This window comes from Arthrobacter sp. P1_D4 (assembly GCF_056406115.1).
This window is the reverse complement of record NZ_JBFUAU010000014.1, coordinates 55619-112985: the sequence shown is the minus strand read 5'-3', so window position 1 is coordinate 112985 and position 57367 is coordinate 55619. Positions and strand designations below refer to the sequence as shown.

At 63.6% G+C, this 57367-nt stretch carries 51 protein-coding genes and 2 pseudogenes (2 of these 53 cut by a window edge); 31 read left to right on the top strand and 22 right to left on the bottom strand.

Going from position 1 to position 57367, the window contains the following annotated elements:
• Together AC1D0A_RS15135 and galU are read left to right on the top strand one after the other, a co-directional pair.
• Positions 1 to 73 carry the 3' end of an enoyl-CoA hydratase/isomerase family protein gene (locus AC1D0A_RS15135; protein ID WP_476946168.1) on the top strand. Its footprint begins 710 nt before the window's first position, so only the last 73 of its 783 coding nucleotides appear in the window; the start codon falls outside the window, past its left edge; its stop codon occupies positions 71 to 73.
• 54 nt (positions 74 to 127) lie between these two features.
• The gene (gene galU, locus AC1D0A_RS15130) at positions 128 to 1018 is read left to right on the top strand and encodes a UTP--glucose-1-phosphate uridylyltransferase GalU (protein WP_476946167.1); all 891 of its coding nucleotides are present in this window, start codon (positions 128 to 130) and stop codon (positions 1016 to 1018) included.
• Positions 1019 to 1026: 8 nt separating this feature from the next.
• Here galU and AC1D0A_RS15125 read toward each other — a convergent pair whose 3' ends face one another.
• The 7 genes from AC1D0A_RS15125 to gmd all read right to left on the bottom strand — a co-directional run bounded on the left by AC1D0A_RS15125 (position 1027) and on the right by gmd (position 9188).
• On the bottom strand, positions 1027 to 1407 hold the full coding sequence (locus tag AC1D0A_RS15125) for a VanZ family protein (RefSeq protein ID WP_476946166.1): 381 nt from the start codon (positions 1405 to 1407) through the stop codon (positions 1027 to 1029).
• Positions 1408 to 1666: 259 nt separating this feature from the next.
• Positions 1667 to 2269, bottom strand: coding sequence for an LPXTG cell wall anchor domain-containing protein (locus AC1D0A_RS15120; RefSeq protein ID WP_476946165.1), 603 nt, complete (start codon positions 2267 to 2269; stop codon positions 1667 to 1669).
• Between the two features lie 167 nt (positions 2270 to 2436).
• Entirely contained in the window at positions 2437 to 4332 is a 1896-nt protein-coding gene (locus AC1D0A_RS15115; RefSeq protein WP_476946164.1) for a DUF4012 domain-containing protein, read from the bottom strand.
• Between the two features lie 3 nt (positions 4333 to 4335).
• Positions 4336 to 5649, bottom strand: a complete 1314-nt coding sequence (locus AC1D0A_RS15110) for a UDP-glucose dehydrogenase family protein (RefSeq protein ID WP_476946163.1) — start codon at positions 5647 to 5649, stop codon at positions 4336 to 4338.
• 40 nt (positions 5650 to 5689) lie between these two features.
• On the bottom strand, positions 5690 to 7078 hold the full coding sequence (locus tag AC1D0A_RS15105; RefSeq protein WP_476946162.1) for a sugar transferase: 1389 nt from the start codon (positions 7076 to 7078) through the stop codon (positions 5690 to 5692).
• A 107-nt stretch (positions 7079 to 7185) separates the two neighbouring features.
• A complete protein-coding gene (locus AC1D0A_RS15100; protein WP_476946161.1) occupies positions 7186 to 8160 on the bottom strand; it encodes a GDP-L-fucose synthase family protein in 975 nt (324 codons plus the stop codon).
• Complete coding sequence (gmd, locus tag AC1D0A_RS15095) at positions 8160 to 9188, bottom strand: GDP-mannose 4,6-dehydratase (protein ID WP_476946160.1); 1029 nt, start codon at positions 9186 to 9188, stop codon at positions 8160 to 8162. Before gmd ends, AC1D0A_RS15100 begins: the two co-directional genes overlap by 1 nt.
• A gap of 797 nt (positions 9189 to 9985) precedes the next feature.
• Here gmd and AC1D0A_RS15090 point away from each other — a divergent pair.
• The 4 genes from AC1D0A_RS15090 to AC1D0A_RS15075 are packed head-to-tail and all read left to right on the top strand — an operon-like array spanning position 9986 to position 14067.
• A complete protein-coding gene (locus tag AC1D0A_RS15090) occupies positions 9986 to 10798 on the top strand; it encodes a glycosyltransferase family 2 protein (RefSeq protein WP_476946159.1) in 813 nt (270 codons plus the stop codon).
• On the top strand, positions 10791 to 12245 hold the full coding sequence (locus AC1D0A_RS15085) for an MATE family efflux transporter (RefSeq protein ID WP_476946158.1): 1455 nt from the start codon (positions 10791 to 10793) through the stop codon (positions 12243 to 12245). Before AC1D0A_RS15090 ends, AC1D0A_RS15085 begins: the two co-directional genes overlap by 8 nt.
• A complete protein-coding gene (locus tag AC1D0A_RS15080; RefSeq protein WP_476946157.1) occupies positions 12242 to 13066 on the top strand; it encodes an alpha-1,2-fucosyltransferase in 825 nt (274 codons plus the stop codon). The genes AC1D0A_RS15085 and AC1D0A_RS15080 overlap by 4 nt, the downstream gene beginning before the upstream one ends.
• On the top strand, positions 13051 to 14067 hold the full coding sequence (locus AC1D0A_RS15075) for a glycosyltransferase family 2 protein (protein ID WP_476946156.1): 1017 nt from the start codon (positions 13051 to 13053) through the stop codon (positions 14065 to 14067). The genes AC1D0A_RS15080 and AC1D0A_RS15075 overlap by 16 nt, the downstream gene beginning before the upstream one ends.
• Before the next feature lie 126 nt (positions 14068 to 14193).
• On the opposite strand, the gene AC1D0A_RS15070 is transcribed toward AC1D0A_RS15075, so the two are convergent.
• Positions 14194 to 14403 carry a hypothetical protein gene (locus AC1D0A_RS15070; RefSeq protein WP_476946155.1) on the bottom strand — a complete coding sequence of 70 codons (210 nt, stop codon included), beginning with the start codon at positions 14401 to 14403 and terminating at the stop codon, positions 14194 to 14196.
• Between the two features lie 192 nt (positions 14404 to 14595).
• Between AC1D0A_RS15070 and AC1D0A_RS15065 the strand changes: the two genes are divergently transcribed.
• Positions 14596 to 15084 carry a hypothetical protein gene (locus tag AC1D0A_RS15065; RefSeq protein WP_476946154.1) on the top strand — a complete coding sequence of 163 codons (489 nt, stop codon included), beginning with the start codon at positions 14596 to 14598 and terminating at the stop codon, positions 15082 to 15084.
• Positions 15085 to 15816: 732 nt separating this feature from the next.
• Here the strand turns inward: AC1D0A_RS15065 and AC1D0A_RS15060 are convergent.
• The 5 genes from AC1D0A_RS15060 to AC1D0A_RS15040 form a co-directional block, all read right to left on the bottom strand.
• The gene (locus AC1D0A_RS15060; protein ID WP_476946153.1) at positions 15817 to 16947 is read right to left on the bottom strand and encodes a glycosyltransferase family 4 protein; all 1131 of its coding nucleotides are present in this window, start codon (positions 16945 to 16947) and stop codon (positions 15817 to 15819) included.
• Positions 16947 to 17495, bottom strand: a complete 549-nt coding sequence (locus AC1D0A_RS15055) for an acyltransferase (RefSeq protein WP_476946152.1) — start codon at positions 17493 to 17495, stop codon at positions 16947 to 16949. Before AC1D0A_RS15055 ends, AC1D0A_RS15060 begins: the two co-directional genes overlap by 1 nt.
• Positions 17492 to 18286, bottom strand: a complete 795-nt coding sequence (locus AC1D0A_RS15050; protein ID WP_476946151.1) for a WecB/TagA/CpsF family glycosyltransferase — start codon at positions 18284 to 18286, stop codon at positions 17492 to 17494. The genes AC1D0A_RS15055 and AC1D0A_RS15050 overlap by 4 nt, the downstream gene beginning before the upstream one ends.
• A gap of 110 nt (positions 18287 to 18396) precedes the next feature.
• Complete coding sequence (locus AC1D0A_RS15045; protein ID WP_476946181.1) at positions 18397 to 19845, bottom strand: tyrosine-protein kinase domain-containing protein; 1449 nt, start codon at positions 19843 to 19845, stop codon at positions 18397 to 18399.
• 875 nt (positions 19846 to 20720) lie between these two features.
• Positions 20721 to 21185: an Lrp/AsnC family transcriptional regulator gene (locus AC1D0A_RS15040; RefSeq protein WP_476946150.1), complete on the bottom strand. Its 465-nt coding sequence runs from the start codon at positions 21183 to 21185 to the stop codon at positions 20721 to 20723.
• Positions 21186 to 21344: 159 nt separating this feature from the next.
• Between AC1D0A_RS15040 and pdhA the strand changes: the two genes are divergently transcribed.
• The 7 genes and pseudogenes from pdhA to AC1D0A_RS15005 all read left to right on the top strand — a co-directional run.
• A complete protein-coding gene (gene pdhA / locus AC1D0A_RS15035; protein WP_476946149.1) occupies positions 21345 to 22592 on the top strand; it encodes a pyruvate dehydrogenase (acetyl-transferring) E1 component subunit alpha in 1248 nt (415 codons plus the stop codon).
• Positions 22589 to 23701: an alpha-ketoacid dehydrogenase subunit beta gene (locus tag AC1D0A_RS15030; RefSeq protein ID WP_476946148.1), complete on the top strand. Its 1113-nt coding sequence runs from the start codon at positions 22589 to 22591 to the stop codon at positions 23699 to 23701. The genes pdhA and AC1D0A_RS15030 overlap by 4 nt, the downstream gene beginning before the upstream one ends.
• 2 nt (positions 23702 to 23703) lie before the next feature.
• Positions 23704 to 25260, top strand: coding sequence for a dihydrolipoamide acetyltransferase family protein (locus tag AC1D0A_RS15025; protein WP_476946147.1), 1557 nt, complete (start codon positions 23704 to 23706; stop codon positions 25258 to 25260).
• 421 nt (positions 25261 to 25681) lie between these two features.
• A complete protein-coding gene (locus AC1D0A_RS15020) occupies positions 25682 to 26305 on the top strand; it encodes an SGNH/GDSL hydrolase family protein (RefSeq protein WP_476946146.1) in 624 nt (207 codons plus the stop codon).
• A 491-nt stretch (positions 26306 to 26796) separates the two neighbouring features.
• Entirely contained in the window at positions 26797 to 28152 is a 1356-nt protein-coding gene (locus AC1D0A_RS15015) for an O-antigen ligase family protein (protein ID WP_476946145.1), read from the top strand.
• 509 nt (positions 28153 to 28661) lie between these two features.
• On the top strand, positions 28662 to 28850 hold the full coding sequence (locus AC1D0A_RS15010; protein WP_476946144.1) for an acyltransferase: 189 nt from the start codon (positions 28662 to 28664) through the stop codon (positions 28848 to 28850).
• 142 nt (positions 28851 to 28992) lie between these two features.
• A pseudogene (locus AC1D0A_RS15005) lies at positions 28993 to 29136 on the top strand (2-oxo acid dehydrogenase subunit E2); the annotation flags it as partial.
• Between the two features lie 49 nt (positions 29137 to 29185).
• On the opposite strand, the gene AC1D0A_RS15000 reads toward AC1D0A_RS15005, so the two are convergent.
• The gene (locus AC1D0A_RS15000) at positions 29186 to 29812 is read right to left on the bottom strand and encodes a TMEM175 family protein (RefSeq protein ID WP_476946143.1); all 627 of its coding nucleotides are present in this window, start codon (positions 29810 to 29812) and stop codon (positions 29186 to 29188) included.
• 234 nt (positions 29813 to 30046) lie between these two features.
• On the opposite strand from AC1D0A_RS15000, the gene AC1D0A_RS14995 reads away from it, so the two are divergent.
• From AC1D0A_RS14995 to AC1D0A_RS14985, 3 genes are all read left to right on the top strand, one after another.
• Positions 30047 to 30862 (top strand): MBL fold metallo-hydrolase, encoded by an 816-nt coding sequence (locus tag AC1D0A_RS14995; RefSeq protein WP_476946142.1) that lies wholly within the window; start codon positions 30047 to 30049, stop codon positions 30860 to 30862.
• 305 nt (positions 30863 to 31167) lie between these two features.
• Complete coding sequence (locus AC1D0A_RS14990) at positions 31168 to 31290, top strand: hypothetical protein (RefSeq protein ID WP_476946141.1); 123 nt, start codon at positions 31168 to 31170, stop codon at positions 31288 to 31290.
• A 130-nt stretch (positions 31291 to 31420) separates the two neighbouring features.
• A complete protein-coding gene (locus tag AC1D0A_RS14985) occupies positions 31421 to 32698 on the top strand; it encodes a MinD/ParA family ATP-binding protein (protein ID WP_476946140.1) in 1278 nt (425 codons plus the stop codon).
• A gap of 10 nt (positions 32699 to 32708) precedes the next feature.
• On the opposite strand, the gene AC1D0A_RS14980 is transcribed toward AC1D0A_RS14985, so the two are convergent.
• Together AC1D0A_RS14980 and AC1D0A_RS14975 are read right to left on the bottom strand one after the other, a co-directional pair.
• Entirely contained in the window at positions 32709 to 33605 is an 897-nt protein-coding gene (locus AC1D0A_RS14980; RefSeq protein ID WP_476946139.1) for a nucleotidyltransferase family protein, read from the bottom strand.
• Positions 33605 to 33904, bottom strand: coding sequence for a PqqD family protein (locus AC1D0A_RS14975; protein ID WP_476946138.1), 300 nt, complete (start codon positions 33902 to 33904; stop codon positions 33605 to 33607). Before AC1D0A_RS14975 ends, AC1D0A_RS14980 begins: the two co-directional genes overlap by 1 nt.
• A 116-nt stretch (positions 33905 to 34020) precedes the next feature.
• Here AC1D0A_RS14975 and AC1D0A_RS14970 point away from each other — a divergent pair, with 116 nt between their 5' ends.
• The 3 genes and pseudogenes from AC1D0A_RS14970 to AC1D0A_RS14960 all read left to right on the top strand — a co-directional run bounded on the left by AC1D0A_RS14970 (position 34021) and on the right by AC1D0A_RS14960 (position 37137).
• Positions 34021 to 34755, top strand: coding sequence for a GAF and ANTAR domain-containing protein (locus AC1D0A_RS14970; protein WP_476946137.1), 735 nt, complete (start codon positions 34021 to 34023; stop codon positions 34753 to 34755).
• Between the two features lie 3 nt (positions 34756 to 34758).
• Positions 34759 to 34863, top strand: a pseudogene (locus tag AC1D0A_RS14965) (2-oxo acid dehydrogenase subunit E2); the annotation flags it as partial.
• 1059 nt (positions 34864 to 35922) lie between these two features.
• Positions 35923 to 37137 (top strand): MFS transporter, encoded by a 1215-nt coding sequence (locus tag AC1D0A_RS14960; protein ID WP_476946136.1) that lies wholly within the window; start codon positions 35923 to 35925, stop codon positions 37135 to 37137.
• Here AC1D0A_RS14960 and AC1D0A_RS14955 read toward each other — a convergent pair.
• Complete coding sequence (locus AC1D0A_RS14955; protein ID WP_476946135.1) at positions 37131 to 38156, bottom strand: phosphatase PAP2 family protein; 1026 nt, start codon at positions 38154 to 38156, stop codon at positions 37131 to 37133. The genes AC1D0A_RS14960 and AC1D0A_RS14955 overlap by 7 nt on opposite strands.
• A gap of 325 nt (positions 38157 to 38481) precedes the next feature.
• Here AC1D0A_RS14955 and AC1D0A_RS14950 point away from each other — a divergent pair, with 325 nt between their 5' ends.
• The 7 genes from AC1D0A_RS14950 (at position 38482) to menD (ending at position 47743) form a co-directional block, all read left to right on the top strand.
• A complete protein-coding gene (locus tag AC1D0A_RS14950) occupies positions 38482 to 39036 on the top strand; it encodes a DUF6993 domain-containing protein (RefSeq protein ID WP_476946134.1) in 555 nt (184 codons plus the stop codon).
• A 14-nt stretch (positions 39037 to 39050) separates the two neighbouring features.
• The gene (locus AC1D0A_RS14945; protein ID WP_230012227.1) at positions 39051 to 39845 is read left to right on the top strand and encodes a class E sortase; all 795 of its coding nucleotides are present in this window, start codon (positions 39051 to 39053) and stop codon (positions 39843 to 39845) included.
• Between the two features lie 298 nt (positions 39846 to 40143).
• A complete protein-coding gene (locus tag AC1D0A_RS14940) occupies positions 40144 to 41079 on the top strand; it encodes an o-succinylbenzoate synthase (RefSeq protein WP_476946180.1) in 936 nt (311 codons plus the stop codon).
• 79 nt (positions 41080 to 41158) lie between these two features.
• Positions 41159 to 41686: a MarR family winged helix-turn-helix transcriptional regulator gene (locus tag AC1D0A_RS14935; protein WP_230010526.1), complete on the top strand. Its 528-nt coding sequence runs from the start codon at positions 41159 to 41161 to the stop codon at positions 41684 to 41686.
• Positions 41687 to 41830: 144 nt separating this feature from the next.
• Positions 41831 to 43927: a PhoX family protein gene (locus AC1D0A_RS14930; protein ID WP_476946133.1), complete on the top strand. Its 2097-nt coding sequence runs from the start codon at positions 41831 to 41833 to the stop codon at positions 43925 to 43927.
• Between the two features lie 250 nt (positions 43928 to 44177).
• On the top strand, positions 44178 to 46013 hold the full coding sequence (argS, locus tag AC1D0A_RS14925) for an arginine--tRNA ligase (protein ID WP_476946132.1): 1836 nt from the start codon (positions 44178 to 44180) through the stop codon (positions 46011 to 46013).
• Positions 46010 to 47743: a 2-succinyl-5-enolpyruvyl-6-hydroxy-3-cyclohexene-1-carboxylic-acid synthase gene (gene menD, locus AC1D0A_RS14920; RefSeq protein ID WP_476946131.1), complete on the top strand. Its 1734-nt coding sequence runs from the start codon at positions 46010 to 46012 to the stop codon at positions 47741 to 47743. The genes argS and menD overlap by 4 nt, the downstream gene beginning before the upstream one ends.
• A gap of 82 nt (positions 47744 to 47825) precedes the next feature.
• On the opposite strand, the gene AC1D0A_RS14915 is transcribed toward menD, so the two are convergent.
• The 4 genes from AC1D0A_RS14915 to AC1D0A_RS14900 all read right to left on the bottom strand — a co-directional run bounded on the left by AC1D0A_RS14915 (position 47826) and on the right by AC1D0A_RS14900 (position 52177).
• Positions 47826 to 48602, bottom strand: a complete 777-nt coding sequence (locus tag AC1D0A_RS14915; RefSeq protein WP_028276658.1) for an amino acid ABC transporter ATP-binding protein — start codon at positions 48600 to 48602, stop codon at positions 47826 to 47828.
• Entirely contained in the window at positions 48599 to 49570 is a 972-nt protein-coding gene (locus AC1D0A_RS14910) for an amino acid ABC transporter permease (protein ID WP_243181961.1), read from the bottom strand. The genes AC1D0A_RS14915 and AC1D0A_RS14910 overlap by 4 nt, the downstream gene beginning before the upstream one ends.
• A 35-nt stretch (positions 49571 to 49605) precedes the next feature.
• Positions 49606 to 50559, bottom strand: a complete 954-nt coding sequence (locus AC1D0A_RS14905; protein ID WP_476946130.1) for an ABC transporter substrate-binding protein — start codon at positions 50557 to 50559, stop codon at positions 49606 to 49608.
• Positions 50560 to 50800: 241 nt separating this feature from the next.
• Positions 50801 to 52177 (bottom strand): isochorismate synthase, encoded by a 1377-nt coding sequence (locus AC1D0A_RS14900; protein WP_476946129.1) that lies wholly within the window; start codon positions 52175 to 52177, stop codon positions 50801 to 50803.
• Between the two features lie 153 nt (positions 52178 to 52330).
• Between AC1D0A_RS14900 and AC1D0A_RS14895 the strand changes: the two genes are divergently transcribed.
• From AC1D0A_RS14895 to AC1D0A_RS14880, 4 genes are all read left to right on the top strand, one after another.
• Complete coding sequence (locus tag AC1D0A_RS14895; RefSeq protein WP_084476083.1) at positions 52331 to 53122, top strand: demethylmenaquinone methyltransferase; 792 nt, start codon at positions 52331 to 52333, stop codon at positions 53120 to 53122.
• 12 nt (positions 53123 to 53134) lie between these two features.
• On the top strand, positions 53135 to 54529 hold the full coding sequence (locus AC1D0A_RS14890) for a geranylgeranyl reductase family protein (protein WP_476946128.1): 1395 nt from the start codon (positions 53135 to 53137) through the stop codon (positions 54527 to 54529).
• Between the two features lie 9 nt (positions 54530 to 54538).
• Positions 54539 to 55639, top strand: a complete 1101-nt coding sequence (locus tag AC1D0A_RS14885) for a polyprenyl synthetase family protein (protein WP_028276664.1) — start codon at positions 54539 to 54541, stop codon at positions 55637 to 55639.
• Positions 55640 to 56172: 533 nt separating this feature from the next.
• Positions 56173 to 57009, top strand: a complete 837-nt coding sequence (locus AC1D0A_RS14880) for a DUF559 domain-containing protein (protein ID WP_476946127.1) — start codon at positions 56173 to 56175, stop codon at positions 57007 to 57009.
• 130 nt (positions 57010 to 57139) lie between these two features.
• On the opposite strand, the gene AC1D0A_RS14875 is transcribed toward AC1D0A_RS14880, so the two are convergent.
• Positions 57140 to 57367 carry the 3' portion of a hypothetical protein gene (locus AC1D0A_RS14875; protein WP_243181967.1) on the bottom strand. The gene runs 201 nt beyond the window's last position, so the window shows 228 of its 429 coding nt (coding positions 202-429); its start codon lies beyond the right edge, outside the window; the stop codon is at positions 57140 to 57142.

The window sequence follows — 57367 nt, the reverse complement described above, 5'->3', positions numbered from 1 at the left end:
CAAGAGCGAGGACTACGCCGAGGGTTTCCGGGCCTTCCAGGAGAAGCGCAGCCCGGTTTTCAAGGGTCTTTAGGCTCTCTTGCGGGCCCGACTACCACTTTGCTCCTTTGATTTGTAAGGTGCAGCTATGACTTTGGGGAAATCAATCAGAAAAGCCGTCATTCCAGCCGCCGGATTGGGCACGCGCTTCCTGCCTGCCACCAAGGCAATGCCAAAGGAGATGCTGCCGGTGGTAGACCAGCCGGCCATCCAGTATGTGGTGGAGGAGGCCGTCAGGGCGGGACTGACCGACCTGCTGATGATCACCGGCCGCCAGAAGCGGGCGCTGGAGGACCACTTTGACCGCGCCCCGGTCCTGGAACGGACCCTGGAGCTGAAGGGCGATCTGGACCGCTTGGAGGCGATCCAGCACGCCTCCAACCTGGGTCCCCTGCACTACGTCCGCCAGGGCGACCCGAAGGGCTTGGGCCACGCTGTCCTGTGTGCCCGCCAGCACGTGGGAGACGAGCCGTTTGCCGTACTGCTGGGCGATGACCTGATCGACGAGCGCGACGAACTGCTCAGCACCATGATCGACGTCCAGGCCAGGACCGGCGGCTCGGTGATCGCCCTGATCGAAGTGGATCCGTCCCAGATCAGCGCCTATGGCTGCGCGGACATCTCCGCCGTCGAAGGCGAGGACTACGTCCGGGTGAACCGCCTCGTGGAAAAGCCTGCCGTGGAAGACGCTCCGTCCAACCTGGCCGTGATCGGGCGGTACGTGCTCCATCCGGAGGTCTTCGATGTCCTGGAGGAAACGGAACCTGGACGTGGCGGGGAGATCCAGCTGACGGATGCCCTCCAGACCCTGGCCGTGTCCGACTGCGAGGGCGGCGGCGTTTACGGTGTGGTCTTCAAGGGCCGCCGGTACGATACCGGGGACAAGCTCAGCTACCTGAAGGCGGTTATTTCCATCGCCTCAGAGCGTGTTGAATTCGGTGAAGAGCTGAAGACCTGGTTGAAGGAATTTGTAAACTAGGCAGCAAGCTAAACGCGAGACTCTGCCGGGCCCGGCGCTGAGAGGCGCTGGGCCTGTTGGTCCTTTAAGGCTTTGAGCGCGGCAGCTGCCATCAAGGTGCCTGCCGCGCAGCCTCCAGTGTTGGTAATAATATCCAGCGGGCTCGCGAAGCGGCTGCTGAGGAATAATAACTGACCGAGTTCCATGCACGCGGAGGCCAGCAGTCCCAGGGCCGCGTTCTGCCACCATTTCCGGCCGGGAAAGGCCAAGGTGGCAGCGATTCCCACCGGAATAAAAAGCGCCACGTTGGCGGTGGCCTCCACGAACGCGTAATTAAACCAGCCGGGAAAGCCAAGCGCATGGAGCAAAAATAGAAAGGCGGCAAGTTCGCCTTGGACGGGCCGGTCCACGGGCCTGGGCCAAAAGCCGATAATCGCCAGCAGGATAAATGCACCGCCGAGGACCCCTTGCCAGAGCCGGGGCCGTCCCAGCGCCCTCACAGTGGCCCTAGGAGGTCTTCAGGACGGCCACCGCCGCCATTCCCAAGGCGGCGGTGGCCAGGAGCGCCAAGAGGATGTAAGGGAGCGCCCGCCTGGTGGGCAACGGTATGGGGGTTCATCGGKATMCCGATGAACCCCACCACCATCTTTGGTGCGTGTGGGTTGGAACCTAGACTGCGACGTCGGCCTTGGCGCGGCGGCGAACCACCACAACGGAGGTCACGCCGGCTGCCAGGGCACCTGCGCCCACCAGGGACCAGATCATGAGGTTGGAATCAGCGCCGGTGTTGGCCAGCCCGCTGGTCGATGTGGAGGTCGTGGTGGTCGTGGAGGCCGGCGCCACTGCGGCGCCTTCCACCGTGATGCTCGAAGTAGCGGTGACGCCAGACTCCACACCAGTCGCGGTGATGGTGTAAACGCCCGGCTCGCTGATGCTGAGCGGGAGGGCAAAGGAGCCATTGCCATCGGCCTTAGCGGAGAACTGCTGCGGTGCCAGCGGCAGCGTGATCTTGCCGGTAACGCTCATGCCGCGGCCGTTGACGCTGGCGCCCGTCGATGCAGGCTTGGTCCCGGGCGTGACCTTGATGATGAGGCCTTCGCCGGCCTTAAAGCCCTTGCCGCGGAAGACGAAGTCAGCGCCCGGGCCAACAACGCCGTCAGAAACGGCGGCGTTTGCGGGCGGTGCCGGGTAGTGGTCCGCTGCTACTGCCGGAAATGCGCCGATGAGGGCGACGGAGCCCGCGAGTGTGATTGTTGCAAGAGTTTTTTTCATGTGTCCCCCTGAGACCGTAAATTCGTGTGTCGCGCGATTGTGGAGACTTCCGGCCCCCGAGCAGCCGCGGATTGAAATCTCATTTGATAAGCCCATGCAGACGATAGCACCTAAAACGCGTGTGACCAAAGTGAATCAAGTCGCTTTACATATCGTTAACTTGGCGTTTACTTGGGCGCCCCGCAGGCGGAATTCTCGGTGGCCAGAATGACGTCCTTGACAGGCTGAACGCTGGGCGTGACAACCACGGTCGGTTCCGCATGCTGAACGATCTTGCCAAAGGTCAGTTCTACAGTGCTGCTCTGGCCTGGCGCCAGGGCAACGGTGACGGTTCCCACGGGTCTATCGGCGTGACGGTGGGCGGCGAAGTCGGTCTTGGTGCCGTCCACGGTGGCTGTTTCCACGTTGGCTTGGACCGGACCGTAGGCAATCACGTTGGTCTGGACTGTACCGGCCGGCACGCCAAAGACACCTCCGGCGGTGACGTAGGCAGGCAGCGACGTCGCAGCGTCTGCGGGGGCCGTGTTGGTGCTGGTGATGCGGACCTTGACCTGCCCGTAGTCGTCACGGGTGCACTCCTTCACGAGTTGAACTGTCCTCTTGACGTAGTAGTCCATTTTGGCGCCCGTGCCGTCATTGAAGTAGACGCCGAACTGCGCGGCGGCGACGCTCTTGCCGAAGATTGATCCGCTGAGCGGATAGTTCGTGATGATGGCCTGTTCCGCAGCCGCGCCGGACCAGACAAGGACCCGGCTCTCCGCCGCTCCGCGGGTGATGCCTCTGATCAGGCCTTTGGCTTCGCCCTTGCCGCTGGACAGTGCTCCGAAGATTTCTTTGGCAACGCCTGCAAAGTAGGCGTCCTGAACTCTTGGCGACGCAATTTTGGCATAGACATCGGACAGCAGGGTTGGGACCACGTTCTTTCCGTTCAGGTCCGTAGGCAATTTGTCCTTCGCGAGCGCCAACAGCTCCGGGTTGGAGATCTTGACCGGCCCGGTCGCGTCGAGGATATAGCCCAGCGCTACGGGGTCCAGGGAGAGGACGCCATCCACGTGCTGCCCGGTCTTCCTTTCCCACATGGCCTGCGCTGACGCTGCGGCGGTGGGAAAGTCGGGGGTCAGGTTGACGTCTTGCATGTACTTGCCGATTCGTCCTGAATATATCTGCTGCTGCTCCTCGTCCACGGGCAACACAGGAGACATGATTCCAACATCTCCAGCGCTGCTTTGTGCACCCAGTGTCAGCTTGCCGTTGTCCAGCGTCAGAATTGCTAGCGCCCCGGGAATGCCGCCCGATGCTCGAGCCTCGGAGTTGTTCTGGATCATGAGCAAGTAGTTCCGCCTCCCATCAGCCCCCAACATTCCCGGGGCGATTTGGGCCGCATCCGCGGATGCATCCAGGGCGCCGGTCACTGTTTGAAGTTGCTCCCGGGCCCGCACCAAGGGTTCAGCAACCTGGGGCCACAGATTGCTGGCGTCGATTCCGTCCAGCCGTTCGGCCGAGGCCCGCACAGCGTGTGCAGCGGACGAAACGCTAGGGGAGGCCGCTCGCAGGGGTTCCAGGTTCGTTCCCGCCGAGCTGGGCAGCAGGCTGTCCCAGTCGAGGGAATCGAAGACCTTCACTAGAGGGGTAACCCCCAAAGCGGCAACGTCCTCAGCTGATCGAGCTACTTCTGCGACGGCACTGAAATTTGCACCGATCCAAGGAATCGACCCTGCGATGGTCCACAGCGGATCTTCCGCAGCATCGCGGGCGGCGGTGGCGTGGGACCGGAGGGTATCCGAAGTTTCTTGGACCTCCTGTGGCCTGCCTCCAGCGATATCGTCTTTAAGGACGGTGATGAGCTGGGCGGATGCCTCAAGTTCATCCTTGATGATGGTGGCCCGTGTGCCAAGCCATGCCGCTGCTGCTACTGCGAGGACCGCAGTGAAGGCCAGCCACGCCGATGCGACTACATATAGACGTCGGCGGCGATCACCGTTGCGTTCGGATGTCGACGTATTGCGTCTAAGCCTTCCCGTATTGCCGTTATCTGCGTCGGAAACTCCGCGAATGTCAGTCATCGTCTACGGGCGCCCCAGCCCGCGGTAGTTCCATCCGGCTGCACGCCATTTGGCGGCATCCAAGACATTGCGACCGTCCAGGATGCGGGGCGAGCCAACCGCCGATGCGAGCTCATAGGGGTCCAGGTCACGGTATTGCTGCCATTCCGTGAGCAGCAGCAAGGCATCGGCCCGCTGGACAGCCTTCTCGGTATCCGCTTCGTATTGCAGTTCTGGGAACCTGCCGGCAGCGTTGGCTAGAGCCTTCGGATCCGTTACCGTCACCACTGCGCCCTGGAGCTGAAGTTGGGCGGCAATACTTAGAGCCGGGGAGTCCCGGACGTCGTCGCTCTCAGGTTTGAATGCGGCACCGAGGACTGTGATCCGCTTGCCAAGCAACATCCCGCCGCAGAGTTCTCGGGTGAGCTCCACTACCCGAGTCCGGCGGCGCATGTTGATCGCATCCACCTCGCGCAAAAAAGTCAATGCCTGGTCTGCGCCCAGTTCCCCGGCGCGGGCCATGAACGCCCGGATGTCTTTCGGGAGGCATCCCCCGCCAAACCCGATTCCGGCATTGAGAAACTTCCGGCCGATTCTGTCGTCGAGGCCGATTGCATCGGCCAACTGGGTCACGTCGGCCCCGGCCGATTCACAGACCTCCGCCATGGCGTTGATGAAGGAAATTTTGGTCGCGAGAAAAGAATTGGCCGCTGCTTTGACTAGTTCCGCTGTTGCCAGGTCTGCCACCAATCGAGGAGTGCCTGCATTCAGAGGAACGGAGTAGATCTCGTCCAATATTGCGACGGCGGGATGATCCTCGGAGCCGCCCTCGACACCGTATACGAAGCGGTCCGGTTGGAGGGTGTCTGAGACGGCGTGCCCCTCGCGCAGGAACTCGGGATTCCACATCAGCTGCGCGGTCGGCTGGACCTTTCGGACCATTTCTGCCAGTCGAGCGGCGGTGCCCACGGGCACTGTGGATTTCCCAACGACGATGGTTCCGGCTTGGATGTGGGGGAGCAGCGCAACGGTTGCGGCGTCAACGTAACGCATATCGGCGCCATTCTCACCCTTCTTCTGTGGTGTTCCCACGCAGATGAAGTGGACGTCGCTTTCGGCTGCGGCGGTAATGTCCGTTGTGAACGTGAGTCTTCCGATCGACTGCACCTCACTAAGGAGTTCGTCCAGCCCGGGCTCGTAGAAGGGCGCCTGCGCAGAGGCAAGGGCAGCGATCTTGTGTTCATCTACGTCGATGCCGACAACGTTGTGCCCTAGCTTAGCCATACAGGCTGCATGCACGGCACCAAGGTATCCACAGCCGATTACCGATATTTGCATTGTTTGTTCCTTGACTATGAAGGGCGTTTGTCAGCAGTTGTTAGTAAGCACCTGAGCCACGAAAGACGGCGCGAAAGGTCTTCAGCAAGATTATGAGATCCCCAGCCAGCGACCAGTTTTCCACGTAGTACAAGTCAAGCCGGACTGAGTCCTGCCAGGATAGATTCGAGCGCCCACTGACCTGCCAAAGCCCGGTGAGGCCAGGCTTAACCAGGAGCCGGCGACGAACATCCTGCTCATACGCGGCAACTTCGGAAGGCAGCGGGGGGCGCGGGCCAACCAGGCTCATGGAACCCGTGAAAATATTGAACAGCTGGGGCAACTCATCCAAGCTGAATTTCCGGATGAATTTTCCAACGCGTGTGACCCGTGGATCGTTCTTCATCTTGAAGAGAATCCCGTTTCCGTCACTCTGGTGCGCCAGCTCCGTCAGCCGCTGTTCTGCATCAACAACCATCGAGCGGAATTTCAACATTTCAAAATGCTCGCCTTCCATCCCGACTCGCTCTTGTTTGAAAAGGGCAGGACCTGCGCTCTCCAGCTTTACGAGTATTGCCACACCTGCCATGACGGGTGAGGAGATGATGATCAGAAGGGTAGACACGAGGACGTCAAACAGCCGCTTCGCAACGCCCTGACCACCATCCAGAGTAGGTGTCGTCACATGGATCAGCGGTAGTCCAGCAACCTGTTGAGTGTGAATCCGTGGGCCCGCGATGTCTGTTAACGCTGGGGCCATGATCAATCCGATATTTCGGGACGCAAGCTCCCAGCCAAGATGTCGCAGCGTTTGAGGATGAAGTTGAACTCCGGCGGACACCGCGACCGCGTCGGCGCCGCAGGCATCAATTGCCTCGATAATCGAACGCGCGTCAGGTTTGTATCCCAGGACTGGCAACCCAGACTCCTGTTCGATGCCGGGTTCCGCGTGGGTTCCCGGTGTGTAAGCCGCTACGGGCAGGTAGCCGGCATGCCTTGCACGTTCCAGCGAAGCCGCTAGATGCGCGACAGCACTGGGACCACCCAGGATGAGCAATCGCGACATGCTGTGGCCACGCTGCCGGTTGATATTGAGGTGTTGTCTAATAAGCCAGCGGCCAAGGAGTAGCCCAACGAGGCCTACCGGAAGTGCGACTCCGACGTATCCTCGCGCGGTGTCAATGCGGAGCACGTAGGAGACGATGGCAATAAGTCCGAATAGCCATAGTGAGGCGGCTGCGACTCTCTTGTACTCGTCGGGCCCCGCGCCGAGTACTCGCGTCTGCCGGCTATTCCAGGCCCCAAGCATCATCCACCAAACGATGGCCAAGGCTACCGAGAGCCAGGCATAAGCGAATTCCTGGCCAGCTACTACGAAATCCGGATCAATACCGAAACGGATGATGAAGGCACCTACCACGGCCCAAACCACCACGAAGGCATCAATCACTCCCAACAGACGGGACGATCGTGAACGCCAGTCACTGCCCGCAGGCATCAGTAATCCCCCAATTTAGAACTCGATTGCCGCGGTTCGACGGCGACGGACGCTTCCGGCTATCGCCGAATGGATGCGAGGTTTTGTCGATACCAGTCGACCGTTGAGCGAATGCCTTGTTCGAGTGCGATCGATGCTGACCAGCCGGCCTCCGTCAGCTTGGAGACGTCGAGGAGCTTGCGCGGAGTTCCATCGGGTTTGGAGGTGTCCCAATGCATGCCGCCCTGGTAGCCGACCGCTTCGGCCACGAGTGATGCCAGTTCCCTAATGGTGACGTCAGATCCTGTCCCGACGTTGACCTGTGAGGGGCCGTCATAGTTCTCCATCAGGTGTAGGCAGGCCGCGGCCATGTCATCCACGTGTAGGAATTCGCGCCGCGGCGATCCGGTTCCCCAGTTGCTGACAACCTCCGCTCCCGTTCTCGCCGCTTCGTCGTAGCGGCGGATAAGGGCAGGAAGGACATGCGAACCTTCCGGGGAAAAGTTGTCCCCAGGCCCGTAGAGATTCGTAGGCATTGCCGAGATCCACGGCAGCCCATGCTGACGGCGGACGGCCTGGACCTGCATGATTCCGGCGATCTTGGCAATGGCATAAGCGTCGTTCGTCGGTTCCAGGTGTCCAGTCAGGAGGGCGTCTTCCCGAATGGGCTGTTCCGCGAATTTGGGGTAGATGCATGAGGATCCTAGGAACAGGAGGCGTTCAACCCCGTATTCCACCGCAGCGTCGAGAACATTCACCTGAATGCGGAGGTTCTCGCTGAGAAAGTCCACCGGGTACGTGTTGTTGGCTAAAATGCCTCCAACCTTGGCTGCCGCGAGGACAACGTGTCGAGGCTTAGTCTCTGCAAAGAACTGGAATACTGCGTCCCGGTCCTTCAAATCGAGTTCCGTCGACGTGCGTCCTGCGAGATTGGTGAAGCCCTCGGCTTCAAGCTTGCGCCAGATCGCTGAACCAACAAGTCCACGATGTCCGGCCACATAGAAAGTTGACGCCCGGTCCAGTTGGCCCGGGACGAAATTGAACTCCGTGGTCATCAGTTCTTCCAACTGTCGAGCTCAACGGTGTCGATCCAGTGATTCCCTGCGTGCTTCAGCGCTTCGATGTCGGCATCGACCATGATGCGCGCCAACTCCGGGGTGTGAACCGAAGCCTTCCAGCCAAGTTTCTCCTGAGCCTTAGAGGCGTCTCCCACCAAGGCATCAACTTCAGTTGGGCGCAGGTAACGCTCATCAAAGCGCACATGGTTCTCCCAGTTGAGACCGGCATGCTCGAAGGAGATCTGGAGAAAGTCACGAACGGTGTAATTGCCGCCGGTGGCCAGGACAAAATCGTCGGGCTCATCAGCCTGCAGCATGCGCCACATGCCTTCGACATACTCGGCGGCATACCCCCAGTCGCGCACGGCGTCCAGGTTTCCCATGTAGAGCAGATCTTGTTTTCCGGCCTTGATGGCGGCAACCGCACGGGTGATTTTTCGGGTAACGAACGTCTCGCCGCGCCGGGGTGATTCGTGGTTGAAGAGGATCCCGTTTACTGCATACATTCCGTACGCTTCTCGGTAGTTCTTGGTGATCCAGTAGCTGTACACCTTCGCAGCGCCGTAGGGAGACCTCGGGTAGAAGGGAGTGTCCTCATTCTGCGGGGGCGGCGTGGCCCCGAACATCTCGGAGGAAGACGCCTGGTAGAACTTAGTCTCAATTCCGGACATTCGAACCGCCTCGAGGAGACGGATAGTGCCTACACCAGTGGTGTCGGCAGTGTGCTCTGGCTCGTCGAATGAGACTCGGACGTGCGACTGGGCCGCCAAGTTGTAAACCTCGTCCGGTTTGATATCCGCCAGCAGAGTCACGAGGCGCGCACCGTCACTAAGGTCGCCGTAGTGAAGAAATAGCTTGGCTTTAGGGTCGTGCGGGTCGACGTAGAGATGGTCAACCCTGGCTGTATTGAACGTCGACGCCCGCCGGATCAGACCGTGAACCTCGTATCCTTTCGAGAGCAGAAGCTCGGCAAGGTAGGAGCCGTCTTGTCCCGTGATCCCAGTAATAAGTGCGCGCTTGGTCAAAGAGGGCCCCCAAATATTTGCAGTAGATGAACGTCGCGGCGTGCGGGCCGCAGAGCTGACGACAGGTTCGTCATGCCCTGCGCCGCGAGTTCATTATAGGGGGAGGATCACGACTCTACTGAAAGCTCCAGGCCACGCGTGTTCATCTGTGACAGGCACTACGATCTGCCGCCATTGCGCTCGAGGCGACTCTGTGGCCTTCGCGTCCCGTGCTTGCTCTCGTGTCATAATTCGAGGGGGGCGACCCTGCGTACATGGGGCACTCGAGCTATCGAGGCTGAGCGTCAGGGAGGGTCAGGTCACGGCTCATCAGCTGAAAACGACTTGGGCCAAATAGACAACGCCATGATTAGCGGCGGCCACAGTCGTATGTCACTGATCTAGATATTTGAGGAACTCATAGGGAGGGGCAACGCAACTCGCGTCAAACTGAGGTGAACCGGATATGGATCAGCTTTGGTTTTGCTCGATTCCTGCCTCGTGACGGACGGACGAGCCGTCAGTGCCTCATCTTTACATAATCAAAATCCTGCAGACAGCGGCCGACCTTGGCTAGTGGGCGTGTCGCCCTGGCTTTGCACATTATAATGTTAGTTCGTTTAGTTCGGAAATGGGCTAGTTCGTATTGGGGGTTCGCTAGCAATGAGTTCGATCGGAATGTTTTCTTCTGAAAATCTCTTTCTATTTGCCACTGTTGTTTTCTTTTTTCAAATCATTTTCAATAAATTCGACCTCCAGTTGATATTCAAAGGAGTACTAATTTCGAGTCGAGTCCTAGGTCGTCAGGAGCAAGGACGATGAGCATGCCTTCGGTTACATTCTTGATGGCGGCTAGAAATGCAGAACGAACGATTAGGTCAGCGATCGATTCTGCGGTCCATCAAGATTATGACGGAGAAGTTCGCGTAATTGTAGTGGATGATGCCTCCACTGATGGGACGCTGAGCCAGATTCCATCACGGGACGGTGTGGAAGTCATCCAGAACGTTCGACGTCTGGGGCGCTCTGGATCTAGAAACAAGGGACTTGGTGCGATCACCACAGACTTTGTCGCAATTCATGATGCTGATGACATATCTCTCCCGAACAGGCTTGATTCGACTGTGCCGTTGGCACTCGACGCAAGAACCGTTGTCGGATCTCAACTAATTTGGCAAGACCCGCGAACGGGAATTTATGGAGGGCCACAGTGGCCCTCAACATTTGACGATACTGAGTTCGCGCTTAGGAATTTTCGCACGCCTATTGCGCATCCATCTATGGTGATTCCTGTAAAGCTTCTCCGTGGAGTCGGAGGCTATGATGAATCGTTTCCTGTCGCCGAGGACCTTGACCTGATGATTCGGCTTCACAGGAAATATCCCGAGATTCGTTTCGTGAATTCTGCGGATCAAACAGTTGTGTATATGCGCACACGTTTAGATTCGCTCTCATATAGTCTTCAGTCCAGTTATTGGCGCAGTAAGGTCGAAGCAATACACATTGGTCGGCGATCGCCCCGGGCCTCTTGGTTGCTTGATGCGTCCGAGCGTTATGTCCGGCAAAGGGTGCGTTGCGTCCGTGGCAGCGCTTTCGATATTCTTCGGGGCTTGGCCAAGCACGATGCTTGACACCAAGATTTTGCCGTCCAGCGCGCGAAATGTGCTGAGTTCTTCGGTTTTGCTGACAATTGCTTCCATAGGCTTCATGGTGCCAGGGTTAGTGCGAACAAAGATGGCTGGTTTGACGATGGGGGAACAGGGCATCGCTTTGTTTGGCCAGTTATCGCAGATGCAGACGCTGCTCATCACCCTTGGCGGGGCGGGATTGGCGACAGCCACTCGAGTATTATTAGTGCGCAATGACTTGTCCGCCAAGGAGCGAGATGCAGCCCAGAGCTGGCTACTCTGGGTTCCCGCCGCGGTGTCGCTGCTGATCATCATAGCGATCGCGTCCTTTAGCGGTTCGATTTCCCAAGCGGTCCTCGGTCGCGATTCGTTCGCCGCCGAAATCATCCTTGCTGCGGCGGGAATACCCCTGGCCGTAATGGGCCAGATCGTTTTGGCAACCGCGCAGGCTCGGAGAGAGTCCTTCCGGTTAGTGATTGCAGCAGTCGCTGCCGCTTGTGTGGGCGGGGGCGTTGTCGCCGCCCTTATGTCCGCTGGTGATGCCCGGGTAGCCGCCTCAAGTCTGCTCATCGGGCCGGCTGTTCAGCTAATTCTCCTAGTAGGCATCTGCCGAACGGCCAGACGGGGATTCATTTCGAAGCCAAAGTTGGACAAGCAGCGCCGGCGGGAGGTCGCAATGCTAGCGTGGGCAAGCCTTATTCTGGGCGGGTTTGCTGCGGCCTCCGAACTCGCCTCCCGATCAAGTGTTGTTCACTTCCGAGGCCTGACTGAGTTGGCGGCATACCAACCTGTTGCCTTGCTTGTGACCACGTCAATGAGTCTCATCCTGGGTGCCGTTGCCACTTCGTCACTCACGGAGTTGGCTGGTACTACTGACCGAGCGCTTCTTGGCAAGCGGATCGGAGAGATTGCTGTGAAGATCATCCCTTTCCTTGGTCTCGTCATTTCTCTTGTTGTCGCATTGTCGCCCCTAGCGGTGTCACTGCTATATGTGCCTAGCCTCGTAGGACCTTCTGCCCCGCTGATTGTTCTAGCGTTTGCCGGCGAGCCGCTTCGCGCCTTGGCCTGGATAGCAGGTTCATGCCTCTTACCCCTTGGGCAAAGAAAGAGTTGGCTGGCGGTTGGCTTACTCACGGTCGGTGTGCAAGCCTCCGTTTCGCTCTCCCTGGCTTCCAGCTGGGGCGCTTATGCACTGGTTGCTAGCCTGACGGCCGCCAGCATTGTCACCGCTGCAGCGACACTTCTTGTTCTGCGGGCTGGAAGCATCAGGCTTTCGATGCAGGCGATCATCACGTCCCTCGGCGTTTCCATCGTCGTGGCCGGACTACCACTTTTGAGCCATTTCGTCATCTTCAGCGTGGTCCCCGGGGCCGCTGTTGCGATGGTATTCGTCGGACTATACATTTTTATTTCCAAAAGATTTCAAAAGACAGTGGAGGGATTGAATTGAACCTGCTGCCCCGTCCTGTAAGCATCGTTGCCTTGCGCGGAGGTTTCGGCAACCAACTATTTGCCTGGGCCTACGGACAGGGGCTAAGGAGTCATGGTCACAGCGTTATCTACGACCCGGGAAACCGGCTTGGACGAGGTTTTGCACTACGTGATCTAATCCCACGTCGGCAATTATTACCCCTCCCTGCCTTGTTCTGGCGGCAAATTGTAAAACTGGTTCCCAGCGGGCCTCGTTTTTTCAGAGCGATGTTACTTCTGGAAGATCAAAGAGAGCCCTCAGTAGCGCCCATCGCGGCCTCAGCGGGGTTTAGATTTCACTGGGGATATTGGCAATCGTCCGATTATTTTCAGACTGTAAGGGAAGAAGTATTCGATTCACTCGTTCACTGGTTGAATGTCGACGTAAGGGAGAATTTATCGGAGTGTGCCATTCATGTGCGAAGGGGCGACTATGTTTCCGATATTGGTGCCGCCTCCGTAATGGGAACTCTTCCGTTGAACTACTATTGTCGGGCCATTAAGCGCATGAAGTCCGTAGGTTATTCAAAATTTGTTGTCTACTCCGATGACAGGGACTGGGTGAAGGAGAACCTTCTGCCAATGGACTCCTCGATAGAAATCGCTGAAACGGATGCAGCAGAAGACTTCGCTCAAATGGCAAGGTCGGGGGCGCTTATTACGGCTAATAGCTCGTTTAGTTGGTGGGCGGCTTTTCTCGTTTCGAGCCTCGGCGGCGAGGTAATCGCACCACGGGAGTGGTTCGCTGATTCAACTATGGACTCGACTAGACTCATCCCTGACACGTGGATTTCGCTTTGAGTCAAAGAGAAAAAAGTGGCAATGTTAGATTGCGGCAACGCCAACGTGCGGTCATTGTTATATGTACTTACAAACGAATCAAACTTCTATCATCTCTGATTGAGATGATCGCCACCCAGATCGCGCAACTTCCCTCTGAATATGTTGTCAGAATTGCTGTCATCGACAATGACCCGGAAGGATCAGCAGTAGAGCACCTCACGGCGTTGAAGTCTCGCCTTCACGCAAGTGGCACAGTCCTTGACGTTCACCACGAACCAAATCGCGGGGTAGGGCATGCACGAAACCGTGCATTTTCAGTGGTGACGGACGATGAATGGCTCATCTTCTTCGATGACGATCAGATCCCCGCCCCAGCCTGGTTGCGGTCGCTCTTGGACGCGTCGGGCAGTTACACAGGCGACATATATGTCGGGCCGGTGCGACCCACGCTACCCCCGAGCTATCCCAAATGGGCAGAAGGTGCGTGGGCATGGTCGAGACCAGAGTTTGCCGATGGTGAGTTGCGCGACCACGCGGGTTTCGGAAACATCATGCTGTCACCGTCTGCACTTTCAGACCCATCTTGTCGCGTGTCTCCGCCCTTCGTGGATGGCCCCGGTGAAGACACATCCGTCACATCGGCTCTGTCGAAAAGAGGATTTCGAATTGTTCATGTGCGCAGTGCAGGCGCGTGTGAGCCTGTAACCGAAGATAGATTGACGGTCGCTTGGGTGCTGGCCCGAAACCGCAGTGCGGGTCGCGCTTGGGCGAAGCTGACCCTGAACAACAGGAAGGGGACGGTCCGGTTGGCTTTTTCTTTCTGCCGGTTGCTTTGCGATGGCACCATTCTTGGCGTTCGCGCTGTTGTGCGTGGGAGTTCGCGCGATGCCATATGTGCAAAAGCGCGGCTCGCAACAGCGGCTGGCTACGTCTCCGCCACGTATGAGTGTCTGAGGGGACTGGGGCCTAGGAAGGTATTCGCACACTCCCGGCTGACTAGGCGGCCATTTGACCTATAGAAGGGTGTTGACTGGGTGAGCGTTGATGCCGACATGAATAGGGCAAGCAACGGCAAGTAAATACAGGCCACCGACCACTATGTTGTGGCATCGATTTGAATGATTGGGCAACATACGCCATCTTTTCTAAGACACCGTCATCAAAGCGTCCAGATTGGCCAGGTCGGGGCCGAGAAATCGCTCCAGGGCCGCGTGGGTGTTGGTCAGCAGGCCGCGGATCCTGTTCGGCGTTGCGGTCTGGTTCGGCGGCTCTTCGTGGTTGATGGGGATATTGATTCCGTTTCGTAGCTGAAAGGAACCCGTGACCCTGCTGGGATGAGTGTGTGTATCTAGCATTCAGCCAGGAACAGGAACAGGAACAGGAACAGGAACAGGAACACGAGCACGACTGAGCCTACCGAGGCGGCGGTTGACGCTGCTACCAGCATCTTCAACCTGCCCGACTATCGGGTCATCTCGGCCGCAGTGCTGGACGACGGCCGGCGTCGGGTCATACCGAAACTGACCAGCCACGGGGTTGTCCGTCCTATGGTGTCGTGGCGACGCGGCAAAAGAACACAGTTCCAGCGGATCCGGGACATCCCTGTCGCCGGCGCCGTGGAGGTCATCTGGTCCAAGTACCGCTGGTTCTGCGGGGAGCCTGCCTGTGACCGGCTCTCATTCTTTGAATCCACTACCCAGGTCCCGCGCCGGGCCCGGCGTACCGGTCGAATCCGGGACGAGGTTGTTTATGCGGTTATCCGGTCGGGCCGGGCCGTGTCCGAAACCGCTGCAGCGTTCGCGGGGTCCTGGCGGATGGTCCGTGCCGCGCTGAATGACGCCTGCCTTCTCGCCCTGCCTGACGTGGATGAGCTCAGCCCGCGGATGCTCGGCATCAATGAACACCGGTTCCGGTCCGTGTGGTATTTCCGTGACCCTGATTCCAGCTCATGGATCGGGCATGAGTCGTGGATGACTACGATCGTGGATCTGGAGACCGGGCAGGTCCTTGGGGGTGGTCGACAGCCTGGACCATAAGGGCGTCGGGGACTGGCCCTTCGCCCGCCCGCTTGGAGTGGCGCCTGGGCCACCAGGTCGTCGCGATTCCCCCTCGGCCGCGTTCCGAAAGACCTGAGGATGTCCCCACCACCGCTGTCGCGGTCGACCACTTCCACCGGTCTCCTTGGGCAACCAGCCATGACTGAAGCCCGGCAGAAACTCTCCCAGCAGGTCAAGGGCCGCCGGGGCCGGGGCATCGATTAGGTCTGGGCCACCCGATGCTGCTCCTGCGAGCCAGCGAGACGCTCGCAGAGACCGCAGCCCACCTCTTGGCCGGGGTCTCCGCCGCCGATGACGCCGCCGGCAAACTGCGGGCAGTGTGGAAGGTCAAGGAATAGCTGCGGATCCTGCTGCGCACCAACTCCCTGGCCGACGCCGCCGCGGCGAAAGACAAACTCAAGGTCCTGTGTTGAGGCTGCCGGATGGCCGGAGATCAATAAGCTCTACCCCCCTGTGTGACGGTGCTGAAGGGAGATTGAGGTCCTCACCGTCACCGGCGCCTACCCCAACGCCTGCAAATACAAATCGAATATTCTCATGACTAGTGACGTCGGGACGGCGGCATGACACTCACCCAGGAATCCGGTTCCCCACGAACTTTGAAGAGCCCAGTTACGGGGGCAGCAGTCATGCAGGGGACCGAGGACAGCCCACCCACGTCCTACAACAGAAACGGGCTACGAAAAGTGACGGGGCGCAAGAAGCCTTCTTCTAAGACGAAGTCTGATCATTGCGCAATAGTTCAAGTCCATGAACAAAGTTGGACGCCATTTTTGCTACGGTGTACTTCCGCGCTGACTCGGAAGCAGCCTCTCTAAGCCGATGCAGGGCTTTACTGTCTTTCAGCGTATTGGTTATGGCATTGGAGTACGAAATTACATCGTTTTCAGTGACGACAGCATTATGATCGGCTTCCAAGTATTCAAACTCCGGAGCGTGCCACGGCCAGTCGGTAGTGATGATTGGGGTGGCACTGGCGAAGCTGTCGACAGCCACAAGACCAACTCTCCCAGGCATGAGGAGAACATCTGATGCGGCCATGGCCATGGCTTTTTCTTCGCCGAAGAGCGAACCGAGGTAGAGAAGCCAAGGCCGTTCGCTGGCAGCTCGTTCAATGAACCCCTGGAGAGAGCCGCGTCCGGCGACTATAAGTCTAAATTCATTGTCTGTGGCGTAGACCCTGTCACTGGCCTCGATCAAGAAGTCCAGTCGCTTGGACGTGTCCAGACCACCGATAAAGAGCCCCGTCTTGCCCTTCAGATCGTATTTCTTGTCGAAGGCTTGCCGGTCTTCAATTGAGATTCCTGCGATAGAGGTCTCGAGCGAGGCTGAGTCAACGGAATTCTGGACGATTGTGATCCTGTCGGCACAAAATCCCGCGTCAGAGACCGCACGGCCCCCGCTTGGCGTATAGGCAAAAAACCAATGGCCCCGCTTTGTTAGAAATTGCTTGACCAACTCTTGGAAGCGGCCCACTTCAGTCGTAAATGTTTTCCCATGTCCCCAAAATGCGATACGAGTGCGACGGCGATGAAATAGAAACGCGTAAGTTTCAAGGTTTCTGACAGCCTGTTCCAGAATCAGCACGTCATAGGGGCCACGATTCCACACTGCCCATGGTGACTTGTAGACGAGGTGTCTGCCCCGAAGTCCAAAGAATTTTGTGTGCATTGGCGTGGCGTATGTTTCGCTGACAGAATCCCCGCGGTCGTTCCATTCCGGCGGCGGCGCACCGTGAAAGACGTCGATTTCGATGCCGATATTGGATCCGAGCGCTATGATTTCGTCGAAGAATGGCTTTCGATACTGGGGAAACCAAGGATGGACGATTGCAACCCGCATCAATCTTCTACTTTCTCAAGTCGACAGAGACCACGGCTATTCAGCACTACCCAATGAGCCGCGAAGTCGGCTTCACTGAACCTCCTCTTAAGAATTGTTGCAGGTGACCCGGCAACAATGGTGTTAGGTGCCACATCCTTTGTGACTACGGCTCCGGCAGCAATGATGGCACTGTCACCTATGGTCACTCCAGACAGGATTACGGCCCCATAACCTATCCACACGTCTGATCCAATCCGCGTCTGGTGGCTTAGCTCCGCTGGTCTATCGCCGACCCAGTCCGCCTCACGAATCGGAGTTCCGACCACATAAGCATCATGGTCAGTCTTGCCCACAATCCCTACCGCGTTGGCGATCAGTACGCTGTCGCCTATCCGACCGTCTACTTGGATCGTGACGTTCTTGCCAACGTAGACGTCGTTCCCAATCGACAGATGATTTGGCGCCCAGAGGACGGATCCGGGCCCCACATGGAAGTCTTTGCCGTACGCAACGTTTTGCCTGACGGCTAGTTTCTTGGCAAGAATTCCCAGGGCACCCTTTATCAACTGCTGGTCCTCTGGTTGTTTCGTCCCTGAGCGGGCCGGTGGCTAATGACAGACCAGAGAAAAATCAGGTTGCCAACAAGGTAGCGCTTCCATAGCCGCCGTGGCTCCGACATGAACCTAAAGAGCCACTCGAGACCAAGTTTCGACATCCATTCAGGTGCTGTAGGTTTTGTACCTGCGGAGAAGTCGAAAGCAGCACCTACTGCAATGGATAAGACTGGTAGTTCGGCGGCGATTCTGCCAACTTCCCAGTCTTGTTTGGGAGTTCCCAGCCCCACCCAGACGATTTCTGCCCCTGTCTCGGCGATCGTTGCGTCTTGGACCAGGATCTCTTCATTAGTCAGTTTCCGAAACGGCGGACTGAACGTACCAACGATGTTCACTCCTGGATACCTCCGACGAAGGCTTGCCTCTAGGAGGATGAGTGTTTCTTCGGAGGACCCCAGCAAGTAATGCCTAACATCTGAGGACCGTCCCAAGTCCATTACGTCTTCAAAGAGTTGAGGTCCGCGGATCTGCTGTAAGCGGATACCATTCTTGTGTTTCCACCATGTTAATGGTTTGCCGTCGGGAAAGTTTGCCGTAGACGATCTCAGAAGCTCTGCGTACTGGAGATCTTCATGAGCAAGGGCCATGGTGTATGCGTTCACTAGGTGAAAGCTTAAACCGTTGGATTCCTTGGAAGACTTAGCCATCCGGCACAACTGTTCTGCTGCATCCTTGGGGGCTGCATGGACGAGCGGGATCCCTGCTAGAGCGACGGTTTCGAGCGGGAATTCTTGAGTGAGCATCGAGAGATCTGGCCTCTTTCGGAATGTGAACTACGGATTTTACCGTCAGGCATGGAATGTCGAACCATAGTATTGAACACGGCTGGTTCGAGTCCTGACGATAGAGGCAGTTATTCGTGGGGCAGTGGAAAGTTTCTGGCCGGTCGAATGCCTTGCGCTGCGAATTCAGAATCGTAATCAAGATGGCCGACATCCGGGGCTTCACTCGTGGAAAGAGAGTTATCAGACAAGGAAGACGGACTCGTAGGGCGCCCCTCTTGAGTGTAGTAGCTATACGAATACGCATCGGGCCCCTTCGCAGGGAGTCGATTCATTACCACGCCCAAAACGTTGGCCGCGACCATTTTGAGTGCACTGAGCGACCTCTCGAGGTCTTGTCGTCTAAGCTTCTGCGATCCCACCACGAGGAGAACTCCGCCTACGTGTTGAGAAAGAACCGCAGCGTCGGTCACCGGCAAGAGAGGCGGCGCATCAATGATGACGGAATCAAATGCGTGCTCAAGTCGGGCAATTAGGTATTTCATCTCATCCGAACCGAGTAGTTCGCTGGGATTTGGGGGAATCTGACCTGACGTAAGCACGAATAGGTTGTCGTTGCCCCAATGTTGTAGCAAATCGTTGACGTCGGCGAGCCCAATCAATGCTGTCGTGAGCCCGGCACTCCTGTCCAGGCCGAGGTACTCATGCACAGACGGCCGACGCAGATCGGCGTCAATGAGGCAAACTGACTGTCCAGCTTGTGCAAGTGCGATGGCCAGGTTCGTTGCGGTTGTGCTCTTCCCCTCGCCAGGAACGGAGGACGTGACCAGCACGCTCTTCGCCTGACCGGATATGTTTGCGAACTGCAAGTTGGTTCGAAGTTGGCGGAAAGATTCGGCACGCGGACTTTGATGTGCGGTCTGGGTCAGAAGTGGTTTCTTCTGGGCATCTTGGTCGAACGCAATACCGCCCAAAAGCGGGGCATCGGTTGTGCGTCTCAGGTCGACTTCGCCGCGGATTCGATTGTCCGTGGTGGCTTTCAGAATGCTAGCGCCCATGCCCAGGGCAAGGCCCAGGAGCAGTCCTAGAATTAAATTCAACCGCGTGTTGGGTGCGGAAGGAGCCGAAGGCGCCATTGCGGGCTTGATGATCGACAAACTTACCGGAGACGCTCCCCCGTTCTTGGGCTTTTCTAGCGAATCAACGGCGTTTACGAGACTTCGGGCAACCGCTTGGGCGATGGCGGCAGCCTGAACGGCGGAGTGATCCGAAACCGCAATGCTTATGAGGACCGTGTTCGCTTCGGTGCCCGCAGTCACATGCGCGGCGAGTTCTTGTGCCGAGACCTGTAGACCGAGGGCATCAATAACGGGCTGGAGAACAACTGGCGAAGCTACGGTCTTCACATATGACTGCACGCGAGCTTGGCTGAAGGTGTTGCCTTGCTGCAGCTCCTGCACTGACCCCGAACTTTGAATGGCTACGAATAGCTGGGTATCTGCCGTATACGTTGGCTGGGTGAGCGCGGAGGCCCCACCGCCCAGGAGTATTCCTGCCAGGGTGAAGGCCACTATCAACATCCAGCTACGGCGTGCGATGCGCAAATAGTCTCGTAGGTCCAAATCGGGTCCCCCTGGGTCTGCACAGGGGCAACACAAGTGCCTACCCCCAGTAACACCAAAATTAGTGCGGTCCCAGCAATTGTACCCGGCTACAGGAGCCCGAAATTCGACAGACACTGCCGTGAGGCACCAGCGGGCTCTAGCAGTGTCCCCGACTCGCACCGACGCTTACAGCGGCAGCCTAGGAGCCGGCCAACACGCCACGAGCTGCTGCAGGGGCCGGCTCCGAAAGACACCTGACGGGACCAAGCGTCAGGCACCGGCAACGCGGTCAACTCGTCGTGGAGCCGACAGATATGCAGGCAAGACGGGAGGCATCATAAGAGCCGGTTGCAGAGGCTGCGGTGGGCCGCGGCGAGTCTGCCATCGTTCGTCTCTATTCGGTCATTGCGTCTCCTGAGCTTGCCACGGCAGGGAACGCCAGATCTATCGGGCGGCCGAGCGACGGTTGTTATCCGGCGGGCGAGAACGGTGCAGCTCGACTCGCTGGCCCGGGTGGCGGGCACTTCTTTGACGTAGGCCTTCGTGGCTGATGCGGTGGTGAACCGCGAACGGTCGTCGCTGATCTCTGCCAGAATCCGTGAGCCGGTATGGGATCTGAGCCCGGGAAAGCTGCTTAGGGCCTCTACGTCGGGGCATGTGTGAAATCTTCAACGACTGGCGTCAGATCTTCAAAGCCTAGGCAGACGGCATCGAAATGCATGAGCAGGGATGCGAGGTGAATGCCGAAATCAGCTTCGATTGCAAAGGTTGATGGTTGGCGGACACCGCATCCTTGCGAGTTTGACGGTGGTGAGACGTTCAGTGCCGGGGCACGAGAGGCCGCAGGACGATTAGCGCGTGTCCAGGTCCTCGAACACCAGGAACGTCTGGGTGTCCAGGACTCCGGGCATGGACTGCAGCTGGTCGAAGATCACCCGGCGAAGGTCGATGTTGTCCACGGCGCGCACCAGCAGGATGACATCGAAGTCCCCGCCCACCAGTGCGATGTGGTGGACTTCGGGGATGGCGCGCAGGAGTTCGCGCAGCTCGCGCCAGGAATGCTGGCGCACCTTCAGCGTGACGTAGGCGGAAGACTTCAACCCGGCCTTGATGGGATCCACCAGGGCGGTGAACTTGGTCAGGACGCCTTCGCCGGTGAGCCGGGCAATCCGGGTGTACGCGTGGGCGCGGGAAATGTGGACGTTCTCGGCCACCTGGGTCACGGACATCCGGCCGTCCCGGGTCAGCTCCGCGATGATGTTCCGGTCCACGTCGTCCAGCGGCACCGGCACCTGCTCCGCCTCATGCTCTGCCATTCGTCTACAACCCCCGCCGGTAATCCAGCTCACACTTACGATTTGTCTCCCAGACTAGGGCAAAATTGTGGACTTCTCCACGATTCGCGGTGGAGGTGGATACGAAACAGCGGCTGGCGGCATACTGGGAAAGATTAGTGGCTACAGAAGGACGGACCAATGACGATCTCCGCAGACCACGCTGCGCAGCAACACGCGCAGCAGGCGGCGCAGCAAAATCCAGGCAGTGAGGCCGTGAGCAAGTTCGGCATCACGGTTGAGGACTACATGCTCCCCGCCCGCCACCAGATCCAGATGGTCGGCCCCGACGGCACCCTGAATCCCCACACGGAACAGGGCACCCAGCCCGGGCACGAATACAGCCTGCCGAGCGAGGCCGAACTGCTGGCCGCATACGAACAGCTCGTCGTCGGCCGCCGCGTCAATGACCAGAACTCCGCGCTGGTCCGGCAGGGCCGCATGGCCGTCTACCCCTCCAGCCACGGCCAGGAGGCGTGCCAGGTTGCCGCCGCACTGTGCCTTGCCGAGGGTGACTGGCTGTTCCCCACGTACCGTGACTCCGTGGCCGTGATGGCCCGCGGCGTGGACCCTGTCCAGACGATGACTCTGTTCCGAGGCGACTGGCACGGCGGCTACGACCCCGCCAAGAACAAGGTCGGCATCCAGTGCACCCCGCTGACCACCCAGCTGCTGCACGGCGTCGGCGTTGCCCACGCCGCCAAGCTGCGCGGCGAGGACACCGTGGTCCTGGCCATGTGCGGCGACGGCGCCACCAGCGAAGGCGACTTCCACGAGGCCCTGAACTTCGCCGCCGTCTTCCACCTGCCCGTGGTTTTCTTCGTCCAGAACAACCAGTACGCGATCTCCGTGCCGCTTGCGCACCAGTCCGTTGCGCCCTCGCTCGCCCACAAGGCAGTGGGCTACGGTATGGCCGGCGAACGCGTGGACGGCAACGACATCGTGGCCCTGCTCGCCGTCCTCGGCCGGGCCGTCAAGCTCGCCCGGGAAGGTTCCGGCCCGCTGCTCGTGGAGGCACACACCTACCGGATGCAGGCGCACACCAACGCCGACGACGCCACCCGCTACCGGCAGGACAGCGAAGTCGCCGAATGGGTGGCCAAGGACCCGCTGAGCCGGATGCAGACCTACCTGACGGACCGCGGCCTGCTGGACGATGACCGTGCCGCCAGGATCACCGAAAAGGCGGAGGCGGTTGCCACGCAGCTGCGCGAAGGCCTCAGCGAAGAGGTCCCGGTGGAACCGCAGGACCTCTTCAAGTACGTCTTCTCCACCCCCACACCACAGCTGAAGGAACAGTCCGCCATGCTCGCCGACGAACTGGCCCGCGACGCCGCATCCACCGCAACCGCATCTGCCGCAGCCACTTCAAGGGAGGCCGGCAAATGAGCCCCACCATCACCACCTCCTCCGAGGCGAACGGCAACGTCAGCGCCGCCACGGCGCGCGCCGCCGCGAAGGCTGCTGTTGAGGCCGAAAAGACCGGGCCGCAGACCATCACCCTGGCCAAGGCCCTGAACACCGCGATGGCGGACGCCATGCACGCGGACCCCTCGGTCCTGGTCTTCGGCGAGGATGTCGGCATGCTCGGCGGCGTCTTCCGCATCACGGACGGGCTCACCGAGACCTTCGGCAAGAGCCGCTGCTTTGACACCCCGCTGGCCGAATCCGGAATCGTCGGCATGGCCGTGGGTATGGCGATGAACGGCATGCGCCCGGTCATCGAGATGCAGTTCGACGCGTTCGCCTACCCGGCCTTCGAACAGATCGTCAGCCACGTCGCCAAGATGCACAACCGCACCAAGGGTGCCGTGAAGCTGCCCATGGTCATCCGGGTCCCGTATGCCGGCGGCATCGGGGGAGTGGAGCACCACTGCGACTCTTCCGAGGCCTACTACGCGCACACCGCCGGCCTGAAGGTCTTCACCCCGGCCACCGTGGCCGACGGCTACCGGATGCTCCGCGAAGCCATCGACTCTGACGACCCCGTCATGTTCATGGAGCCCAAAAAGCTGTACTGGTCCAAGGACCAGGTGGACCTGGACGCGCTGCGCGCCGAGCACGCCGCGAACGCCGAGCGCGGCACGTCCTCCGAGGGCCGGGCCGCCGTCGCCCGCCCCGGCACCGACGCCACGCTGATCGCCTACGGCCCGTCCGTCCCGACGGCGCTCGCCGCAGCGGCCGCCGCCGCCGAGGAAGGCCGCTCGCTGGAAGTGATCGACGTCCGCTCGATCGTGCCGTTCGACGACGAGACCGTCTGCGCCTCGGTCCGCAAGACCGGCCGCGCGGTGGTGATCGCCGAGGCCCACGGCTTCGCGTCCGTGGCCTCGGAAATCGTCGCCCGGGTCCAGGAACGCTGCTTCCACCACCTGGCCGCGCCGATCCGCCGCGTCACCGGCTTCGACGTGCCCTACCCGGCGCCGAAGCTCGAGCACTACTACCTGCCCGGCGTGGACCGCATCCTCGACGCCGTTGACGACCTCCAGTGGGAAGACTGACCATGAGCGAACCGAAAGTATTCCTCCTCCCGGACCTGGGCGAAGGCCTCACCGAAGCCGAGCTGGTGAGCTGGCTGGTGGCCGTGGGCGACGAGATCCGCGTGGACCAGCCGATCGCCGAGGTGGAGACCGCCAAGTCCATGGTGGAGGTGCCCTCGCCGTACGCCGGCACCGTGGCCGTGCTGCACGGCGAGCCCGGCCAGACGCTCGACGTCGGCAAGCCGCTGATCTCTGTTACTCCTGTCGGCGCAGCTGTTTTCGTCGCCGCCGGTGGGGCCGCCGCGGATGATGCCGCCCCCGCCCCTTCGCCGGACAGCATTCGTCCTGCGGACGATGCTGCCGGCTCCGGAAGGCCCGATGCCATTCCCGGGGCGGCATCATCCGCGCCGGCCGGGACCGCTGTTTCCTCACCTGCTGCTGTTGCCGCTGAGGCTTACCGCGAGGAGGAGAAGGCCGGGTCCGGCAATGTCCTGATTGGTTATGGGACGCCGGGTGGGCATGGGGTTGCCCGGCGGACTCGGGCTCCGAAGCGGGCTGCGGTGGCTGAGCCTGTCAGCGAGGTGTCTGCTGTCGAGAAGGCTGCCGATGACCTGGTGCTGCTGCGGACCCGGGTGCCGGGGAAGCTGGGGTCGGTTATTTCTCCGCTGGTTCGCCGGATGGCGCGCGATCATGGGGTTGATTTGGGGGAACTCCAAGGGTCGGGAGCCAGCGGGCTCATCATGCGGCGCGATGTCGAGGCCGTCATCAAGCCGTCACCGGTGGTCGACCGTCCGGCTGCTGCGGAGTCTGCCGAGCCGGCCGCGCCTGCCGCGGGTTCCGGCACCGACGCGCGCACCGGTCTGGGTATTTCCGGACGTACGGCGGTCCGGGGAGTGCGGAAGGCCGTCGCGGCAAACATGTCGCGCAGCCGCTCCGAGATCCCGGAAGCCACGGTGTGGGTGGACGTGGACGCCACGGCGCTGGTGGAGATGCGTGCCGTGCTGAAGAAGGCGGACCCGCACAACACCCCGGGCCTGCTGGCTTTCATTGCCCGGTTTGTTACTGCCGGGCTGAAGAAGTTCCCGGAGCTGAACACCCGGATCGTGACCACCGAGGATGCTGCGGGCGGGGCGATGCAGGAGATTGTGGCCTTCGACGGCGTCAACCTCGGTTTCGCGGCGCAGACCGACCGCGGACTGATGGTGCCTTCGGTGCGGAACGCGGACAAGCTCAGCGCCCGCGAACTGGACGCCGAGATCCGCCGCCTCACCGCCGTCGTGCGCGAGGGCAAAGCGACTCCGGCGGAACTGGGCAGCGGCACATTCACGCTGAACAACTACGGCGTGTTCGGGGTTGACGGTTCCGCCGCGATCATCAACCACCCCGAGGTGGGGATCCTCGGAGTCGGGCGGATCATCGACAAGCCCTGGGTGGTCAATGGGGAGCTCGCGGTCCGCAAGGTCACCGAACTGACGCTTACCTTCGATCACCGCGTCTGCGATGGCGGCACTGCCGGCGGCTTCCTCCGCTACGTCGCGGACGCAATCGAGAACCCGGGGTCGGCGCTCGCGGACATGTGAGCGCTGATGAAGTCGAACTCGTTCCAGTTGATCCAAAGACAGAGCGTCGGACTGAACATGCTGCGTCTTGCTGCGCCCTCCAACCGATCAACTGCCTAAGGTCCGCAGACAGTACTCGGAGATGAGTCGCAGAGATGGGCCGACCCGCCTTGACAGTTATCCGGTCGTTCGGGCCGTTCGGCGGCGATTAGACTTGGGGCAAAATCAGACTTCTGCTGGGGGATCCATGGGCATGCATCACCGTACTCGTCGCCGACTGGAATATGGGGGTCTTGGGCTACTTGGCGCTGCGGCCCTTGTATCTGTCGGGTTGACCTTCGCCGGGGGCCCGGGCCGGGAGCCGCGCCCCGTCGCAGACAAGGTCGCCCGGTACTATGCGAACCCACCGACGCCGACGGTCGCGTCGGAAAGTCCGTTGAAGGTGACACCCGCTGACCAGATCAGGCAACGAGTCACGGGAACCGCGCCACTAACGGTCAGCATCTTCGGTGACTCCACCGGCAACGACGCGGACGAGTGGGTGGAACTGTGGGCGAAGGACCTTGCCGCTAATGCCACAGTGACGGTGAATCACTGGAAAGAGAGCGCGCGGGTGTGGCCGGTTACTAGCTACGGCAAGGCGGCCAGGTCTGTCGCCATCTGGAATGGCAGCGAGCCAGGGTCCACTGGAGCGTATGCGCGGCAGCGGTTTGAGGCGATGCAGCCGGTCAAGCCTGACCTGATCATCTACAGTTACGGCCATAACGCGTCCCCTGCAGGCGCTGCTGGTGATATTGATGCGTTGCAGCGGATGGCTGAGTCTCGCTGGGGTGTTGTCCCGTTCGTGGTCACGTTGCAGAACGCTTCCCGCGGGATATACCAGGCGGTGAGTGCGAAGTCCGTTGCCGATTTGAAGACGTGGGCCGAGCCACGTCACATCCCGACCCTTAACATTGAGACCGTCATCCGAGCCCAGAACCTTGACGCCCTGCTGCTGGACGAGGTGCATCCGAACAAGCAGGGGTCAAGGCTCTGGGCTGACAAGGTTGTCGAGGTGCTGGGCTAGGATCTGCGCGTAAACTTCCGCTCGATCGCGGGCCATCAGATCGTACTGTAGGTGGCGTCTGTGGGGCGAATGCCCAGCACGTACAAAAGGTCCCTGGGTGGCGTAGTGGGGTTCCCAGCTGGGTAGTCGGTGAATGGCCTGGTAGACGTTCGCGAACCCGGTCCCGCCTCTTGTGGGTCAGGCCGCGAGTTGCGAGAGCCGCGCCGCGTGTTGCGGGACCATGTCAGCAGGCATGACGCCAGGCTCTGCCCGACGACAGCTGTGCTGGGCTTGGGAAGCCGGGTCTTCACAGTGACGGAACTTGCCTCAGCCTCTCACATGGCCGGGCCCGGCTGTGTGGCGTTGTCGAACGAGCTGATAAACGAAACTTTACAGGCGTCCCAAAGTCGCGGGCTATGTGATCATCAGTCTTTCGCCGATGACACGCGCGGCCAGTAGACTTACCATATCTGCGTCAGTTTTCTTCGGGGGAACAAGTGAATCCATCTACGGTGCTCTCAGTTGCCGCCATCGCGTCAGTTGTCGCGACTGCTGGAGTCGTCCTTGTTACCGGCCGTATTTCACAACGGAAGACATCGAACAAGCACCTGTTTCCTTCGACGGTTCTTTATGCTGCGGTTGCCGTATCCATTGCAATGTCTCTACTGAGTGGACGAGTTACAACTACGTCCGTTGCCCAGGTCTTCGATAATCCCGCCACTAACGGGCTGGCAAGGGTGGCGACAATCCTGGCCGCTGCCGTCTTCGTTGTTGCAATTGCGATCTCCGCAGCCAAGAAAGTTCATATCCCGGCGCTTGCGGGCGCGCTGGTCGCCTATGGGCTGCTTGGTTTCACGTCGGCCTTGGTTAATGGACAGCCGCTGGAACTCGGCATGGCCTACGTCTACTGCCTTGTCGCAGGTGTGATGATCACAGCAACATGGACGGTGGCCGAGGCTTTGCCTGTGTTTCGGCGGTGCCTACGTGCATACGTTTGGTTGAGCCTCGTGCTGGTCTTCGTTGCCCCGGACCTGGCTTTCTGGGACGTCCAGGGCCGTGAGTTATTTGGTGTCAAGCAACTGGCCGGCGTCACCACACACCCGAACGGGCTGGGCACTGTGGCCGCCATCGCAGTTTTTGCGGAGCTCTTCAAGAAAGATGGCGTCAAGAACCCCGGGAAATTGCATCTAATTGCGGCTCTTGCCGTGCTCGTCCTAACGCAGTCACGTGGCGCCTGGGTCGCGGCTGGCATCGGGCTGATTTTCTGGATGATCGGCCGTTCGAAGAATTCGTCCGTCGTCCTATCGGTCCCGCTTATTGTAGTCACCCTCGTGGGCGCTGTTGCATTCCAGAATCAAGTCTTGGACTGGCTGCAGGCAGGCACCGAGGAGCGCGACCTTTCAACGCTGAACGGACGCACACTCATCTGGGAGCAAGCCCTGGCTCCCATGGCTGAAAGCCCATGGCTTGGGCACGGACCCCTCGTTTTTGATACCCGCTTCCGATGGCAAGAGCTTGGCCTATCGGACGACGCAGGCCATTCCAATTCGCACAATCAATTCATCCAAACCCTTCTTGAGCGCGGGTGGCTGGGTTTGGGGATCCTCACTGTATTCGTGCTGCTCCTGCTCCGAGCGGCGTGGCAGCAGCCCTTGAACTACCGTGGGGCGGCTTTGGCAATTGCCATGATTTACGTATCCAGATTCGCGGTCGAAACGCCCTTGTACATTTCGACCGCGTCCCTGAACGGTGCCCTGCTTCTCCTTCTTGTGGCGCTGTTCACGGCCAAGCCGAATGAAGACCGGTTAGGTAGTGTAGTCACACCCACGGAACTGAACTTCGCCCGTAGATCGTTGTCGGAGGCGTGAGTTGTGCCGGGGCGGCCACACTTGTCAGCTTGGAAATTGACGTGGCTCCGAGGAATGCCAACTTCGACATTGACGGCCCCCTGCCAGCGCGTTCGAGTTGCAGATAACCGATTACATAGGCCGGTCTTAGCGGCCGCGTATGATTTGCATAAATTTTGATCTATTGGGGGACACCTGGACATCAAACGCGAGGCTGGTTACGCTGGGCGCGACATCGTTATCAACTAGTTGATCGGTTCACTGTTGGTCCCTAGGGGCCTGCGGTGGCGCGCACTCAAAGCTCTGGGCATGGACCTCGACGGTTGCGCTATCGCCGCTGGGGAGTGGTTCGGTGGGTGGAAGTTGGCAATCAGGCGCGGCTCGTTCCTGAACTTCTGCGTCTAGATCGAAGCCTCGGAGCAGATCACGATTGGTCGGAACGATGGAGTCGGCCATCAGGTCATGATCTGCACCAGTGCTCAGAGATGGGCTCCGCCGACAAGCGCGCCGGCACTCCTTACGCAAAGCCGATGACCATTGGTGAAGGTGCTTGGATCGGAGCCCGTGTAACGATCCTGCCCGGTGTCACGATTGGCGAGGGTGCTGTGGTTGCTGCTGGCGCCGTGGTCGCCGCGGATGTTCCCCCTAGTGTCATGGTGGGCGGCGTCCCCGCCAAGTTCATGAAGGAACTCGGCGGGGCTTCCCTCGCCGCTGCTTAGGCCACCCGAACGGCGCGCCGTGTTTCCATCCACAGGGTTTCACCAAGGGCGAGCGACGCAGGTATGCCGGTCGGCTGTAGTGTCTGCCGGGCCGCTCCGGGATGTAGGCGACCTTTGCCGGCTCACCAACCGCAGAGCCGGCAACGGGGAGCTCGCGGTCCGCAAGGTCACCGAGCTGACGCTCACGTTCGACCACCGGGTGTGCGACGGCGGCGCGGCCGGCGGCTTCCTGCGCTACGTCGCGGACGCGATCGAGAACCCGGGGTTGGCGCTCGCGGACATGTGAGGCTTAACCGGGGATCTGCATCCCGGGTGAGGGGACAGGGGCCGCACGATCACTCTTGTGCGGCCCCTGCGGTCCCCGGCCGCGCCGAAAGCCACCGCGCCAGCCACGACGCCGGCAGCAGGAGGAGCCAGAAGAATGGCGTGTAGGAGTTGAGGGCGAACGCGGCCGGAATCGAGAGCAGGAAGACCATCGCCACGGCTACGCGCGCGTAGAAGATGCGGCGGTGCACGTGTGCGGCCATCTCGCGGTCCATCAACCCGGCGTGCTTTGCGTAGCCCCAGATGGCTGCCAGCATCAGATAGACCGCGGCAATGTTGGAGGCGTACAGAACGCTCGGCCACGGCGTGGGGTCGTCCCCGTAGTCGCTGAGGATCGACGTCGGACCGGGCAGCATGGCGATGAAGAACAAGAGGGCAAGATTCAGCCAGGCCAGGTTCGCATTGAAGCGGCGGATGAGGGCAAAGTCCGAGTGGTGGGACATCCACGTCTTGGCGATGATGACAAAGGACAGGGCGTACGCCAGCAGCTGCGGCAGGGCGGCAACCAAGGCGTCGTCCACCTGGTCCGCGGCAATTCCTTCAGGCAGTTTCAGGTCCAGGGCCAGGAGGGTCAGGGCGATGGCGAAGACGGCATCGCTGAAGAACACCATCCGCTCCACGGAAGTGCCGGAGTGCAACGGGAGCCACCCCCAATCGTTCGCTGGAGCAACTGGCTAATCGACGGAAGTAGCCCACAGGCTACACCGTGGCACCGGCTCCGGCGATGGCTTGCGGAATCGCCCCTGCCGCCGCCGCGGGACGGCATGCCCTCCGGCAATTGCCAGCCGGCGCGGGTAGAATCGAGGCCTGCACCAAGCACCAACTACACCGCACCAACAACGCCGGAAGAGCGTCTGAATTACGGAGATTTAATGTCACGTTGGCTCGAGGTCGGTCCGGACAACTACGTACTGACAACTCAAGGTTCCCTGCTCAACACAGGCCTGGTGGTCGGCACCGAGCGCGCGATGGTGATCGACACCGGCGGCGGCCCCCGGCAGGGCCGCGAGATCCTGGCCGCCGTGCGGGAAAAGACCGGGCTGCCGCTGGTGGTAGTCAACACGCACGCCCACTACGACCACTTTTTCGGCAACGCCGTCTTCGCCAGTGAGGGCGTCACGGAATTCTGGGCGCACGAGAACTGCGCCGCTGAAATCGAGGAGAACGGCGACGAACAGCGCCGGGTCGTGGCCTCGGACGAACCCGAGATGGCGGCAGGGCAGGGCTCCGACGCTGAGTTGGTGGTTCCCAACGCCATCGTGAAGGACCAGCCGGTCCTGGTGGATCTTGGCGGGCAGACCGCCACCCTGTTCTATCTGGGCCGCGGCCACACCGACGGCGACCTCCTGGTCGGCACGGCAAGCACCCTCTTCGCCGGCGACCTCGTCGAACAGGGTTCCCACCCGTCCTTCGAGGACTCATTCCCGGAAGACTGGGCCGACGCCCTCCGGCACCTCTCCGCGCTGCGGCACCGCTACGAATTCCTGATTCCCGGCCACGGCGAGCCGTGCTCGGACCAGTTCGTCAAGACCATGGCCAACACCATGACCACCGCGGTCCGGCAGGCGATCCAGGCCACCCGGGAAACCCCGGACGATGCCACCAAGGCCATCCCGATCCTGCCGTACGGGCCCGAACAGTCGCGCTGGTTCATCAAGCGCCTGCAGGACACGCGGGCCCACCGCTGAGGATGGCAGGCTCAGGGCGCGCCGGATGGACAACGCCCGTAGCCTGTGAGTAACCTCATCTCCGGGTCCCTTTCCGTGGACCCGCTCTCGCCAGCGACCAGCTTGCCCAAGGATGGGGATCCCCGGGGCTCGCGCCAATGATGTCGCTGCTCTCAGGAGGTCTCACCTGTGACATTGCCCGGCTATGTCCTTGCGCTGTGCATTTTGCTCGGGAGTCTCGTGTTTCTCTCCGCGGTGTTCTACATGGTGCTTCGCCTCAGGCGCCGCAGACACGCGCCCGCCTCCGTTCCTCAGCGCCAGGAGTCATGACAGTGCCGTACGTCGACATCAACCCCCACCGCAACCGGCCGAAATGGTGTGCCTACGTGGGCCTGGTGCTCTTGGCGGCAGCAACGATCGCCGTTGTGGTGCTCGCTCTGCGTCGCTGATAGGTGCGCTTTACGGCCGCGTCTGCGGGTCCTCGTCAGGTGACCACCGTGCCTGCGCCTAGACTTGCTTTTTGGACCAATTCAAACAAGCAACGCAGCGGCCTGCGCTGAGAGTCCTAGGGGAATAGATATGTCCGAACCGGTGGACACCAAAACTGCCAACGACACGATGGACTCGGAGCAGCCGGATCTCCGGCGCCGGCGTGACCGCCGTGCCGACGGCTCCGATGCCTGGACGGGAACCATGCCGATCATCACGCCCAACGAAGCCGACGTCCAATCTGGACGTACCGCCCCGAGCAGTTCATGGGCAGAAGCGGCCGCCGCGGCGGATGCGCCGGCTGCACCCACGCGTGCCCCCGCAGGCGCAGCGCCGGCGGCGTTGCCCGAGACCCCCGGAACAACTCCGGCCGTGCCCGCGCAGCCGGCCCGCTCCACGCGTTCGGCCACGCGGTCCGCGGCCCTGGCCGACTCCCCGGTGCCTGACTTCATCAGTTCCCCCGGCCTCTTCGTCCGCGAGCAGAAGCCCCGGCCCGTCGGCGGGTTCCGCGGCGCCCTCTACAAGCTGACCGGCGGCGGGCTGAACCTGGGCCCGAGCGCCCGGCAGCGTGAGGAAGACGAGCTGGCCCGGCGCATCTCGCGCCAGCTCCAGGGCAGCTACAACACGGCCGTCCTAAGCCTGAAGGGCGGCATCGGCAAGACCTCCACTACAGTTGGCGTCGGACTGACCCTGGCCGAGTTCCGGGGCGATCCCCCCTGCGCGATCGACGCCAACCCCGATTCCGGCGACCTCGTCGAACGCGCCCTCGGCGAGGGCATCTACCAGCAGCAGAGCCCGCGCACCATCACGGACCTGCTCAAGAACATCGAGTCCGTCGATTCCCTCACGGCCCTGGCCCGCTACATGCACCATGCCGGCAGGCTCCACCTCATTGCCGGCGAACAGGACCCCGAGGTATCGGATTCCCTGACGGCCGAGGAATACCTGCGGATCCGCAAGCTCATTTCCGCCTACTACTCCGTGGCGCTGATCGACTGCGGCACGGGTGTCACGCACAACGCCATGAGCGGCATCCTGCAGTCGGCGGACAACCTGATCATCGCGGCCGGCTACGCCGTCAGCGGCGCCAAGCGGGCGCGCAGCACCCTGCACTGGCTGGCCAGCCACGGCTACGAAGACCTGGCCCGCAACGCCGTCGTCGTCATCACGGACAAGGACGAGGTCTCCACGCGGGTGGACAAGGACGCGATCGAGGAGCACCTGTCCGGCATCTGCCGCCAGCTGATCGCGGTCCCGCACGACCGCGGAGTGGCCGACGGCGACCTCGTGACCTTGGACGTGCTCCGCCCGGAAACGCGGCGCGCTTATCGGGAGATCGCGGCCGCCATTGTGGACGGGTACGTGTAGGGGCTGATTGCTAACCGCGGCGTGTAGCCCTGGCCTTTCGGGCTGCCGCCGGAAGGCCAGCCAGTCCGCGGCGCCAGCGCGCAACGTGGGCCCGGAGAAGCCCGGCTACGGAGTCGTCCAGATGAAGGTCGCGCTCCCGCAGTGTTTGCCGTGAGGGAAAGACCGCGCGGGCCAGTACCAGCGGCTTAACCCGCCAAGGGCTTTCGATGAGTGAAACCAAATAGGCCGTGCCGGTGCCCCGCACGGCAGTGCGGTGGTTCCACTCCTCGCTGACAACACCCTGCCGGACCGTCAGATCTTCAATGCCCAAGTCGTCCAAGAGCGGCTTCAGCGCCGCCGTCGCCTGGAGTTCGACGCTGAGATCTACCAAGTCCTGGTGCATGGCGATGTCCAACCGCTGGAGCAGGTCGGAGTACTCGCGCTGATGGCGGGGTTCATCCATGCCGCGCAGGCTGTGCAGTGCCTGAAAGATCGCTGCCGCAGGAATGGAAGGAACGGGCACACTCCTGGCCGCTATGACCAGGTATTGCCTGTCGCGCCAGAGCGCGTCGAAGGCATTGCCGGGGGAGGCCTCCATTCCGGGAAACCTGTTATGCACGTCGATATCGCAGTTCCACTGCGGATGGTACAGAGTGCGGGAGTGCGAGTATCGGCGAACGACTGTCACGCCGGTTGGCCTTTCGAGCCAGCCGCGTCCGCCTAGGAGGTCCACCATTCTGTCCAGGTCTTCCGGGCGGACCAGGACATCCACATCCGCGGAAACATGGTGCGCGCGGAGTCCCATCATGGTGGCGGCAGGACCCTTGATGAACAACACCTGGAGACCGGCTGACGCTGCCACGTAGTCCACGAGGGCAGTGGCTAGTAGGACGGCTTCTTCTTGGTGCAGGGGTTCTGGGACGTCCACTAGCGGGTCGCTTCACTTTCAAGAGGAGCCGACGTGATCATTCCGTTGATGCTCAAGGTGTGGATCAAGCCCATTACATCCCCATGGATGGACTCGGCATCAGTGGAGTATTCGCGGGCAAGCCACTCGATGAGCTCCGCCTCGGTTCTGGTTCCATCCAGCCCGTTCCACACAGATGCAGCCGTCCCAACTAGGATGACCGGGACCTGTTGCTCAACATGCAGCACGGCGACGCGTTCGCCGTCGGCGCTGCGGACGAAGGCGGCGCCTTCACTGACGCGCCACACCTGTTCCCTCATGAGACCTCCGCCGACACTTGAGAGGCCATGAAGCATCACGCGGGGCCTTCTCAAGGCTTCATGCTACCGCGCGGCAGCCAAGTTGTTTCGCGCCGGTGACCGACTTAGATTTAGGCATGACCAACAACGCCGGGGACGAAGCCGCCCTGCAACTTCAGGACCTCCTGATGGGAACCGAGAATGTCGAGGACTTCCTGGGCCGCCTCGCTGAGTTCTCGGCCGCCACGCTCAGCCAGGCCGCCGGCGCGGAGATCGAATGCGGCGTGACGCTGCAGCGCCGGAAGAAGACCATGACGGTGGCCGGGAGCAGCCCCCGGGCCGTCATCCTGGACCGCATCGAGCAAACCCTCGGCGACGGCCCGTGCATCGCGGCGCTGCGGACCAAGTCCTTGGTGGTGCTGGCTGATGTCGATACCGATCCGCGCTGGCCGGAGTACCAGCTGCAGCTCGCGGCCAATGGCTGTCGCAGCACCCTCGGCGTGCCGCTGGAAATCGGCGAGGACGCGGCCGCCGCCCTAAACTTCTTCGGCTCTGACACCGGGATTTTCACCGAGGCAATTGCTACCGAGGCCTCCGGTTTTGCCGATCTCGCGGGCCGGGCCCTTCGCTTGGCCGTCCGGATCGGCACCGCGCAGTCCCGGGCGGAGGACCTGCAGGCCGCCATGGAGCACCGCACGTCCATCGACCTGGCCTGCGGCGTTGTTATGGCCCAGAACCGTTGCTCCCAGGACGAGGCCATGGGCATTCTCACCCGGGTGTCCAGCAACCGGAACCAGAAGCTCCGCGACGTCGCGGCCGGCGTCCTGCGGAATCTCACCAGCGGGGAAGTCCACACGCACTTCGACGCCTGAGCGCTCACCTTCGACCACCGCGTCTGCGATGGTAGAGCGGCCGGCGGATTTCTGCGCTTCGTGACCGACGCGATCGAGAATTCTGGTTCGGTGCTGGCGGACATGTGACGGCTCGCGAAGCGGCCTCGTTGCGACTGATTCAATATGCAGAACTCTTGAGCTGAAACGTGACGTCCGTGAATTTGCCGGTCCGTCAAGGCCGTCGGACGAGAGGCTTTCGTAATAACGGCGTATCCGCAGACCGCTTTCCGCAGCTCATGGCCACCGCTGTCGCGGCCTCCGGGTCCCAGAGCCCGTTCAACGCGTGCAGACTTACACCTTGGCCACGACTTCGGGATGGCGCCACCGACGCGATGAGCGGGACCGGCCGGGTGGCCACCGGAAGGTTGCCTTCAGGACATCGACGGGCCTGGCGTTATGCTGCGACGGCCGCTTCTGCAGCGGCGCAACTGATGCCCACGTCCTCCGCTAACCGTTCTTCGTGGGCCTGCCGGACCGAGGGGATCGAAGTAGCCCGTGGGTATAAGCGAGTGACTCATGCATCAAAAACAGGTATCACATACTGGTCCGTTACTAGGGTCTGATATCTAACCTGAATCAAGGCCGCGCGGCATCGGCAATTGAGAGATTTTCGGGAGGACCTATGTTTTCCACGCAGCGTCGATTGTTCGCACTCAGCCCGCGGTGTAAGCACTGCCGGGTATCGCTCCGCCGGCGACAATTTACTACTGACTTTTGCTCGCGTGCATGCTGGGAGACCTGGGAATACATGCGAGTCCATAGGCCAGACTTGGCCAAATTGGGCCGGTTTCGAGATGCGGTTCTCGTGGTACGGCTCGTTCTTCGTGCGTGACGACGCCGCGAATGGCCAGACGGCATAGTGTCTGCGCCCTTCAAGAAATACGGGCAATATTATTGGTTTTGAGATCGGCGTTACCTGGATGGTGTAACGCATTCAGGCTCATCGCCGAGACCTAGAGACGGACATCTGCCGGCGCGGAGATCGAATGCGGCGTGACACTGCAGCGCCGGAAGAAGTCCAACACGGTGGCGGGGAGCAGCTGCAGCTCGCGGCCCATGGCTGCCGCAGCACCCTCGGCGTGCCCCTGGCACACGCACGTCGACGCCTGAGTTCCCCGGCGCGCCGCCCGCCCTAGGATGAAGGGGATGACCACCACACAGATCGCACCCTTCAGCCTCCGCAGCATCGCCGTCCCCGCCTTCGGCCCGGCGCTGCTGTTCAGCATCGGCGAGGGCGCCATCTTGCCCGTGGTGGCACTGTCCGCCCGTGACCTCGGCGCCTCGGTGGCCGTCGCTGCGCTGGTGGTCACCCTGATCGGTCTGGGCTCCTGGTTCTTTAACCTCCCCGCCTCGCTCATCACGCTGAAGTTCGGCGAACGCTGGGCCATCGTCGGAGCCGCGGCGGCCAGCGCCGTCGCCCTCGCCGCCGCGGCACTGGCACCGATCGTGCCCGAAGGGCTCTGGCTGCTCGCGGCGGCCATGGTCGTCGTCGGCATGGCCGCGAGCGTCTTCAGCCTGGCCCGGCAGAAATACCTGACCGAGGCGGTGCCGGTGATCCTCCGGGCGCGGGCCCTGTCCACGCTCGGCGGCGTTAACCGGATCGGGATCTTCATCGGCCCCTTCATCGGCGCTGCCGTGATGCAGTTCGCCGGAATCACCGGCGCCTACTGGGTGGGCGTCGTGGCCATGGCCGCGGCCGCCGTCTTGTCGGTGACCATCCCGGACCTCGTGGCCGCGCCTGCGGCGGACGACGGCGTCCCCGTCCGGCAGGCGACGCTGCGCAGCGTCGCCGTGTCCCACGCCGGGGTTTTCTTGAGCGTCGGCATGGGGGTGCTGCTGCTCAGCGCGCTGCGTGCGTCCCGGCAGGTGGTGATCCCGCTGTGGGCCGAGCACCTCGGGATGGATTCCACGCAGGCATCCCTGATCTACGGGCTGTCCGGCGCCATCGACATGCTGGTCTTTTATCCGGCCGGCAAGCTGATGGACCGCAAGGGCCGGCAATGGGTGGCCATTCCGTCGACTCTCATCATGGGCACCGCCATGCTGCTGATCCCGCTCAGCACCGGCTTCGCTGGCCTGCTTCTCGCGGCGCTTCTGATCGGGTTCGGTAATGGCATTAGTTCGGGCCTGAACATGACGCTGGGGGCCGATTTCTCACCCGACAACGGCCGCGGCCAGTTCCTGGGCATCTGGCGGTTCATGGCCGACGCCGGCGCCACCGGAGGGCCGGTGCTCCTCTCCGGTGTGACTGCCGTGGCCTCGCTCGGGGCCGGGGTGGCCGCCACCGGCGTGATTGGCTTCGCGGCCGCCGCGGTCTTCGCCGTCACCATTCCCCGGCTCAAACACCGCCGGAACTACTGACCGCTGCCCGGCCCGGGGCGGCGTCGTGCAGCATGACCGAACAGCCAGACGCCGGCCACGGTGGCGAGGTAGCCCGTGATGACGATCAGTGAAGTCCCGGCCCAGAAGTAGCTGGTGGTGCTGATCTCCTGGCCGCCCGGGCCGATGCTCAGCAAGGCATAGGCCGCCACGCCGGTCGCGGCAAGACCGGTGAGGACGGGAAGCACCACCCACAACCTGGCTGACGCCCAGTGTTCGTTGTAGCCGTCCCAGACGTTCCAGCTCCGGCCGGTGCGGATGATCAGCCAGCCGGCCGGGAGCATAAAGGCCCCCACCACGAGGAACGCCGCGACGACGTCGGCCGGACGGTGCCACTGGTTGATCAGCGTGGACACCCCGGTGGCGACGGCGAAGCTGCCGCCCAGGAAGCCTGCCAGCGGCCGCCAGCGCGGCGAGACCATGAGGAACACGGCCGCCGCGGCCGAGGCGGCCATCGTCGTGTGGCCCGAGGGCAGCGAGTTCAGTTCCAGCGTCTCGATCCCGCGGTACGGCCGGACCGGCACCAGGTCCTTGAGGATCTGGGTGGCCACGTTGGCGCCCACACAGGCCGCAATCGCAATCCCGGCCGCGGCCCAGCGCCGCCGCACGATGGTGACGAAGACGACCACGATCGATGCGATCACCACAGAGAGCGCCGGCAGCCAGTCCAACAGCTTGGTGGCTGCCTTGCCCGCGGTCCCGCTGAGCTCCACCGCTTCCACGAGCGCGGATTCGTCAATGAACTGTCCCGTGGTGGTGCGGACAAAGAAGAAATAGGTGGCGGCCAGTGCGGCGACGCACGCAACCGTGGCCAGCACGAACAAGGCGGCCGTGCCCTTGCCGGGGGACCACTCCGCCTGCGGATCCCGTGTTCTGCCGGCCTGCGTCTTTGGCACCCGGGTGGCTGGGGCCTGAGTCTTTAAGACCTGCGTTTCCGGGATCTGCGCCTCAGGGACCCGGGCAGACGGGTCCCATGGGGTGCGTTCCTGCCGAAAAGTCATGCCATTAAGGCTCCCACAGAACCCTGCGCGCCACCTGATGGGCCCGGCGCGCGGCGGGGCGAGTAGTGCCCGGACAAAAGCCGAGTACCCGCTACCGTTGCCGGGCAGGAACGGGATTCATAGTGTCGACAGTGCCGGTGTGGCTTGTCCCCGGCACGACGCTCCTTGAGCGGGGCCGGCGAAGACGAGTTTCCTGGACCAGGGACTCACCCCCAGTCGACGCCGGCCCATCAAGGGCCCAGACACGTGCAGACGCGTCCCCGCCCGGCCTCGATGAACAACTCCTTGCCGGCGTCCAGCTTGCGTCCGCGTCCGCGTCCGTCGCATGAAGCCGGACCCGGTATGGGAGGATGTTCCGGTGACTTCCCGTGACCCCGCCCAGTGCCGCCGCCCACGCGGCGGCTGGTGCATGGGGCTGGCTGTTGCGGTCTTGCCATTGGTGATGGGTATGTCTGCGTGTGCTGCCCCTTCACCGACCCTGTCCTCCGGCTCAGCGAGCGAGGCAGCGGCACCGGCTGGGCAAGCATCGTCTGCCCCATCCCGGGAAACGGCCGGGACAGCGCCGACCCGTTCCGCAACTGCTGCTGCCTCAGGCGTTCCACGCGCTGTGGAAGCGGCCCTGCAGACCCTGCTTGCGTCGTCGTCGCAGCCGAGCAGAGAGCAAATCCGCGCGAGCCTTTCCTCGGCGGGGTTTGCCCCGGCCGCGGTGGAGGTTTCTGCCTCCCGCACACCCACCGGGCTGGCCGCCGACGCCGTGGAAGTTGGCGTGTTGAGCGGAACCGCATGTGTGATGGCGCAGATCCGGTCCGGAACCGTGGAATCGTCAGTATTGCCCGTTCTTCCGAGCGGGCGATGCTTCGTCGGCAGCGTCCAGCGGTAGGCAACAGGAGGGGAATGACGAAGGTACTGAACCGCCGCGCCACAGTTGCGCAGGAAACTAAACGCACCCGCCGGCGTCGCTCGCTGCTGGCCGTCCAGGTGGCGGGCGAGCTGCTGATCACGCTCGGCGTGATCGCCGTGCTCTTCGTCGCTTGGCAATTGTGGTGGACCAACGTTGAAGCCGATGCGGCTCAGGGGGCTGCCGTGAAGCAGTTCGTGCAGGCACACAAGGCACCTGCACCGAATGACCCTGCGGCCACGGGCCTGGGGGACACCAAGGGAGCCCCTGCAGTGCCGGTCGGCAAAGTGCCGGGTCACGGACAGGCGATCGGGGTCATCTACATTCCCCGCTTCGGAGCCGACTACAGCAGGCCGATCATCGAGGGCACCAGCCAGGACGTCCTGGACACGCTCGGCCTGGGCCGCTATGCGGGAACGGCCATGCCCGGGGCCATGGGGAACTTTGCCGTCGCCGGCCACCGCCAGACACATGGCGCGGTGCTCGACAACATCCACACACTGGTGCCCGGGGACAAAATCTATGTTCAGACCGCCGACGGGTTCTACACGTACGTTTTCCGGAACCAGGAGATTGTCCTGCCGGACCGGACGGACGTGCTGGCGCCGGTGCCGACTCAGCCCGGCGCAGAGCCGCAGCAACGGATTTTGACCATGACAAGCTGCAATCCGCGCTTCGGCGCCCAAGAGCGCATCATCGCGTATTCCATATTCGATTCCTGGCAGCCGCTCAGCGCAGGGCCTCCGGCGCCCATCGCCAAGCAGCTCGCCGCGCTGCAGGGGAAGGGCTAGGCCGTGTACCTTTGGCTTTTTCGGCAACTTCCCGGGCCTCTTTGGCTGAAGATCCTTCTGTCCGTGGTGATCCTTGCGGGAGCCCTGGTTGTCCTGGACCAGTTTGTGTTTCCTTGGATGGCTGAAGTGACGCATCTGACCGACGCCACCGTCGGGCAGAGCTGAGCGCGGCACAACCATGAACACGAACCCGTTTCCACCGCGGCCGGGCCGTCCCGGAAGCCGCCCGGAGGAACTCCGCGATCAGCTCCCCGCGCTGGAGGAACTCCTCAACGTCGCCCACGTGGTGAGCCTGCCGATGCGGGTGAAGTTCCGCGGAATCCTCCAGCGCGAAGCCCTGCTGCTGAACGGCCCGCTCGGCTGGGGCGAATTCTGCCCCTTCCCCGAGTACGGCGACCCGGAAGCGTCCCGCTGGCTCGCCGCCGCGATCGAGGCCGGCTGGCAGGGATTTCCCGAGCCGCTGCGCACCAGCATCCCCGTCAACGCCACGGTCCCCGCCGTCACCGCGGACCGGGTCCAGGAGATCCTGGCACGCTTCGGCCGGGTGGACGCCGTCAAGATCAAGGTGGCCGAGCCCGGGCAGAGCCTGGATGACGACGCCGCACGGGTAGCCGCGGTCCGCGAGGCACTCCCGGACGCGGCGATCCGGGTGGACGCGAACGGCGGCTGGGACGTCCCGTCCGCGGTCGAGGCGCTGACCCGGCTCGCCGGCGTCGGGCTGGAATACGCCGAACAGCCCGTGCCGGACATCGCCGGGCTCGCCGAGGTCCGCCGCCGGCTGCGGGCCGCCGCGATCCCGGTGCTGATCGCCGCGGACGAAAGCGTGCGCAAGGAGGACGATCCGCTCAAGGTGGCCCGCGCCGGCGCAGCAGACCTGATCGTCGTGAAGGTGGCGCCGCTCGGGGGAGTGCGCCGGGCCCTGGACATCGTGGCGCAGGCCGGGCTCCCCGCCGTCGTCAGCTCGGCGCTGGACACCTCCGTGGGAATCCGCGCCGGATTGGCGCTCGCCGCGGCGCTGCCGGAACTGCCGTATGCCTGCGGGCTGGGTACCGTGTCCCTGCTCGCCGCCGATGTCACCCGGGACCCGCTGGTTCCCGACGACGGCGCCATCCGGGTCCGCGAGGTTGCCGCCGATCCGGAACTGCTGGCGGAATATGCGGCCGCGCCCGGGCGCCGCGACTGGTGGCTCGACCGCCTGCGCCGGGTCCACGCGGTGCTGGCTGCCAGCCAGTGACGCAAGTGGTTTGAGAGTAAAGTGGATGCGGACGCGGCGAACTAGCCGCCGATCATAGCTTTGGAGCGGAAGATTCGTGATGACCACCTCGGTACCCCGGCAAGATGACGCGCTGGCTACGGCAAAGCGCGCGGAGGGCCAGATGGTGGCCCAGAAGGACGGGCTGCTCCGGATCGTGCAAGGCCTGCGGCGGGTCGACACGGGGACCTATGCCCTCCGCATCCGGCTGGCCGAGAATCTGGGGATCGGGACGATCGACATCAACGCGATGGCCTTTGTGGGCGAGGTGGACGGCCTCACTCCCAAGGATCTCGGCAAGGCCCTGAACATCACCACCGGCTCGGTAACGGCCATGGTGGACCGCCTGGAATCCAAGGGCTTTATGGTGCGGAAGCCCAACCCCACGGACCGGCGCAGTGTGCTGTTGCACCTGAGCCCGGAAGGAACCGACGCGATGCAGTGGGCCAACGACCACTTCGCCGCAGCGGCCGAGGCCCTTCTCCAGGAATCCTCCGAGGGCAGCATTGTGAACATCGCCGAATTTCTCGAGGGCATTGGCCAGCGGCTGATGGCTGCCGCCAGCGCCCCGGAAGAGACGGACAGCTAACCTCTGTCCCCAAGAGTTCGCCGGTGACGCTTCCTCAGGTTTATAGCGGGAGTTCACCGGGACTTCATGTGAGGGTCGGTTCCGCGTAGTCGGCGGCTGGAAGGGTGGGCGCGACCGCAACTCACCCCCATGGAAGGTCTCTCCATGTCTGTCACCTCCGGACGCAAATTTTCCCTGCTCCCCATGCTCGGCCACACCAAAGGCAAGCGAAGCCCCGTCACCTGCGCGCTGAAGTGCGACAACGCCTGCTCGGGCGAGGTCTGCAACACCAGCACCAACAGCTACTTCCGGGACATCGCCTCCGCCACCATGTCCCGCCGCGCCGCCCTGGGCTTCGGCGCCGCCGGCGCGCTCGCCGTCGTCCTCGGCAACGCCGTGACGTCCGCCGATACGGCAGTGGCCGACGGCGGCCCGGGCCTCGCCGCCGCGGCCAAGGACGGGTTTGGAAAATCCAAGCTGCAGTTCACCGCCATCGCACCGGTGGACGCCAGCGTGGACAAGCTGACCGTCCCCGCCGGGTTCTCCTGGCAGCCGGTCATCCGCTGGGGCGACCCGCTCTTCAACGACTCGCCGGCCTTCGACCTGGATCACCAGAGCGCGGCGGCGCAGGCCCGCCAGTTCGGCTATAACAACGACTACACCGACATCCTGCCGATCGATGGCTCCAAGGACCGCCGGGCCGTGCTCTTCACCAACCACGAATACACCAACGAGTCCATCATGCTGCCGGCCGGATTCGACGCCGCCGAGGCCCGCGCGATCGGCCGTGCAGCCCACGGCCTCACAGTGGTCGAGTTGGAGCGTGCGAACAAGAACAAGCCCTGGAGCTACGTCCGGGGCGCCGGGCTGAACCGCCGCTTCCTGACCGACACCACCTACGAGCTCGACGGCCCCGCCGCCGGGTCCCCGCTGCTGAAGACCGCCGCCGATCCCTCCGGCCGGGCCATCCAGGGCACCCTGGGCAACTGCTCCGGCGGCACCACCCCGTGGGGCACGATCCTCTCCGGCGAGGAAAACTTCAACGGCTACTTCGCCGCGCCCGGAACCTCCGACGCCGACAAGCGTTACGGACTGACCAGCAAGCCCACCGCCCGCCAGTGGGAACTCGATGACCGGCGCTTCGACACCCGCAACCCCGGATACCAGAACGAGGCCAACCGCTTCGGCTGGATCGTGGAAGTGGATCCCTTCGATCCCTCCTCCACGCCCCGCAAGCACTCCGCGATGGGCCGCTTTAAGCACGAGGGCGCCAACGTGATCGTCGCCAAGTCCGGCCACGTGGTGGCCTACATGGGCGACGACGAGCGCTTCGACTACCTGTACAAGTTCGTCTCGGCCGGCACCTACCGGCCCGGAAAGACGGCGGAGGACCGCAAGAACAACCTCACGCTGCTCTCGGAAGGCGACCTGTACGTCGCGAAGTTCACCGGCAATTCCCCGGCCGACGGGTTCGACGGCGCGGGCAAGCTTCCGGCCGACGGCGCCTTCGACGGCGCCGGTGTTTGGCTGCCCCTCGTGGTGGGCGGCCAGTCCAAGGTGGCCGGAATGTCCGTGGAAGAGGTGCTGGTGTACACCCGTCTCGCCGCCGACAAGGTGGGCCCCACCAAGATGGACCGCTGCGAGGACGTCCAGCCCAGCCCGCACACCGGCAAGGTCTACGTGGTCTGCACCAACAACGCGGACCGCGGCAAGCCCGGCAAGGAAGGGGCCACCGAGGTCAACCCCCGTACCCTCAACCGCGACGGCCACATCGTCGAAATCACCGAGATCGGGGACCAGAGCTCCACAACGTTTGGCTGGAACCTGCTGATGGTCTGCGGCGATCCGGCCAAGAACTCCGCCACCTACTTCGCCGGGTTCCCTGCCAGCCAGGTTTCACCGATCTCCTGCCCGGACAACGTGGCCTTCGATTCCGTGGGCAACCTCTGGATCTCCACCGACGGCGCGCCCTCCAGCATCGGCTACGCCGACGGGCTCTTCAAGGTGACCCTGGACGGTGCCGAACGCGGCAGGGTGGAGCAGTTCCTCGCCGTCCCGCGCGACGCCGAGACCTGCGGCCCGGTGATCCACGACGAGGAGCGCACCGTCTTCGTTGCCGTTCAGCACCCGGGCGAGGAAGGCACCTTCGCCGAACAGCACTCGTACTTCCCGGACTACGTCGCGGCCGGCGCCACACCGAAGCCCGGCCAGGTGCGCGCCCCGCGTCCGTCCGTGGTCCAGGTGTTCCGCACCGACGCCTAGCCTCCTGCCGCCACGCTCCCTCACGTTTGGCAGGTTTCCTTCCCACGCTCCCTCACGTTTGGCAGATTTCCTTCCCACGCTCCCTCACTTCCCTTATTTTGGCGGCGAGACGTGAGGGAGCGTCGGGTTTTTGGCGGCGAGACGTGAGGGAGCGTCGGGTTTTTGGCGGCGAGACGTGAGGGAGCGTCGGGTTTTTGGCGGCGAGACGTGAGGGAGCGTCGGGTTTTTGCCGAACTGATAATTTGGGACTGTGAATAATCCGGCCGAATTGGTTGTCCCCAGAGTCCAGGCTGCAATTGCCACCGCGTTTGGCGAAGAGTTCCGGCAGACGGATCCGGTAGTCAGGCCCTCCCAGTTCGCCGACATCCAGATCAATGCCGCCATGGCCCTGGCCAAAAAGGCCGGCCTGCCGCCGCGGGACGCCGCCGCCAGGATCGTGGACGCCCTGAACCTGGACGGCATCTGCAGCAGTGTGGAAATCTCCGGGCCCGGCTTCATCAACCTGAGCTTTGACGGCACCTGGATCGAGGAACTGCTCAATGCAGAGTCCGTCCAGGCCGCGTCCCCGGCCACGGCCGTCACGCCCGCCGCGACACCGCAGCGCGTCGTCGTCGACTATTCCTCCCCGAACGTCGCCAAGGAGATGCACGTCGGCCACCTGCGCACCACCGTGGTGGGGGACAGCCTCGTCAAGGTGCTCGAAGCCCTCGGCGACACAGTGATCCGGCAGAACCACATCGGTGACTGGGGCACCCCGTTCGGGATGCTGATCGAACACTGGCTGGAGATCGGCGAGGACTCCCCGGAGGCGGCGCTGCTGGTGGAGGACCCCAGCGCGTTCTACCAGGCTGCCCGGGCCAAGTTCGATGCCTCCGCCACCGACGAGGACGGCTTCGCCACCCGGGCCCGGCTCCGGGTCGTTGCCCTGCAGGGCGGCGACCAGGAGACCTTCGCCGTCTGGCAGCGGCTGGTCGCCCAGTCCAAGCGCTACTTCAACGCCATCTACTCCACCCTCGGCATCAGCCTTACCGATGACCACATCGCCGGCGAAAGCTCCTACGACGCGCATCTGGCACAGCTGTGCCAGGAACTCGAGGAACGCGGCCTGGCCCGGATCAGCGACGGCGCCCTGTGCACCTTCCCCGCAGGATTTACCGGCCGCGACGGGCAGCCGCTGCCGCTGATTATCCGCAAGTCCGACGGCGGCTACGGCTACGGCACCACGGACCTCGCCACCATCCGCTACCGGGTCCGCGACCTGGCGGCCAACCGGATCCTCTACGTCGTGGGCGCCCCGCAGAACGTGCACCTGCGCATGGTCATGGCCAGTGCCCGGGACGCCGGGTGGCTTCCGGAGACGGTCGAGGCCGTGCATGTGCAGATCGGCAACGTGCTCGGCGAGGACGGGAAGATCCTCAAATCCCGTTCCGGCGCCCCGGTGAAGCTCATGGCCCTGCTCGAAGAGGCGGTGGACCGTGCCCGCGCCGTCATCGACGCGAGCCGGCCCGAGCTCAGCGACGCGGAGCGCGCCGTGACCGCCCGCCAGGTGGGCATCGGCGCCGTCAAGTACGCCGACCTCTCCACCGGCCACGACACCGAGTATGTCTTCGACTTTGACCGCATGCTCGCCCTCAGCGGCAACACCGGGCCCTACGTGCAGTACGCTGCGGCGCGGATCCGCTCCATCCTGCGCAAAGCCGGGGTACTGGAAGGGATCACCGGCGACAGCGGCAGGCCGGCAGCCGGCGCAGCGGGAACTCCGGCGGCCGGCACGCCGGAAGCCGAAGCATCCGGCGGCCCCGCCACGGCGATCGCCGTCGTCGAACCCGCAGAACGCGCGCTGGCCCTGCACCTGCTGGAGTTCGACGCGACGCTGAACAAGGTGCGGGACGCGCTGGAGCCGCACCGGCTCTGCGGCTACCTCTTTGAGCTCGCACAGCTCTTCACCACGTTCTACGACCAGTGCCCGGTGCTCAAAGCCGAGGAATCGGTCCGTGACTCGCGGCTGGCCCTGTGCGCGCTGGCGCTGCGCCGCCTCTCCGGCGGCCTGGAACTGCTGGGCATCGAAACGCCGGAGAACATGTGAGTCCGGCGGATCCCGCTGCCGGCCCGTCCACTCCTGGCGGCCTGACCGCGGTGGAGGCTGCGCGCATCGCCGTCGACACCTTGCTCGCCGCCGGTGTGCGCCAGGTGGTGGTGTCCCCGGGATCGCGCTCGGCGCCCATGGCCTACGCCCTGGCCGAGGCCGAAGCCGCCGGACGGGTGGAGCTGCTGGTCCGGATCGACGAAAGGTCCGCCGGCTTCACCGCCCTGGGCCTGGCCCTGTCCGCCGGTGCGCCCGCCGCCGTCCTGACCACATCCGGGACCGCCGTCGGCAACCTCCTCCCGGCCGTTATGGAGGCCAACCACGCCGCGGTGCCGCTCGTGGTCATCTCCGCCGACCGGCCCGAGGAGCTGCGGGGGACCGGCGCCAACCAGACCACCGTGCAGCTGGACCTCTTTGGCGACCACGTCCGCTTCGCCGTCGACGTGCCCGCGGGCAGCGATCCGCAGCGCGCCGTCGACACGGCCCTCAGTGCCGCCACCGGAGCCTTCGAGGACGCCCCGCCCGGGCCGGTGCAGCTGAACCTTGCCTTCCGCGACCCGCTGGTCCCGGCTGTGGGCGACGGGCTGCCCGCGGCCGCCGGACGCGGCATCTACCGGGCCGCCCGGAACCCCCTGGCCCTGGACTTTCCGGCCGCGTCGACGGCGCTGCCGGAGCGGCGCACCGTGGTGCTGGCCGGGCACGACGCCGGCCCGGTCGCCGAGGCTTTCGCCCGCGCGCACGGCCTGCCGCTGCTGGCCGAGCCGTCTTCCAACGCCCGCTTCGGCCCCAACGCGGTGGGGCCCTACCGGCTGCTGATCGAGCACTTCGGCGCGGACGCGGCACAGCCGATCGAACGCGTGGTTCTCTTCGGCCGGCCGACGCTCTCCCGGCCGGTGAGCGCGCTGCTGGAGCGGGCGGATGTCCCGTCGGCCTTGTACCAGCCCGTTCCGGTGGCCTGGTACGAACCCGGCCGCCGCACCGAACTGCCGCTGGAAACCCTGGCGGACCTGGCGGAATTCGCCGGCCGCGGATCTGCCGCCTGGCTCGATGCCTGGCTGCTGGCAGGAGCCGCCGCGCAGCATGCAGTGGACCTGATCCTGGCCGCATCCCCGGCCGCGACCGGCCCGTCGGTGGGTGCCGAAGTCTGGAAACACGCCCGCGGGCAGCTGGTCCTGGGCTCCTCGAACGGGATCCGCGACGTCGACCTCGCCGGGGCGCCGCCCGCGGAACCCCAGGCCACCATGTTCGCCAACCGGGGCCTGGCCGGGATCGACGGCACCACGTCCACCGCCACCGGGATCGCGCTTGGCGGCGGCCAGGAAACCACCGTTCTCATGGGGGATGTGACGTTCCTGCACGACGCCGGGGGACTGCTGCTCGGCGCCGGCGAGACCGAACCGCAGCTGCGGATCGTGGTGCTCAATGACGCCGGCGGTGCCATCTTCGGGCTCCTGGAGCACGGCACAGTCGCCGCGGCGGGGCGCTACGGCGACGCCGTCGAACGCCTCTTCGCCACCCCGCAGCGGGTGGACCTCGCCGCGCTGGCCACGGCATACGGCGTCCCGCACCGCCAGGTCGGCACGACGGCGGAACTCGCCGAGGCGCTGTCCGGTCCGCTGGTGGGCCGCAGCATCATCGAGGTGCGCACGGACCGGCACCGGCTCGGGGAACTGCACCGCGCCATCCGGGCCGCGGTGGCCACGGCCGTGGAGGGCCTCCCGCAGACGTAGCGCCCGTTTCCGCTACGAAAAAGGACAGCCGCTACGTGGATCCACGTAGCGGCTGCCCGAAATCGGTATGGAATTGTCCGGGCTACAGCACCCGGCTGAGGAACTCCTTGGTGCGGGGGTGCTGGGGATTGGCCAGGACCTCCCGCGGGTCGCCCGACTCCACGACGATGCCGCCGTCCATGAAGGTCAGGCGGTCGCCGACCTCCCGGGCGAAGCCGATCTCGTGGGTCACCACGATCATGGTCATGCCCGACTTGGCGAGGTCCTTCATCACGTTCAGGACATCGCCCACGAGCTCAGGGTCGAGCGCGGACGTGGGCTCATCGAACAGCATGAGCTCGGGGTCCATGGCCAGGGCCCGGGCAATCGCGACGCGCTGCTGCTGGCCGCCGGAGAGCTGGGAGGGGTAGTGTCCGGCGCGGTCGCCGAGCCCCACCCGGTCCAGGAGCTCCAGGGCGCGTTTGCGGGCGACGGCCTTTGACTGGCCCTTGACCTGGACCGGGGCCTCCATGATGTTCTGCAGCGCGGTCTTGTGCGGGAACAGGTTGAAGCGCTGGAAGACCATGCCGATCTCGCGGCGCTGGGCGGCGATTTCCTTGGTCTTCAGGTCATGGAGCCTGCCCTTGACCTCGCGGTAGCCGATCAGGTCGCCGCCCACCGAAATGCGCCCGGCGCTGATGGTCTCCAGCAGGTTCACGCAGCGCAGCATGGTGGACTTGCCCGAACCGGACGGGCCGATCACAACCGACACCTCGCCCTGGTTGACGGTCAGGTCGATGCCGCGCAGCACGTGGTGTGTGCCGTAGTACTTGTGAAGGCCCTCGATCTTGACCAGGGGCTGCTCTGTGGTGATCGTCATTTCGCCTCCTCCTCGGGGAAGTCCATCTTGAGGTCCGGCTCGGCGTTGGCGCTGGGGGCCACGGCTGCGGACGCCTTGGCGGCGGCGGGGTTGATCGCTGCCGGAACCCGGTTGTCCACGCCCTTGCCGTAGTGCGCCTCAATGAAGTGCTGGCCCACCATCAGGATGCTGGTGATGACGAGGTACCAGAATGCGGCGACAATCAGGAGCGGAATGGGAAGGTAAATCCGGTTGGCCAGGGCGTTCGTCGCGAAGGTCAGGTCCAGCGTGAATGGCACAGCCAGGACCAGCGATGTGGTCTTCAGCATGCCGATGGTCTCGTTGCCGGTGGGCGGCACGATGACGCGCATGGCTTGCGGCAGGATGATCCGCCGCATGATCTTGCCCTTTGTCATGCCGAGGGCCTCGGCGGCCTCACTTTGGCCCTGGTCCACGGACTTCAGGCCGGCCCGGAAAATCTCTGCGAGATACGCGGACTCATTCAGGCCCAGGCCCAGGATGGCCGGGATCAGGCCGTGGGTGGGGTCCGAGGTCACCCAGGTGTAGGTTGCAGGACCAAACGGGATTCCGAGGACGATCGTCGGATAGAGAACCGTGGCGAGCCCCCAGAACAGCAGCTGGGTGTAGATCGGTGTGCCGCGGAAGAACCAGACCCAGGTCCAGCTGGACCAGCGGAACACCGGGTTGTCGGACTGCCGCATGAACGCCAGGAGGATGGCCAGGACGATGGCCAGGACCATGGACGCAAATGTCAGGAAAAGGGTCCAGACGACGCCCTGGACCACCTTGGTGTCCAGGATGTAGGTGCCGACGACGTCCCAGCGGAAGTTGGGGTTCGTGAACAGGCTCTGCAGGAAGGCCAGCAGGAAGCCGACGATGATGATGGCGCTGATCCAGCGGCCGGGGTGCCGTACCGGTACTGCATTGTTCAGTACCGGTGCGGCGTGAGGGTCCTGATGGCTGTCCATCTCTGCCCCTGCTGCGGATCCGGTTGTGGGGAGGCTCAAGACGCGACCGCCGGGTTGACCTCGGACTTGGTGATGGCACCGTCGGTGACGCCCCAGCCCTCAAGGATCTTCTTGTAGGAACCGTCTTCCATCAGTTTGGTCATGGACTTCTGGACGACGTCCGCCAGGGCCGTGTCCGACTTGGCGACGGCGATGCCCTGGGGAGCAGAATCGTAGACTTCGCCGAGCTTCTCGAGCTGGCCGTTGGTCTGGGTCAGTGCGTAGCCGATGATGGGGGAGTCGGCGGCCATGGCATCGATGCTGCCGTTGACCAGTCGGGTGGTGATGTCCGTCTGGGTCTTGAGGGTCACGATGTTAATGGGCTGCTTGCCCTCGGCGGTGCACTTCTTGTTGCGGTTCGAGAGGTCCGGATCTTCCTGGATGGTGCCGGTCTGCACGCCGATGGACTTGCCGCAGAGGTCATCGAGGGAGATCTTCTTGGGGTTGCCCTTCTGAACGGCCCAGCCGGTACCTGCCTGGTAGTAGCTGACCATGTTCACCGCGGCAAGCCGCTCCGGGTTGATCGTGAAGGAAGAGACCCCGAGGTCGTACTTCGGGCCGAGAGCCGGAAGGATGCCGGTGAATTCGGCCGTCTGGACCTGGACCTTCAGGCCGAGCGCGGCGCCGATCGCCTTGGCGATGTCGACGTCGTAGCCCACGGGGGTCTGGCCGTCGGTGCCGAGGAATTCCGCGGGGGCGTAGGAGGTATCCGAGCCCACGGTCAGGGTGCCTTTAGCCTTGATCGCCTCGGGCAACATGGCCGCCAGGGCATCGTCCTTCTGGACCGTGCTGGGGTCAAAGCTGGCCGCGGCACTGCCCGAAGCGGAAGCCGCGCCGGAGGGGCCGGTCTCGGAGGCGTTCGTGCAGGCCGTCAAGGCCAATGCGCCGACGGCGAGCACCGTGGCGACCTTCATTGCGGGGTTGCTCAGGAGCGAAGGGGAGATCTGCATTTTCTTACCTTTTGTTGCCGGAGGGATGCGTAACGAGGCCGATTTATAGTGTATCGCCGAACAAGAGATGTACGTCACAGAAAACTAAGTTTCACTATTGGATAACTAAACCAGACCCGAATGCAATATCTTTAATGCCCGATCTGTCTGTGATCCCGGATTCCTGTCCGTTTCGCCAGTTCCTGCGGTGCAAGTCCGACGGCCGATTCGCCGGCCTGGCCGGCGTCACCGGCCCCGCGGCCTAGCTGCTGATGCCGAGCGACTCCAGCATCGGCCGGAACTTCGCCCACGTCTCGGCGAGCTCAGTCTCGGGAACCGAGCCGTCCACCACTCCGCAGCCCGCATAGAGCCGGACCGTGTGCGGGGATTCGATAACGGCGCCACGCAGGGCGATGCCCCACTCGCCGTTGCCGGCCGCGTCGAGCCAGCCGACCGGCCCGGCATACGGGCCGCGGTCCAGGTGCTCGAGCTTGCGGATGAGCGCCCCGGCCGCGATGGTGGGGGTACCGCAGACGGCGGCGGTCGGATGCAGCGCGTTGATCAGGGCCAGGCACGTGGGGACGTGGCCTTCCACCTCGGCCAGTTCAGCCTTTACGTCAGAGGCCAGATGCCACACGTTGGGCAGTTCGAGGATGAAGGGCTCGCTGTGCGCGTTCATGGCCTCGGAAAACGGGGCCAGCTGCGTGGTCAGGGACTGGATCGCGATGTCGTGTTCGTGCCGCTGCTTCTCGGAGCCGGCCAGCACCCGTTCGGCGAATTCCAGCGGCGAGCCCGCCATGCCATCGGCGTCGCGGCGGTCCAGGGTGCCGGCCAGGACGCGCGCCTGCGCGGTGCGGCCCTCCACCTGGATCAGCATTTCCGGAGTAGCCCCCACCAGCCCGTCCACCCCGTACGTCCAGCATTCGCGGTACCGGGCGGACAGTTCGCGCAGCACCTCGGCGGCCTTGACGCCGGTGGGGACGGTGGCCACGACGTCCCGCGCCAGCACCAGCTTTTCCAGGGCGCCGGTCCGGATCTCCGCGACGCCGGCGGCAACGGCGGCCATCCAGCCTTCCTCGCTGAGCGAGCCGGTGTGCAACGTTGCCCCTGCGGCCAATGGCAAAGGACGGACGACGGCGCCACCGGCCTGCGCGGCCGCCGGCACCGGGTCGTCCACGACGGTCGCGCTGGTCCCGGGATTGGCGCTGGTGCTGTGAAGCCAGCGGTCCAGGGCGGCGCGGGCACCGGCTTCGGTGAGGTCGCCGTCGTCGAACGTGAGCTGGGTCAGCCAGGCCTGGCCGTCACGGAGCCCGACAACGATTTCCGGGACCAGCAGCCGGGACTCATGGGCGGAGGCCTTGGAGAAGGCGAAGGAGCCGAAGGCGACCGGGCCGGTGCCGGGGCAGCAAACACTGTCCTGGATGTCTGCCTCCAGGACCTGGTGGCGCCACCAGATGTCCGCTTCCAGAAAGCGCTCGGGCCCGGTGGCGGTGAAACGGGCTATCTCGCCGAAGCCCACGAGACCGGCCTCGCGGCGGGTCCAGCAGAGGACATCGTCCCGGACCAGAAACGACGGCAGGCCCCCGGGGAAAGTTTCGGCATCGAGGGGGACTGTCAAGGTGCGGAACGTGCTCGTCATGATGGCATAACACTAGCCCGTGATCGCCCATTGGGTGGATATACACGAGCCGGCCGGGCCTGCACGGGGCCGCGGCGGCCGTTGCCGCAGGTGAAAGCCGCGTCAATTGGCGGCCCGTTCGTGGGAGCGCCGATCATTTGAGACAATGTCAGGGTGAACCGAGCATCCTTGGATAAGCGTCCGGACGAAGTAGCCACGATGTTTGACGACGTCGCCCCCAAATACGACGTCGTCAACGATGTCCTGTCCTTGGGGCAGACACGGCGTTGGCGCAAGGTGGTGGTGGAGGCCATGGGCGTATCGGCCGGCCAGCACGTCCTGGACCTCGCCGCCGGCACCGGCACCTCCAGCGAGCCGTACGCCGACGCAGGCATCAACGTCATCGCCTGCGATTTCTCCCTCGGCATGCTCAAGGTCGGTAAGCGCCGCCGCCCTGACATCGACTTCATCGCCGGAGATGCCACCCGCCTGCCGTTCGCGGACAACACCTTCGACGCCAGCACGATCTCCTTTGGCCTGCGCAACGTCAACGAGCCGAAGAAGGCCCTGGCCGAGATGCTGCGGGTCACCAAGCCCGGCGGCCGGCTGGTCATCGCGGAATTCTCCCAGCCCGTGGTGCCGCTGTGGCGCACCATGTACACCGAATACCTCATGCGGGCCCTGCCGGCCATCGCCGTCAAGGCCTCCTCCAACCCCGACGCCTACGTCTACCTCGCCGAGTCCATCCGCGCCTGGCCGGACCAAGACCACCTTGCGGCCTGGCTGCAGGAGGCCGGCTGGGAATCTGTCACCTACCGCAACCTCAGCGGCGGCATCGTCGCCGTGCACCGGGCCCAGAAACCGGCAGACCCCTCAACCGGCCCTGCCGCCGGCGCTGCGGCGCTGGCCGCCCACACCGGACCCGTGGCCAAGCTGCGCCGCAACATCACCCGGCCCGGCCGATAGCCGATCCCTGCTGTGAATGTACTGATCGTCGGGGCGGGCCCGGCCGGATCCACCGCCGCCTACTACCTTGCCAAAGCCGGCATTGACGTCACGGTGCTGGAGAAAACCAGCTTTCCCCGCGAGAAAGTCTGCGGCGACGGACTCACGCCGCGCGCGGTCCGCGAGATCCAGAAGCTGGGACTCGCCCACCCCGAAACCGACGGCTGGCGGCGGAACAACGGCCTGCGCCTGATCGCCGGCGGCCGCACGATCGAACTGGCCTGGCCGGAGGTTGCCGACTTCCCGCAGTACGGGCTGATCCGGACCCGGCTCGGCTTCGACGAACAGCTCGCCCGGCATGCGCAGTCCGCGGGCGCCGTCGTGCTGGAACGCCACAGCGTCACCGAAGCGCTGCGCTCCGAGGATGGCCGGGTCACCGGCGTGCGCGCCGCGCTGCTGGACAACTCCGGACGCAAGACCGGCGAGACGCGCGACTTCAGCGCCGACGTCGTCCTCGCCGCCGACGGAAACTCGACGCGCACCGCCGTCTCACTGGGCATCGGCAAGCGCGACGACCGGCCCCTCGGCGTGGCTGTGCGGACCTACTTCACCTCGCCGCGGCACGACGACGACTGGATGGAAGGCTGGCTCGAGCTTCCCGGCCGCGACGGCAAACTCCTGCCCGGCTACGGCTGGGTGTTCGGCGTCGGCGACGGCACGTCCAACGTGGGCCTGGGCATCCTGAACTCCTCGAAGGACTTCGGCAAGCTGGACTACAAGCAGGTGCTGCGCGAATGGACCGCCGGCATGCCCGCCGACTGGGGCTTCACCCCGGACAACCAGGTGGGCGAAATCCGTGGGGCCGCGCTGCCCATGGGCTTCAACCGCACCCCGCACTATTCTCCGGGCCTGCTGCTCCTCGGCGACGCCGGCGGCATGGTCTCCCCGTTCAACGGCGAGGGCATCTCCTACGCCATGGAGTCCGCCCGCTTCGCGGCCGAATTCATCGCCGACGCGGCTGCCCGGTCGGCGTCCGCCGGCTGGGGGACCGGGGCAGAGGCTTCCAGGGCCGCCGACGCGCACCTTGCCCGTTACGCCGACTACGTGCGCCAGCAGTGGGGCTCACACTTCACGCTGGGACGGGCGTTCGCCGCCCTGATCGGCAAGCCGGCCGTCATGAAACTGGCCCTACGGACCGGTATGCCTGTCCCCGTGCTCATGCGTTTCGTGGTGCGGATGCTGGCCAACCTCACCGATCCCGCCGCCAAGGGCTTCGAGGACCGGGTCATCCGGGTCCTGGAATCCCTGGTACCCGCCACGTCCAATCAGGCCACGTCCAATCAGGCAACGTCCAACAAGGCCGCGTCCATCACGGACAGCGTTCCGCACTCCGGCGCCAACTCCGCGGTTTCCGCAACAAAAAGTTAGGGTTAACCCGTGACCAACTCTGCAGACCAAAGCTGGACGCACGCCGGACACGGCCTGCCGAGCGCTGAACCCAGCCTCAACACCACCGCGATCGCCACCGGGCTCCAGCTGCCGGCAGGCTTCTCGGCCATCGCGGGCGACCCCGAGCTGGGCCCGGCGCTCACCACCAACCTGGCGCGCGTCGAGAAGAAGCTGCGCGAAGCCATTGCCAACTCCGATCCCCTGGCTGACGCAACGTCGCGCCACCTCGTGGAAGCCGGCGGCAAGCGGATCCGCCCACTGCTGACCCTGCTGTGCGCCCACCTTGGCGACGCCTCCCTGCCTGCAGTGGTGCAGGCCGCCGTCGTCGTCGAACTGACGCACCTCGCCACCCTGTACCACGACGACGTCATGGACTCCGCGCCGTTCCGCCGGGGGGCGCCGACGGCCCACGAGGTCTGGGGCAACTCCGTCGCGGTCCTGACCGGCGACCTCATCTTTGCGCGCGCCTCCATCCTGGTCTCGGAGCTCGGGTCCCGGGCGCTTGGCATCCAGGCCCGCACCTTTGAACGGCTCTGCCTGGGCCAGCTGCACGAGACCGTGGGACCGCGCCCGGACGAGGACCCCTTGGCGCACTACCTCTCCGTCATCGCGGACAAGACCGGCTCGCTCGTGGCCGCCTCCGGGCAGCTGGGTGCGATCTTCTCCGGCGCCGACGAAGCCTACGAGCCGATCCTGGTCGAGTACGGCGAGAAGGTGGGCGTGGCCTTCCAGCTCGCCGACGACGTCATTGACGTCACCGGGATCAAGGTCAAGTCCGGCAAGTCGCCGGGAACCGACCTGCGCGAGGGCGTGCCCACCCTGCCCGTGCTGCTGCTGCGCAACGCGGCCCGCGACGGCGACCTGGCCGCCGTCGAACTGCTGACGCTGATCGACGGTGACCTCAGCTCGGATGAGGCCCTGGCCGCCGCCGTGGCCGGACTCCGGGAGCACCCCGTGACTGCACAGTCCTGGGTGGTGGCACGCACTTGGGCCGATGAGGCCATTGCCGCCCTTGCCCCGCTGCCTGAGGGCGTCGTAAAGGCCTCGCTGACCAGCTTCGCCCACGCCGTAGTGGACCGCAGCAGCTAGGCGTCCACCGCCGTCCTGCCGCTGGGCCCGGCCTCCGGCCACACCAGCTACGCCAGGCCCGGCGGTACAGCCGGGCCGGAGTCGCTCCCCGGCCGGTTCTTCCGGCTGGGCGCAGCCTGCCGATTAACCTGGCTTCCGGCTTAGACGGAATGGCCCCGGTTCCTCACAACGTTCGAGTCTTCCGTTGTGCCGAACCGGGGCCATTTCTCCGTTCGCATCAGATCCACCGGAGGCATTTGGTGAACCCAAGAAAGAGCATATGACAACTTTGTAATGCTGTCTAGCGGTTTTGTAATTTGATTGTCACGGATTTCGTCGGCGGCTTGGCGGACGCCCCGGGCACATGAGGCGGCCGCTCGCGTGACTGCGGCCGAGCGGGGCCACTTTGCCGCGCTGCGGTCTGCTTCCAGGCTGGTTTCTCGGCGTGTTGGAGTCAAAGTGCCCCACGGCGGCTGTGGATGTCCGGGATGAGGTTTTCCACATGGCGCAGCGGGGCCGGTCCCTAAGTGTCCCCGGCAGGGCACATTGGCGGAATGGACGTTGCCACTTATCTTGCTTCACGGGGCGGAGCGGCCGCCACGGCGGACCTTGGCCGGGCCGGATTCAGCCGCCACCGGCTTGCCACGGCCGTGTCCCTGGGCACCATAGTGCGGATCCGCCGCGGGCACTATGGGCTTCCGCAGGATTCCGGTGCCTACCGGGCGGCGCGCGAACTGAAGGGGTTGCTGACGTGCGTGTCGGCCGCTCCGTGCTACAGCTTGTGGACCTTGGCTCCGGCCCACTCCATGCATTTGTGTCTTGGGCACCGGGCCGCACCGCCCGGCACTGTGGCCCACGGCCGCTGCAGGCACCTCCGGCACCCGTGGCTGCCCGTGGCCGGACTCGCCGACGTCCTGATCCATGCACTCCACTGTCTGCCTGAATTGGAGGCCCTTGTCATGGTCCAGTGTGCGGTGGGCCGGGGGGACATCACCCTGGCCTTCCTCCGCAGCAAACTCGAAGGTAACCGCAACGGACGCGCCAGGTCGGTGCTGGACCTTGTCATTCCGCGGGCCGATTCGCTGCTGGAAGTTCTCGCCAACACCGCCTTCCGCAGGGCCGGGCTGCACGTGCGCCGGCATGTGGAGATTTCCGGGGTAGGGGAGGTGGACTTCGTTGTTGAGGACTGCATCGTCGTGGAGACCGACGGTGCCTCGCACCTGGAGCCGCTGCAAGTCAAGAAGGACCGGCGGCGGAACAACGCAAGCCTCATCGGTGGTTACCTTGTACTCAGGTTCGGGTACGACGACGTCGTCCATCACCCGGAGCGGATGGTTGCGGAGGTTCTGGCGGTGCTGAAGTTGCGGCGCAGTGGGGCCTTCCGGCCGTGACGGGCAGGTCGCTGCTGCCGTCCGGGGCTACATTGGCGTCTCAGGAGGGGATCACCGGACCCGACGACGGCGGGTCCGTGTCAAAGTGCCCCCGGACCGCCGGACCCGGCCCGAGGAGAGGCCGTGGAGCCTAGTCTTCGTCCTCGTCGTTGAAGGCCCACTCGAACATGTCGAAGACGAATTCGGAGAAGGTCCCTTCCTCGCTCTTCCACTGGCCGCGGGCGTTGTTGCGGCGGTACACGATGGGATCCGGGATGCTGAGGTCCCCGACGCGGAAGCCCCAGGTGAACTGCTCTTCCTCGTCCTCAAGGAACATGAGGAAGCCCTCATCATCCACTTCGAGCTCTTCGGGGTCCCA

Coding starts and splice junctions, on each gene's coding strand:
- AC1D0A_RS14945 (WP_230012227.1), top strand. CDS start 39,051: ATGACGAAGGTACTGAACCGCCGCGCCACAGTTGCGCAGGAAACTAAA.
- AC1D0A_RS15010 (WP_476946144.1), top strand. CDS start 28,662: ATGACCATTGGTGAAGGTGCTTGGATCGGAGCCCGTGTAACGATCCTG.
- AC1D0A_RS14935 (WP_230010526.1), top strand. CDS start 41,159: ATGACCACCTCGGTACCCCGGCAAGATGACGCGCTGGCTACGGCAAAG.
- AC1D0A_RS14990 (WP_476946141.1), top strand. CDS start 31,168: ATGACAGTGCCGTACGTCGACATCAACCCCCACCGCAACCGGCCGAAA.
- AC1D0A_RS14985 (WP_476946140.1), top strand. CDS start 31,421: ATGTCCGAACCGGTGGACACCAAAACTGCCAACGACACGATGGACTCG.
- AC1D0A_RS15065 (WP_476946154.1), top strand. CDS start 14,596: ATGGTGTCGTGGCGACGCGGCAAAAGAACACAGTTCCAGCGGATCCGG.
- AC1D0A_RS15040 (WP_476946150.1), bottom strand. CDS start 21,185: ATGGCAGAGCATGAGGCGGAGCAGGTGCCGGTGCCGCTGGACGACGTG.
- AC1D0A_RS15120 (WP_476946165.1), bottom strand. CDS start 2,269: ATGAAAAAAACTCTTGCAACAATCACACTCGCGGGCTCCGTCGCCCTC.
- AC1D0A_RS14970 (WP_476946137.1), top strand. CDS start 34,021: ATGACCAACAACGCCGGGGACGAAGCCGCCCTGCAACTTCAGGACCTC.
- AC1D0A_RS15090 (WP_476946159.1), top strand. CDS start 9,986: ATGAGCATGCCTTCGGTTACATTCTTGATGGCGGCTAGAAATGCAGAA.
- pdhA (WP_476946149.1), top strand. CDS start 21,345: ATGACGATCTCCGCAGACCACGCTGCGCAGCAACACGCGCAGCAGGCG.
- AC1D0A_RS15045 (WP_476946181.1), bottom strand. CDS start 19,845: ATGTTGATAGTGGCCTTCACCCTGGCAGGAATACTCCTGGGCGGTGGG.
- AC1D0A_RS15070 (WP_476946155.1), bottom strand. CDS start 14,403: ATGCTAGATACACACACTCATCCCAGCAGGGTCACGGGTTCCTTTCAG.
- AC1D0A_RS15115 (WP_476946164.1), bottom strand. CDS start 4,332: ATGACTGACATTCGCGGAGTTTCCGACGCAGATAACGGCAATACGGGA.
- AC1D0A_RS15030 (WP_476946148.1), top strand. CDS start 22,589: ATGAGCCCCACCATCACCACCTCCTCCGAGGCGAACGGCAACGTCAGC.
- galU (WP_476946167.1), top strand. CDS start 128: ATGACTTTGGGGAAATCAATCAGAAAAGCCGTCATTCCAGCCGCCGGA.
- AC1D0A_RS14975 (WP_476946138.1), bottom strand. CDS start 33,904: ATGAGGGAACAGGTGTGGCGCGTCAGTGAAGGCGCCGCCTTCGTCCGC.
- AC1D0A_RS15085 (WP_476946158.1), top strand. CDS start 10,791: ATGCTTGACACCAAGATTTTGCCGTCCAGCGCGCGAAATGTGCTGAGT.
- AC1D0A_RS14905 (WP_476946130.1), bottom strand. CDS start 50,559: ATGCAGATCTCCCCTTCGCTCCTGAGCAACCCCGCAATGAAGGTCGCC.
- AC1D0A_RS14880 (WP_476946127.1), top strand. CDS start 56,173: ATGGACGTTGCCACTTATCTTGCTTCACGGGGCGGAGCGGCCGCCACG.
- AC1D0A_RS14915 (WP_028276658.1), bottom strand. CDS start 48,602: ATGACGATCACCACAGAGCAGCCCCTGGTCAAGATCGAGGGCCTTCAC.
- AC1D0A_RS15050 (WP_476946151.1), bottom strand. CDS start 18,286: ATGCTCACTCAAGAATTCCCGCTCGAAACCGTCGCTCTAGCAGGGATC.
- AC1D0A_RS14955 (WP_476946135.1), bottom strand. CDS start 38,156: ATGACTTTTCGGCAGGAACGCACCCCATGGGACCCGTCTGCCCGGGTC.
- AC1D0A_RS14910 (WP_243181961.1), bottom strand. CDS start 49,570: ATGGACAGCCATCAGGACCCTCACGCCGCACCGGTACTGAACAATGCA.
- AC1D0A_RS14995 (WP_476946142.1), top strand. CDS start 30,047: ATGTCACGTTGGCTCGAGGTCGGTCCGGACAACTACGTACTGACAACT.
- AC1D0A_RS14950 (WP_476946134.1), top strand. CDS start 38,482: ATGAAGCCGGACCCGGTATGGGAGGATGTTCCGGTGACTTCCCGTGAC.
- AC1D0A_RS14900 (WP_476946129.1), bottom strand. CDS start 52,177: ATGACGAGCACGTTCCGCACCTTGACAGTCCCCCTCGATGCCGAAACT.
- AC1D0A_RS14940 (WP_476946180.1), top strand. CDS start 40,144: ATGCGGGTGAAGTTCCGCGGAATCCTCCAGCGCGAAGCCCTGCTGCTG.
- AC1D0A_RS15025 (WP_476946147.1), top strand. CDS start 23,704: ATGAGCGAACCGAAAGTATTCCTCCTCCCGGACCTGGGCGAAGGCCTC.
- AC1D0A_RS14960 (WP_476946136.1), top strand. CDS start 35,923: ATGACCACCACACAGATCGCACCCTTCAGCCTCCGCAGCATCGCCGTC.
- AC1D0A_RS15060 (WP_476946153.1), bottom strand. CDS start 16,947: ATGCGGGTTGCAATCGTCCATCCTTGGTTTCCCCAGTATCGAAAGCCA.
- AC1D0A_RS14930 (WP_476946133.1), top strand. CDS start 41,831: ATGTCTGTCACCTCCGGACGCAAATTTTCCCTGCTCCCCATGCTCGGC.
- AC1D0A_RS15100 (WP_476946161.1), bottom strand. CDS start 8,160: ATGACCACGGAGTTCAATTTCGTCCCGGGCCAACTGGACCGGGCGTCA.
- AC1D0A_RS15110 (WP_476946163.1), bottom strand. CDS start 5,649: ATGCAAATATCGGTAATCGGCTGTGGATACCTTGGTGCCGTGCATGCA.